The organism is Rhizobium sp. SVR5-9E (assembly GCF_056755095.1).
This window is the reverse complement of the sequence record NZ_JBNDHS010000020.1, coordinates 1-55,737: the sequence shown is the minus strand read 5'-3', so window position 1 is coordinate 55,737 and position 55,737 is coordinate 1. Positions and strand designations below refer to the sequence as shown.

55 protein-coding genes and 7 pseudogenes are annotated in these 55,737 nt (G+C 59.7%); 22 read left to right on the top strand and 40 right to left on the bottom strand.

The window, feature by feature from the left end; genetic code table 11:
- The first annotated feature begins 121 nt into the window (after positions 1-121).
- Both ACPYOJ_RS12365 and ACPYOJ_RS12360 read left to right on the top strand, forming a co-directional pair.
- Positions 122-415, top strand: coding sequence for a WGR domain-containing protein (locus ACPYOJ_RS12365; protein ID WP_481416498.1), 294 nt, complete (start codon positions 122-124; stop codon positions 413-415).
- Positions 416-471: 56 nt separating this feature from the next.
- Complete coding sequence (locus ACPYOJ_RS12360) at positions 472-750, top strand: HU family DNA-binding protein (protein WP_168833118.1); 279 nt, start codon at positions 472-474, stop codon at positions 748-750.
- Between the two features lie 45 nt (positions 751-795).
- Here the strand turns inward: ACPYOJ_RS12360 and ACPYOJ_RS12355 are convergent, their stop codons facing one another.
- The 9 genes and pseudogenes from ACPYOJ_RS12355 to ACPYOJ_RS12315 form a co-directional block, all read right to left on the bottom strand.
- Positions 796-1,107 carry a DUF736 domain-containing protein gene (locus ACPYOJ_RS12355; protein ID WP_168833119.1) on the bottom strand — a complete coding sequence of 104 codons (312 nt, stop codon included), beginning with the start codon at positions 1,105-1,107 and terminating at the stop codon, positions 796-798.
- A 458-nt stretch (positions 1,108-1,565) separates the two neighbouring features.
- Positions 1,566-1,961, bottom strand: coding sequence for a hypothetical protein (locus ACPYOJ_RS12350; RefSeq protein WP_481416497.1), 396 nt, complete (start codon positions 1,959-1,961; stop codon positions 1,566-1,568).
- Positions 1,954-2,199, bottom strand: coding sequence for a type II toxin-antitoxin system Phd/YefM family antitoxin (locus ACPYOJ_RS12345; protein ID WP_168833121.1), 246 nt, complete (start codon positions 2,197-2,199; stop codon positions 1,954-1,956). The genes ACPYOJ_RS12350 and ACPYOJ_RS12345 overlap by 8 nt, the downstream gene beginning before the upstream one ends.
- Positions 2,200-2,282: 83 nt before the next feature.
- The gene (locus tag ACPYOJ_RS12340; RefSeq protein WP_168833122.1) at positions 2,283-3,212 is read right to left on the bottom strand and encodes an ArdC family protein; all 930 of its coding nucleotides are present in this window, start codon (positions 3,210-3,212) and stop codon (positions 2,283-2,285) included.
- A 292-nt stretch (positions 3,213-3,504) separates the two neighbouring features.
- Positions 3,505-4,086 carry a hypothetical protein gene (locus ACPYOJ_RS12335; protein WP_481416496.1) on the bottom strand — a complete coding sequence of 194 codons (582 nt, stop codon included), beginning with the start codon at positions 4,084-4,086 and terminating at the stop codon, positions 3,505-3,507.
- Between the two features lie 555 nt (positions 4,087-4,641).
- Positions 4,642-5,499, bottom strand: coding sequence for a DUF7007 domain-containing protein (locus ACPYOJ_RS12330; protein ID WP_481416495.1), 858 nt, complete (start codon positions 5,497-5,499; stop codon positions 4,642-4,644).
- Between the two features lie 89 nt (positions 5,500-5,588).
- On the bottom strand, positions 5,589-6,194 hold the full coding sequence (locus ACPYOJ_RS12325) for a DUF1419 domain-containing protein (RefSeq protein WP_481416494.1): 606 nt from the start codon (positions 6,192-6,194) through the stop codon (positions 5,589-5,591).
- A gap of 96 nt (positions 6,195-6,290) precedes the next feature.
- A complete protein-coding gene (locus ACPYOJ_RS12320) occupies positions 6,291-7,241 on the bottom strand; it encodes a DUF3991 and toprim domain-containing protein (RefSeq protein WP_481416493.1) in 951 nt (316 codons plus the stop codon).
- A gap of 705 nt (positions 7,242-7,946) precedes the next feature.
- Positions 7,947-8,114: pseudogene (locus ACPYOJ_RS12315) on the bottom strand (IS6 family transposase); the annotation flags it as partial.
- A gap of 109 nt (positions 8,115-8,223) precedes the next feature.
- Between ACPYOJ_RS12315 and ACPYOJ_RS12310 the strand changes: the two are divergent.
- A pseudogene (locus tag ACPYOJ_RS12310) lies at positions 8,224-9,232 on the top strand (IS110 family RNA-guided transposase).
- A 37-nt stretch (positions 9,233-9,269) separates the two neighbouring features.
- Here ACPYOJ_RS12310 and ACPYOJ_RS12305 read toward each other — a convergent pair.
- Positions 9,270-9,758: pseudogene (locus ACPYOJ_RS12305) on the bottom strand (IS6 family transposase); the annotation flags it as partial.
- A 256-nt stretch (positions 9,759-10,014) separates the two neighbouring features.
- Between ACPYOJ_RS12305 and ACPYOJ_RS12300 the strand changes: the two are divergent.
- Positions 10,015-10,944 carry an ArsR/SmtB family transcription factor gene (locus tag ACPYOJ_RS12300; protein WP_481416492.1) on the top strand — a complete coding sequence of 310 codons (930 nt, stop codon included), beginning with the start codon at positions 10,015-10,017 and terminating at the stop codon, positions 10,942-10,944.
- On the opposite strand, the gene arfA is transcribed toward ACPYOJ_RS12300, so the two are convergent.
- The 12 genes from arfA to ACPYOJ_RS12240 all read right to left on the bottom strand — a co-directional run bounded on the left by arfA (position 10,941) and on the right by ACPYOJ_RS12240 (position 23,779).
- Positions 10,941-12,503, bottom strand: coding sequence for an arabinosylfuranosidase ArfA (gene arfA / locus ACPYOJ_RS12295; protein WP_168833128.1), 1,563 nt, complete (start codon positions 12,501-12,503; stop codon positions 10,941-10,943). The two genes, ACPYOJ_RS12300 and arfA, sit on opposite strands and share 4 nt — an antisense overlap.
- A 50-nt stretch (positions 12,504-12,553) precedes the next feature.
- Positions 12,554-13,453 carry an ABC transporter ATP-binding protein gene (locus ACPYOJ_RS12290; RefSeq protein WP_168833129.1) on the bottom strand — a complete coding sequence of 300 codons (900 nt, stop codon included), beginning with the start codon at positions 13,451-13,453 and terminating at the stop codon, positions 12,554-12,556.
- Positions 13,450-14,520 (bottom strand): ABC transporter ATP-binding protein, encoded by a 1,071-nt coding sequence (locus ACPYOJ_RS12285; protein WP_481416525.1) that lies wholly within the window; start codon positions 14,518-14,520, stop codon positions 13,450-13,452. Before ACPYOJ_RS12285 ends, ACPYOJ_RS12290 begins: the two co-directional genes overlap by 4 nt.
- The gene (locus ACPYOJ_RS12280; protein ID WP_481416491.1) at positions 14,520-15,380 is read right to left on the bottom strand and encodes an ABC transporter permease; all 861 of its coding nucleotides are present in this window, start codon (positions 15,378-15,380) and stop codon (positions 14,520-14,522) included. The genes ACPYOJ_RS12285 and ACPYOJ_RS12280 overlap by 1 nt, the downstream gene beginning before the upstream one ends.
- Complete coding sequence (locus ACPYOJ_RS12275) at positions 15,377-16,384, bottom strand: ABC transporter permease (protein WP_168833132.1); 1,008 nt, start codon at positions 16,382-16,384, stop codon at positions 15,377-15,379. The genes ACPYOJ_RS12280 and ACPYOJ_RS12275 overlap by 4 nt, the downstream gene beginning before the upstream one ends.
- Before the next feature lie 85 nt (positions 16,385-16,469).
- Complete coding sequence (locus ACPYOJ_RS12270) at positions 16,470-18,374, bottom strand: ABC transporter substrate-binding protein (protein ID WP_481416490.1); 1,905 nt, start codon at positions 18,372-18,374, stop codon at positions 16,470-16,472.
- A gap of 742 nt (positions 18,375-19,116) precedes the next feature.
- Entirely contained in the window at positions 19,117-19,446 is a 330-nt protein-coding gene (gene trxA / locus ACPYOJ_RS12265) for a thioredoxin (protein ID WP_481416489.1), read from the bottom strand.
- A 67-nt stretch (positions 19,447-19,513) separates the two neighbouring features.
- Complete coding sequence (locus ACPYOJ_RS12260; RefSeq protein ID WP_481416488.1) at positions 19,514-19,702, bottom strand: carboxymuconolactone decarboxylase family protein; 189 nt, start codon at positions 19,700-19,702, stop codon at positions 19,514-19,516.
- Between the two features lie 44 nt (positions 19,703-19,746).
- Positions 19,747-19,839, bottom strand: coding sequence for a hypothetical protein (locus tag ACPYOJ_RS12255; RefSeq protein WP_481416524.1), 93 nt, complete (start codon positions 19,837-19,839; stop codon positions 19,747-19,749).
- 741 nt (positions 19,840-20,580) lie between these two features.
- The gene (locus ACPYOJ_RS12250; protein ID WP_481416487.1) at positions 20,581-21,429 is read right to left on the bottom strand and encodes a TIGR01459 family HAD-type hydrolase; all 849 of its coding nucleotides are present in this window, start codon (positions 21,427-21,429) and stop codon (positions 20,581-20,583) included.
- A complete protein-coding gene (locus ACPYOJ_RS12245; RefSeq protein WP_481416486.1) occupies positions 21,426-22,709 on the bottom strand; it encodes an FGGY-family carbohydrate kinase in 1,284 nt (427 codons plus the stop codon). The genes ACPYOJ_RS12250 and ACPYOJ_RS12245 overlap by 4 nt, the downstream gene beginning before the upstream one ends.
- On the bottom strand, positions 22,706-23,779 hold the full coding sequence (locus tag ACPYOJ_RS12240; RefSeq protein ID WP_481416485.1) for a class II aldolase/adducin family protein: 1,074 nt from the start codon (positions 23,777-23,779) through the stop codon (positions 22,706-22,708). Before ACPYOJ_RS12240 ends, ACPYOJ_RS12245 begins: the two co-directional genes overlap by 4 nt.
- Positions 23,780-23,955: 176 nt before the next feature.
- On the opposite strand from ACPYOJ_RS12240, the gene ACPYOJ_RS12235 reads away from it, so the two are divergent.
- The 6 genes from ACPYOJ_RS12235 (at position 23,956) to ACPYOJ_RS12210 (ending at position 30,672) form a co-directional block, all read left to right on the top strand.
- Positions 23,956-24,726 (top strand): DeoR/GlpR family DNA-binding transcription regulator, encoded by a 771-nt coding sequence (locus ACPYOJ_RS12235; protein ID WP_481416523.1) that lies wholly within the window; start codon positions 23,956-23,958, stop codon positions 24,724-24,726.
- Entirely contained in the window at positions 24,726-26,135 is a 1,410-nt protein-coding gene (locus ACPYOJ_RS12230; protein ID WP_481416484.1) for an FGGY-family carbohydrate kinase, read from the top strand. The genes ACPYOJ_RS12235 and ACPYOJ_RS12230 overlap by 1 nt, the downstream gene beginning before the upstream one ends.
- Positions 26,132-27,682: a sugar ABC transporter ATP-binding protein gene (locus ACPYOJ_RS12225; protein ID WP_481416483.1), complete on the top strand. Its 1,551-nt coding sequence runs from the start codon at positions 26,132-26,134 to the stop codon at positions 27,680-27,682. Before ACPYOJ_RS12230 ends, ACPYOJ_RS12225 begins: the two co-directional genes overlap by 4 nt.
- A gap of 25 nt (positions 27,683-27,707) precedes the next feature.
- Positions 27,708-28,691 (top strand): ABC transporter permease subunit, encoded by a 984-nt coding sequence (locus ACPYOJ_RS12220; RefSeq protein ID WP_168833139.1) that lies wholly within the window; start codon positions 27,708-27,710, stop codon positions 28,689-28,691.
- 64 nt (positions 28,692-28,755) lie between these two features.
- A complete protein-coding gene (locus tag ACPYOJ_RS12215) occupies positions 28,756-29,694 on the top strand; it encodes an ABC transporter substrate-binding protein (protein ID WP_168833140.1) in 939 nt (312 codons plus the stop codon).
- A gap of 78 nt (positions 29,695-29,772) precedes the next feature.
- Complete coding sequence (locus tag ACPYOJ_RS12210; RefSeq protein ID WP_481416482.1) at positions 29,773-30,672, top strand: sugar phosphate isomerase/epimerase family protein; 900 nt, start codon at positions 29,773-29,775, stop codon at positions 30,670-30,672.
- 116 nt (positions 30,673-30,788) lie between these two features.
- On the opposite strand, the gene ACPYOJ_RS12205 is transcribed toward ACPYOJ_RS12210, so the two are convergent.
- Positions 30,789-31,091, bottom strand: coding sequence for a hypothetical protein (locus tag ACPYOJ_RS12205; RefSeq protein WP_481416481.1), 303 nt, complete (start codon positions 31,089-31,091; stop codon positions 30,789-30,791).
- 116 nt (positions 31,092-31,207) lie between these two features.
- Here ACPYOJ_RS12205 and ACPYOJ_RS12200 point away from each other — a divergent pair, with 116 nt between their 5' ends.
- Positions 31,208-31,621: a ProQ/FINO family protein gene (locus ACPYOJ_RS12200; protein WP_481416480.1), complete on the top strand. Its 414-nt coding sequence runs from the start codon at positions 31,208-31,210 to the stop codon at positions 31,619-31,621.
- A 513-nt stretch (positions 31,622-32,134) separates the two neighbouring features.
- Here the strand turns inward: ACPYOJ_RS12200 and ACPYOJ_RS12195 are convergent.
- The 5 genes and pseudogenes from ACPYOJ_RS12195 to ACPYOJ_RS12175 all read right to left on the bottom strand — a co-directional run bounded on the left by ACPYOJ_RS12195 (position 32,135) and on the right by ACPYOJ_RS12175 (position 37,501).
- A complete protein-coding gene (locus ACPYOJ_RS12195; RefSeq protein WP_481416479.1) occupies positions 32,135-32,839 on the bottom strand; it encodes a winged helix-turn-helix domain-containing protein in 705 nt (234 codons plus the stop codon).
- Positions 32,840-32,861: 22 nt separating this feature from the next.
- The gene (locus ACPYOJ_RS12190; protein ID WP_481416478.1) at positions 32,862-33,638 is read right to left on the bottom strand and encodes an SDR family NAD(P)-dependent oxidoreductase; all 777 of its coding nucleotides are present in this window, start codon (positions 33,636-33,638) and stop codon (positions 32,862-32,864) included.
- On the bottom strand, positions 33,635-35,350 hold the full coding sequence (locus tag ACPYOJ_RS12185; RefSeq protein WP_481416477.1) for an acetolactate synthase catalytic subunit: 1,716 nt from the start codon (positions 35,348-35,350) through the stop codon (positions 33,635-33,637). Before ACPYOJ_RS12185 ends, ACPYOJ_RS12190 begins: the two co-directional genes overlap by 4 nt.
- Positions 35,347-36,702 (bottom strand): annotated as a pseudogene (locus ACPYOJ_RS12180) (aspartate aminotransferase family protein). Before ACPYOJ_RS12180 ends, ACPYOJ_RS12185 begins: the two are co-directional and overlap by 4 nt.
- A gap of 88 nt (positions 36,703-36,790) precedes the next feature.
- On the bottom strand, positions 36,791-37,501 hold the full coding sequence (locus ACPYOJ_RS12175; RefSeq protein ID WP_481416476.1) for a GntR family transcriptional regulator: 711 nt from the start codon (positions 37,499-37,501) through the stop codon (positions 36,791-36,793).
- A 212-nt stretch (positions 37,502-37,713) separates the two neighbouring features.
- On the opposite strand from ACPYOJ_RS12175, the gene ACPYOJ_RS12170 reads away from it, so the two are divergent.
- From ACPYOJ_RS12170 to ACPYOJ_RS12155, 4 genes are all read left to right on the top strand, one after another.
- The gene (locus tag ACPYOJ_RS12170) at positions 37,714-38,811 is read left to right on the top strand and encodes an ABC transporter ATP-binding protein (protein ID WP_481416475.1); all 1,098 of its coding nucleotides are present in this window, start codon (positions 37,714-37,716) and stop codon (positions 38,809-38,811) included.
- An 8-nt stretch (positions 38,812-38,819) separates the two neighbouring features.
- Positions 38,820-39,719, top strand: a complete 900-nt coding sequence (locus tag ACPYOJ_RS12165) for an ABC transporter permease (protein WP_481416522.1) — start codon at positions 38,820-38,822, stop codon at positions 39,717-39,719.
- A 34-nt stretch (positions 39,720-39,753) separates the two neighbouring features.
- Positions 39,754-40,539 (top strand): ABC transporter permease, encoded by a 786-nt coding sequence (locus ACPYOJ_RS12160; RefSeq protein WP_481416521.1) that lies wholly within the window; start codon positions 39,754-39,756, stop codon positions 40,537-40,539.
- Positions 40,540-40,605: 66 nt separating this feature from the next.
- A complete protein-coding gene (locus ACPYOJ_RS12155; protein WP_481416520.1) occupies positions 40,606-41,631 on the top strand; it encodes an extracellular solute-binding protein in 1,026 nt (341 codons plus the stop codon).
- A gap of 539 nt (positions 41,632-42,170) precedes the next feature.
- Here the strand turns inward: ACPYOJ_RS12155 and ACPYOJ_RS12150 are convergent.
- Positions 42,171-42,272, bottom strand: a pseudogene (locus tag ACPYOJ_RS12150) (transposase); the annotation flags it as partial.
- Positions 42,273-43,201: 929 nt separating this feature from the next.
- Positions 43,202-43,453, bottom strand: coding sequence for a glycosyl hydrolase 108 family protein (locus ACPYOJ_RS12145; RefSeq protein ID WP_481416474.1), 252 nt, complete (start codon positions 43,451-43,453; stop codon positions 43,202-43,204).
- A 674-nt stretch (positions 43,454-44,127) separates the two neighbouring features.
- On the opposite strand from ACPYOJ_RS12145, the gene ACPYOJ_RS12140 reads away from it, so the two are divergent.
- The gene (locus ACPYOJ_RS12140) at positions 44,128-44,346 is read left to right on the top strand and encodes a hypothetical protein (protein WP_481416473.1); all 219 of its coding nucleotides are present in this window, start codon (positions 44,128-44,130) and stop codon (positions 44,344-44,346) included.
- A gap of 544 nt (positions 44,347-44,890) precedes the next feature.
- Here ACPYOJ_RS12140 and ACPYOJ_RS12135 read toward each other — a convergent pair.
- The 3 genes from ACPYOJ_RS12135 to ACPYOJ_RS12125 all read right to left on the bottom strand — a co-directional run bounded on the left by ACPYOJ_RS12135 (position 44,891) and on the right by ACPYOJ_RS12125 (position 46,335).
- Positions 44,891-45,214 carry a hypothetical protein gene (locus ACPYOJ_RS12135; RefSeq protein ID WP_481416472.1) on the bottom strand — a complete coding sequence of 108 codons (324 nt, stop codon included), beginning with the start codon at positions 45,212-45,214 and terminating at the stop codon, positions 44,891-44,893.
- 159 nt (positions 45,215-45,373) lie between these two features.
- Positions 45,374-45,625 carry a hypothetical protein gene (locus tag ACPYOJ_RS12130; RefSeq protein ID WP_481416471.1) on the bottom strand — a complete coding sequence of 84 codons (252 nt, stop codon included), beginning with the start codon at positions 45,623-45,625 and terminating at the stop codon, positions 45,374-45,376.
- A 506-nt stretch (positions 45,626-46,131) separates the two neighbouring features.
- Positions 46,132-46,335, bottom strand: coding sequence for a response regulator transcription factor (locus ACPYOJ_RS12125; RefSeq protein ID WP_281408129.1), 204 nt, complete (start codon positions 46,333-46,335; stop codon positions 46,132-46,134).
- A 274-nt stretch (positions 46,336-46,609) separates the two neighbouring features.
- Here ACPYOJ_RS12125 and ACPYOJ_RS12120 point away from each other — a divergent pair, with 274 nt between their 5' ends.
- From ACPYOJ_RS12120 to ACPYOJ_RS12110, 3 genes and pseudogenes are all read left to right on the top strand, one after another.
- Positions 46,610-46,861, top strand: a complete 252-nt coding sequence (locus tag ACPYOJ_RS12120; RefSeq protein ID WP_481416519.1) for a DUF982 domain-containing protein — start codon at positions 46,610-46,612, stop codon at positions 46,859-46,861.
- Positions 46,862-46,944: 83 nt separating this feature from the next.
- Positions 46,945-47,205 (top strand): DUF982 domain-containing protein, encoded by a 261-nt coding sequence (locus ACPYOJ_RS12115; protein WP_481416470.1) that lies wholly within the window; start codon positions 46,945-46,947, stop codon positions 47,203-47,205.
- Positions 47,202-48,200, top strand: a pseudogene (locus tag ACPYOJ_RS12110) (site-specific integrase). Before ACPYOJ_RS12115 ends, ACPYOJ_RS12110 begins: the two are co-directional and overlap by 4 nt.
- 32 nt (positions 48,201-48,232) lie before the next feature.
- Here the strand turns inward: ACPYOJ_RS12110 and ACPYOJ_RS12105 are convergent.
- From ACPYOJ_RS12105 to ACPYOJ_RS12090, 4 genes and pseudogenes are all read right to left on the bottom strand, one after another.
- Positions 48,233-48,517: pseudogene (locus ACPYOJ_RS12105) on the bottom strand (YkgJ family cysteine cluster protein); the annotation flags it as partial.
- 65 nt (positions 48,518-48,582) lie between these two features.
- Positions 48,583-48,897, bottom strand: a complete 315-nt coding sequence (locus ACPYOJ_RS12100) for a hypothetical protein (RefSeq protein ID WP_168833165.1) — start codon at positions 48,895-48,897, stop codon at positions 48,583-48,585.
- A gap of 247 nt (positions 48,898-49,144) precedes the next feature.
- Complete coding sequence (locus ACPYOJ_RS12095) at positions 49,145-49,354, bottom strand: cold-shock protein (RefSeq protein ID WP_481416469.1); 210 nt, start codon at positions 49,352-49,354, stop codon at positions 49,145-49,147.
- 234 nt (positions 49,355-49,588) lie between these two features.
- Positions 49,589-50,668, bottom strand: a complete 1,080-nt coding sequence (locus ACPYOJ_RS12090; RefSeq protein ID WP_481416468.1) for a PAS domain S-box protein — start codon at positions 50,666-50,668, stop codon at positions 49,589-49,591.
- Positions 50,669-50,824: 156 nt separating this feature from the next.
- Between ACPYOJ_RS12090 and ACPYOJ_RS12085 the strand changes: the two genes are divergently transcribed.
- Together ACPYOJ_RS12085 and ACPYOJ_RS12080 are read left to right on the top strand one after the other, a co-directional pair.
- Positions 50,825-52,267, top strand: a complete 1,443-nt coding sequence (locus tag ACPYOJ_RS12085; protein ID WP_481416467.1) for a DUF7125 family protein — start codon at positions 50,825-50,827, stop codon at positions 52,265-52,267.
- A gap of 26 nt (positions 52,268-52,293) precedes the next feature.
- A complete protein-coding gene (locus ACPYOJ_RS12080) occupies positions 52,294-52,650 on the top strand; it encodes a response regulator (RefSeq protein WP_481416466.1) in 357 nt (118 codons plus the stop codon).
- A gap of 43 nt (positions 52,651-52,693) precedes the next feature.
- Here the strand turns inward: ACPYOJ_RS12080 and ACPYOJ_RS12075 are convergent, their stop codons facing one another.
- The 3 genes from ACPYOJ_RS12075 to ACPYOJ_RS12065 all read right to left on the bottom strand — a co-directional run bounded on the left by ACPYOJ_RS12075 (position 52,694) and on the right by ACPYOJ_RS12065 (position 54,770).
- Positions 52,694-53,932, bottom strand: coding sequence for an aminotransferase class I/II-fold pyridoxal phosphate-dependent enzyme (locus ACPYOJ_RS12075; protein WP_481416465.1), 1,239 nt, complete (start codon positions 53,930-53,932; stop codon positions 52,694-52,696).
- Between the two features lie 120 nt (positions 53,933-54,052).
- On the bottom strand, positions 54,053-54,358 hold the full coding sequence (locus ACPYOJ_RS12070) for a winged helix-turn-helix domain-containing protein (RefSeq protein ID WP_481416464.1): 306 nt from the start codon (positions 54,356-54,358) through the stop codon (positions 54,053-54,055).
- Positions 54,321-54,770, bottom strand: a complete 450-nt coding sequence (locus ACPYOJ_RS12065) for a hypothetical protein (RefSeq protein ID WP_481416463.1) — start codon at positions 54,768-54,770, stop codon at positions 54,321-54,323. Before ACPYOJ_RS12065 ends, ACPYOJ_RS12070 begins: the two co-directional genes overlap by 38 nt.
- Positions 54,771-55,040: 270 nt before the next feature.
- Here ACPYOJ_RS12065 and ACPYOJ_RS12060 point away from each other — a divergent pair, with 270 nt between their 5' ends.
- Complete coding sequence (locus tag ACPYOJ_RS12060) at positions 55,041-55,256, top strand: hypothetical protein (RefSeq protein WP_481416462.1); 216 nt, start codon at positions 55,041-55,043, stop codon at positions 55,254-55,256.
- Positions 55,257-55,737 lie beyond the last annotated feature (481 nt).

Below are 55,737 nucleotides of genomic sequence, written 5' to 3'. Positions count from 1 at the left end.
GGCCGCTTCTACATCTCATCCACAGTAATGGCCACCATTCATCACCATAGTGAATCGGACTTCGCTCATCGATTCAAAACTCTGGTTGGACGTAATCGAGAGCCGCAGCCATCCTGCGGTCATGACCCTCCATCTTTTTCAGCTTTACTGCCAGCGCGTCGACGAAACGAAAAACATGGCCCGCTATTACGCGCTTTCCATTCAGCCGACTCTTTTTGGAGAGGTTGCCGTTGTCCGATGTTGGGGCCGGATTGGCAAGGCAGGCGGCGAAAAGACCGCAGTGTTTGACAGCGAGCGCGACGCGATGGTCCATTTCCTCGATCTTGCCCGAAAAAAACAGGCCAAGGGCTACAAACCCGTTGGTAATTGTGGAAATCCGGTTCACGACCCGGTTTTTGCGGCAGCGCGTCGATGACAGCGGCAAGTCCGAATGGCAGGGATTCCGGATCAATCATGACGCGGAGATGAAAAGTGACCACGACCAACGAAATCGCAGACAAGATCGCAACGGAACACAGCCTGACCAAGGCGCAGGGCAAGGCGATCGTCGAGGCCGTAATCGCCTTGATTACCGAGGCGGCCGTTGCCGGAAACGAAACGTCCCTGCCCGGCTTTGGCAAGTTCAAGGTCAAGCAGACGCCGGAGCGCGAGGCGCGCAATCCGTCGACCGGCGCCACCGTCAAGGTTGCGGCTGCGAAGAAGCTGAGCTTCCAGCCGGCCAAGGCGCTAAAGGATGCGCTGAACAAGTGACACGGAAAAACCCCGCTCCGTCGAGCGGGGTTTTTCTTCTTCGGCTCAGCGGCGCGTGTTGCGCGACCAGATGAGCTGGAGGCCTTCCTGGCCCTGGACCTCGGTCAGCGTTGCGTAGATCGGAGCGGGGAAGCTCGGGTCGTCGAGCTTGACGGAGATGTAGTCGCGCTCGCTGTCGCGGGCTTGCTTCTGCCAGCCGGCGCCGAATTCCACGTTGCCGGCGAGAACCCGGTAGTCGGGAGCCTCTTCCGAGGAGCGCTCGACGCGGACGATCTTGGCTTTGACGTTGAGGTTGAGCGTCTTGATGGTGCCGGAGAAGCCGTTTTCGGATGCGGTGAAAGAGCCGATTGTTGCCATTGTCGTGTTCCTTTTCAGTTGCTCGGGCCGCCCATCGCGGCCTCGATGGCTGTCGATGAGACCGGGAACGATCGGAACGCACCCCTCGGGGCCGCAACGAAGTGGAGGACGGCCATGGGCCGAGGCTTTCTTGTCCCGCGAGGAATGGCCGCGTCGCGGACAGGGGAAGAAAACGAGCCGGCCGTTGCGGATGACGATCGAGCCGAGTGCGCGAGGCGATTTCCGGTCAGACATGCCTCATCGAGACCGCGGGCGAGCCGCTGCGGGAAGGACGCGACATGGTGCCGTCCGGCATGCCGCCGCCAAATTGGTTTCGCATCGACTGACGCAACCGACGCGCAGATGCGGTGGCTGGGTCACCGAGCGCTCCGAGCGGAGGGAGCGATCGTCGTTTCGTGCCGCAGTCTGCCGGACTCGGCTATTGCCGGTGAGCCGAAACGCGTGCGGGTGCTCTGCGCTCAAGAGCGCGAAACAGCAGCGAGCCTGCGGTTTGCCGCCGCGTCCTTGACGGTGCGGGCGATCTTCTTCAGGAACGCCGGGCTGAAACTGCCAAGCGGCGCAGTCGACTCAAAGTCGAAAGCCTTGTCGAGTTCGACGCGGTTGTACTCATCGAGAACGATCCAGCAGGGAAAATCGAGACCGGCGCGGCGGCATTCGATTTGGCTGATCGGCAGAAACAGGCGCTCTTCATTGGGCATCTGTGAGGTGATCGGAAACAGGAAAACCACGCCTGGAATGGCAGAGGTGCGCACGACGACACACACGGGACGCGCCTTGCGGCCTGTTTCTTCGCCGGCCTGCGCCGCGCGCTTCCAGAGATAATGGAAACGGACGACCTGGCCCGCCTCAAACACTGCCGTCCTCAAGCAACTGGTCGAGGCCGGTCATCAACTCGTCGTGTACGGTATCGGGCGCATCGTCCAGGCTGTAGGCGGTCGTATGCGATCGGCCAATCAGCTTGCGGTACTGGTCGGCCGTCAGGATGACCAGTTTCTCCTTGCCGCGCTTGGTGAGCGCAACCGGTTCAATCAGTGCAGTCTCGAGGATTTCGCCCGAGGCTCTATTCATGTCTGAGAAGGAAAACTGCTTCATCGCCACCTCCAGTGAAGTACCTAAAATACGTATTTTATGCGGTTTATGCAAGTCGGGCGCTGTACGCTCGACTTGCGCCCGGATTATGCCGCCACCTTTTCGCCGTCCGGCTGGAGCGCGTGAAGATAAGCCACGGAACGCTGAGCTTGAGCTGCGGCCTGGACGATGAAGCGTCTGTCGTTCTTTAGCACTGTCAGCCATGAGGCAATATAGCTCGCGTGGTCCGGTCGCGGTTCCAGCTCAGGAGCAATGCCAAGGTCGGCAGCAAGAAATACCGCCCCGAGCTCCGCGATCAGTTCCTCGCGCGCCCGTTCGGACCGATCTTTGGCATAGCGGGAAAGATCTCGGTTAAGGCGATGGCTGGCTCCTGCCCAATGGATGTGTTCGTGGGCAAGGGTGGCATAGTAGCTTCCCACGTCGCGGAAGGTCTCGATGGGCGGCATTTGGATCATGTCCAGTCCGGGAGCGTAAAAAGCCTTGTTGCCGCCATGCCGGACGGTGGCACCTGTACCACTGAAAAAGGCGTCCGCCGCCGGGATCCCGTCCATAGGCTGAACAGGTGCGCCGGTGGCCGATGTCGAATAGATCTCTGGCAGGCCATCGATCTGTGCGACGTTAAAGACGGTGTATGCCTTGAGAAAGGGAATCTCATGCTCGACTTCTTCACCCCTGCCATCGGTTTCGGTCTTGCGGATACGATTGGCATAAACGACCATCGAGCCGCTCTCCCCTTTGCGGACATGCCCGCCGAGTTCGACGGCCTGGCGGAAGGTCATCCAGATTTGCGACGAAAATCCCCGCGCCAGGCCTTCGGACCAGAGAAGCAGCACGTTGATCCCTGAATACGGTTCGCCGTTGAAGCGCAGCGGCCGCGAAACGCGGCCGCCCAGATGTTTCGCGCTCCAGGGCTGCACCCATGGGCGCACCCCTTTATCGAGCTGTTCGACGATCACGTCGGTGATGCGCGTATGGACGTCGGTGCGCGGTTCGGTCTTGGTGGTCGCTTTTCTCATCTTCGTTGATTCCTTTCATCCGGCGAGCCGCGCCATCGCGGGTCGTTACGGCGGTCGAACAGCGCGGCCGGAGGCGGCGCACCCGCGGTGCCCTGTTCGGGAATGGCCAGGATCTGAGAGCGGGCCGAAACGGCAGTGGAGGACGGCTTGCCGTTGCGCGTAGCCTTCTCCGGGCGACGCTAGACCGCAATCGGAACGAGCCACGATGGCGCGCCAAGCCGCTCGTCACATGAAAAAGGCCGCTGCACGCTCAGGTGCAGCGGCCTCGGCGTGGAGGACAAAGGTGCGGCCATCAGTCAAAGGCTGACAGCTGCATTGATGCGGCGCGCTGGTCGAGCGACGGGACCGACACTGCAGCACCGCCGCGCTCGTAGGGCTTCCAGGTTTCGCCGGTGATTTCCTCGTAAGCGCTGACGGTACCCTCGGCTGCCATGCGCAGCACGTGGGCCTGCAGGCCCATGTCGGCTGCGAATTCGCGCTTGCGTTGGGCGCGGCTGTCAAAGCCTACCGGACCGGCAAGATCCTCGTCCCGGTCGTCGTTGGATAGCTTTGCGGTCAAGTCGCGTGCTTCTGTCACCGAGCGGCTGTAGAACTGGCCGGCGCCGTAGGCAGAGCCGATATAAGAGCCGACGATGCGCTGCATGTGTGTCTGCATGGCCTTTTCCTGGAGACCGTCCTTCAGCGCCTCGGCACTCTCGATCAGTTGATTGCGATGGAGGTCACGCAGGCTTTCGCTGTCGATAACGCGCAGGCCGAAGCTTTCCGAGATGCGCTGCGCCTGGGCGCTGTCCGGGCAGGCGTGCCGGACCATCTCGAGTGTGGTGGCGCGCTGGGTGGCGGGGGTTTTGGAAGCGGAACGATTGAGCGGTGCCATGATGACTGTCCTTGAGTGCTGGTTGAGCGAAGCCCGAGGGTCCGTTTGTCCGGCGCTGTTCCTCGGGCGCGGTCGACACGAACCGGCGAAGCGGGCCCGGCTCAAGGTCAGGATGATGCGTGGCGAGAAAGGTCGGGTTGCGGATACCGCGGACCGCGCGCGGTCTGCCGTAGACGCGGCCCGGCCTTGTGAAGCAAGCGTCGAGCCTGCCGCAAAGCGGCGCAAAACGCGGCCTTTGACCGGGACGCCGTCCGGTTCAGACCGGAGCAAACCCGAGGGGCAGCACCCGACAAACCGCTAGGCGTCTTCGCTCCTGCACCTCGCAGGACGTCTTCACTGCACTGCTTACGCCCATGACAGCCTGGCCTTGCCGGCGAAGCTACGGTGGAACGCGGGCAATACGCCGGAGCAGCAGCCGAGGCAATCGCAACGGCCAGCGGTCGATGGAGCGTGATGCCGAGCGCCGTCTCCACACTATCGCAAGGACTGCCGGGAACGGCGTCCATCAACAGGCTTCGCCGGCCGCGTCGCCTCGTCTCCCTGATGGTCTGACGGTCAGTCGGTCAGAATTTGCCGCTCGCCCCAGCCGATGAAACTCGACGGGCCAGTATAGAGCGTATCGCGGACCTCATCGATGACAAAGCCGAAGAGCACGATCTCGCACCGTTGCTCGGCTACCAGATATCGGCGGGCTTCGTCGCCTCGTGCCCCGAGCCTTGCCACGCATTCGACAAACCCCGGCTGACGGCTGGATAGGATGGCAGAGACGACCACCCAGCGTCCGGCGTTTTCGGCCTCGAAACGCCGACGGTCCTTCGCACGAGACTGGCCGGGCTCCAAGATCTCGCCGCACAAGGCTTCCCAGGCATCCGGATAAAACTGGCGAAGTGTCTCATCGGCGTGGCGCTTTTCATAATTGATGAACAAGTCCGGGAAGGCATTGGCGACGACAGCCCAGGCGCAATCCTCTTCGTAAGCACCTTCAGGTGACCGTATGAAAACCGGTATAGAGGCGTTGCGCTCCGCTGACAGGAGAAATCCGCCGTGGCTGGCAGTACTGTGGCGGATAACGCCATCTGCGTAGACAACGGCGTACTGTGAGGCGCCCCACGGCGTGGGTACCGTTGCGGCAACACTGCGACGGTCGAGGAGCGCGAGCTGGCGCTGGTGCTCTGCCCACTCCTCGACCGTTTGTCTGAAAGCGGCCTCGTCGATCGGGTCTCTTTTCGTGTCATAGAAATCAACCTTCGTCCAACCCTCGATCGGACCGGCCAATCCCCAAGCCTTTGCAAGATGGAAGCTTTCGTCGTCGGCACCAAAAGTTGCCTGCAGAGGGAATGAACAGAGATCAAAGCCCGATGAGGCAGCGGTGTTGCCGAAGAGATCGAGCGTGAAGGGATCGTCATGCGTCATGAGATTTCCTTGTCGGGGAAGCGCGGCTCAGGGCGGGCTCAAGCCGCCGTTCGCCTGCGATGATGTCGGGAAGAGTTGGAGGGCGGCGGTCAGGCGGCGACCTGTTTGCCACGGTGGCGGAACTGCACGGGAAGCTTGGCGGCGATCTCGTCGTCGCTCAGGTCGTCGAGGAGTTTCCAGACCTTTGCCTGCGCGGCCGAAAACACCATGACGATGCGCCCGCCCGCAAAATCCGCGGCAAAACGCTGATCGGCATAGGCGCGGAAATCAGCGCCTGTGGTGCTCCAGATGTGCTCAAGCTTTTCGGTCCGGGTCATCGCGCGGACCGGCCTTGACTCGCGCTCGACGATTGTCCTGCGCATGCTGTTGATCGCACCGACATCGGCGAGATCGCAATAGGCGTGAAACCAGCGAAACCGGCCGTCGATCTTCAGGGTGAAGAAGACACTGGTGATTTTCCGCACCAAAAACTCACGCATCGCAAAGTGATCGCCGCGCATGAAGAGCGGCGGCAGGATATCCAACATGCGGTCATGGTCGGCCTCTGAGATCTCGAACCACTCGCCGGCATAAAGGCGACCCGAGATCCGATCATCGTCGGACGGGGCCTGGCCATGGCGGTTGAAGAGGGCGTACATCTGCTGACGGGTTGCAGCTCCTTCCAGGAACTGGCGATTGGCGGGAAGATGAGACATCGGCTGCTCCCTTGGGGTGGCTCCTGAAGGGACGCATCGACTTTCCCTTCAGTCCTTTGATCACCCCTTCTCAGCCGGCGCCTCGCGGGAACCGGGTCAGGGGCCGCCGTGCGGCGGGCGAAGCTTCACCCTTGACGCGGCTTCCCGTGCATGCGCCAGTTCCCCGCTTTCCCGTCTTTCCTTCAATTCCTCATTCCAGTCGATGGCGGGCGGGCGGACCCGGCTGAAGTCGCAACCGATGAGCTCGGCAATGTGCCGAAGCCGATCGGCATAGACCTCGCCTTGTGGATCGGCATCGGTGGCGGCAACAAGTATCGTGTTGGCAGCAATGGTTTCGATGATGCGGACGGTCGATGGCGACCACCCCCCGGTGCTTGCGTAGAGCGTATCCGGCCTGACCTTTTCTAAAGTCGCAAGGCTCAGCGCATCGATCGCAGCCTCGGTGATGCAGATACGGACTGGCTCGCGGCTTCCGAAAGAAAACACCGTCTTCGACCCGCCGTTGGAAAAGCCTCGCCATTGCGGGCCACGTTCTTCCCACCCAGATAGCTGCCCGCTCTCATCCTCGTGGCGGAACCAGGCGCTGCCGAAAGGGCCCTGCCGGATGAGGTCGCGCTTGGCGGCCAAGTGGAGAATCGACGGCGGCAACGCTCGGGTTTCGGACAGGTAGCGATAGGTCGGCGATCCCAAGGTCATTGCCGGGCGGCTCAACCACCTTTCGCGAATCGAAGCCGGACGCCGTCGCATAGAGACATCGGGAACAATCGGCGCGCTATGGAACCCGATGAGCCCACCGAGCCGCTCGACGGCGGCCGGAAACGAGGTTTCTCCCAACAGCCTCGCCAGCGTGAAGACATCACCCTTTCGCTCCGATAGCGGATCAAACCAGCCTGCTCCCTGATGCGTGACGATCACGATGTCCGCGCCACGCCGGAACTTCAACGCTCGGCGGCTGCTTTCCCGTTTATCGAGGATAAAGCCTGCCTGCAGCAACACGGTCGCGCAGGATACGCGGGCGCGCACCTCTTCTATCTTTTCTCTGTCCATGCTCGTTTCTCCTTTTTTCCTTTGCTGAGGGAAAGCTCTCGACTCCACCTCGGCGCGAAGGCCGAGGCTGCAAGGGCGCGATCGGAAATTGGACGCTGGTACGATCGTTCGCGGCGAAGCTTCCCTTGCGGCCGAAGAGCCGCAAGCGCAACTGCGTCAGGGAGGGAAAGCTGCAAGGGGAAGACTGGCGCAGTTGGGCTTCAACAGCGAGGCAGCTGCCTCATCAAAAACACGATGAGTGAATTCCCGCATGACAGCGTTACAGCAGGTGGGACGGCCTGCCTCTTCGATCTAACCTTACGAGGACATCAGGCTCCATGGATCGGCCAAGTCTATGTCTGCCTTACCGCGAGCCTTTGCTATAATCGCTGGGAAATCCTTGGCAGCTGCAGTGGTTGAACCTAAGTCGGATTGCAATTCGCGGAGGTGGGGCCAGGCGTCCAACTTCATTATCTTGAAGCTGGATCGGGAAGATCCGCTTATCATTGTACCAGGATGGTGTCAGACAGAAGACGTCTACAAGCATCAACTTGAAGCGCTGTCCGATCGATGGCGTTGTTATTGCCGTCGACATGCGCGGTCACGTACCGCCTCAAAACCTACTGCGGCTACCGCATTCAAGCTTTCGCTTCGGATCTGGCACGTTATCGAGCGATGATAACCTATCTCGCAGCTGACTGAAATCATGTAACGGCGCGGCTCATTCCATTGCGCCAGGGCGCGGACGCGATGAACCCGGGTGCCGAGCGGAATGTTTCTGATGCGGTGCGACAGGAAGATTCCGGAGTGCCGAGAAGAGCGGGATGAACCGCTGCAAACGTCCGACTGATCCGAGCCCTATATCATTGGCTCTCTTTGTCGCAGCGGCAGATGGAATTCTACGCTCGACTGTTGAGATGGGATGGTTGCCGCCCTCCCCAGACGGCATCGCGATGTGCCAGGTTGGTGGTGTTGAACGCCACGAAACGGAGAGGACGGTAGTATGAAGGATATAATGATCGGGGTGGATCTGGCAAAATCTGTCTTTCAGGTCCACGGCGCGTCGATGACGGGGCAGGTTAAGTTCCGCAAGAAACTGTCGCGGCCCCAGTCCCAGAAATTCATGGCAGAGCAAGCGCCTGCCATCGTTGTGATGGAGGCCTGTGGCGGCGCCCATTATTGGCCAGGCAGATGTTGAAGCTTGGCCATGAAGTGAAGTTGATCGCGCCTCAGTATGTCCGGCCTTTCGTGAAACGTCAGAAGAATGATGCCGCCGACGCCGAAGCGATCGTTATCGCGGCACAGCGTCCAGAAATGCGCTTCGTCGAGATGAAGTCGGCAGAGCAGCAGGCCAATGCCGTACTGTTCCGAGCGCGCGAGCGTATTGTCCATCAGCGCACGGAGTTGGTGAATGCTCTGCGCGCGGTACTCTACGAATACGGTCACATCGTTCCACAGGGGCTCGTCCAGCTCAAGCGCATCGAGGCAATCCTGGCCGAGCGGGACAGTGACCTTCCCATGCTTGTCCGTGAGGAATGCCGGGACCTTCTGGCGCAGATCGCAGAGAAGACGGCCCGAATAGCGGCGAAGACGAGGAAGGCCAGGGAACTGGCCGGGGGAACCAACATGGCGCGTCGGCTGCAAACCATGCCGGGGGTTGGCCATTGACCGCACTGGCCGTTGAGGCCTTCGCGCCGAAAATGGCGACCTTCGCGCGCGGCCGGGACTTTGCGGCATAGCTGGGCCTTGTGCCACGGCAACACTCGTCGGGTGGCAAGGAACGGCTTGGACGTGTTTCGAAGGCCGGGCAGGTCGATATCCGTCGGCTTCTAATCATTGGGGCGATGTCGCGTCTGAACTGGCGTGGGCGCAGATCGATTGATGAAGGTTCGTGGTTGGCGCGGATGCTGGCAAGGAAACCGAGGATGCTGGTCGCGACCGGCCAGCGGCTTCTGACAATGCCGCAAGTCAAAAGGCCTGACAGAAGACCGCACTCGATCACACGCTCATAAAGTTAGAAACTACTTGCATCAAGGGCGGCAACCACAGAAGACCTTTGTGGGACCTCTGCTCGACCATTCGCATGATCTCACGCGTCGCCGCGCCAAAGCGGAGTTTGGGGGTAATGATCCGCTTGGGTGCCAGGCCTTGTTTCTTCAGCAGTCTCCGGAGCAATTGCTTGGCAGCGTTGGTATCTCATGCGCCTTGGACGATTTCATCGAAGACGTACCCGTCCCGCTCCACGGCACGCCAGAGCCAGTGTTTTCTGCCGAAATGGAAATCACCACCTCGTCTAGATGCCAAATGTCTGGGCCGAAGGCTGCCTGCGACGAAGTGCTTTGCGTAATAGGTCCTAATTTCCCGGTTGCCCGATCGTTTCATACGAGACGGGGATCCCGCGCCCCAGCAGCATTTCCTCGAGAAGACGCAGGCTCAGCGGAAACCGAACTAGAGCCATACCGCATGGGCGATGATGGATGGCGGAAAACGATGGTTCTTTTCGCTGAGCGTTAGTTGGTCATGCCAACCGGTTATCATGGAACCGTCAAGCCACGACAAGGTGACATCATCCCCTCCAGACGGGGGCTGCGATCTCGAAGCCGGCGCATGGCGGGCCGCAGCTCTACGCCGCCGCCTGCGATCCAAAGTCCGGTTTCCCTTAAGCCGCGCGATGAGATTGGAGCGCTCTTGGGACATCAGCGACCACGAAGAATTACGAAACTTTCGGCTTGCGCGCGAGCTTGATAGTATCAAATAAGCTGATAGAAAAATATTGGAAGTGAAGCCATAACAGATGAAACCGAACTTTCTCACCGTAACCTCCGAAACCGGCGCTTTGGTGCTTAGGGGCCTGGCTTCTCCAGTCCGCATGGACATCCTCCAACTGCTGCACGATAGAGGCAAACTAAACGTCAACGAAATCAGCAGGGCTTTGGGGTTGCCGCAATCGACAATTGCAACGAACATTCAAATATTGGAGCAGGCTGGCCTAATTGAATCCTATTCGATAAAAGCTCGGAAAGGTCATCAGAAGATTTGCTCCGCAAAATATGAGGAGATCATTTTCCAGTTTCAGGTAAACTCGCAAGAGCGTCAAAATAATAAGGTCGAGGTGGCGATGCCACTTGGCCTCTTTACCGGATTTGAGGTGAGCGCTCCGTGCGGCCTTTGTTCGAGGGACGGCGTCATCGGACTTTTGGATGTCCCAAATTTTTTTCTCGATCCCGGCAGAATGCAGGCAGGCTTGCTCTGGTTCGGCCGAGGTTACGTCGAATATAAGTTTCCAAACAATGCTAAACTACTGAACTCCCGTGTTGACATCCTTGAATTCTCGATGGAGTTGTCGTCCGAGGTTCCCGGCACCAATCCAGACTGGCCCTCTGACATTACGCTATGGGTCAATGACCATCGTGTCGGCACCTGGACGTCGCCAGGCGACTTCGGCGACAAGCGCGGAGTCTTCACGCCTCTCTGGTGGAAGCTGGAAGGCTCCCAGTATGGCAAGCTCAAGACGTGGCGCATCAACAAGAGCGGATCCTACATCGATGGAATCCGAATATCAGAGATGACGATTGAAGATCTAGCTCTGTTCGAGCACCATTCAATCCGGATGAAGATCGGCATCGAGCCCAACGCGCGACATCCAGGCGGCGTAAATATATTTGGCCGAGGGTTTGGAAACTACGACCAGGATATTGTGATGCGTCTTTATCTCGAGCATTAACGATTGTCCGAGAGGGAAGATGCAAGACGGACGACTGTCCAGGAAGCCGGCGAGACGGTGATCCGAATGTCACCATTGGTCCCTTCAATCGCATCGAAGTTGATCGGCTTTACCTCGTCTGGCCTTCCCTTCGTATTGACGGCAAGCAGATCTGGATGGTGCAGCTGATGCGCACGCTGTTTCCTCAAGGTCCCGAACCCAGTTGCGTGGAGGCTGATGCCGATTTCTTCTGATAAGTGCCTATTCAGGATGAACAGTGTCACCGTTCCGTCGCTCTGCGAATGAACGGCGGAGAATTTCAAATACGGAACTTCGTCAATAGTGTCATAGAGCTCTTCCGTATGAGTGGGATCGTAGTATCGGGTTGCGTATGTGGGCGATTCGACATGGGCGTTTAGGACACGGCCTCTGCCGAGATTGCTGAAATCGGCGAACGGCCAAAAGATCGTCTGCCGCCAGGCGGGACCGCCCGTTTCAGTCATAATCGGTGCGATCGCGTTGACTAATTGGGCAAGGCAGCCCGCCTTCACGCGATCGGCGTGATTGAGCAGCGAGATGCAGGCGCCGCCGAAGACGAGAGCGTCCTGCATGTTATACTGCTCCTCAAGGATGCTGGGCGCGACCGGCCAGCCGCTCTGCACTCTGTTCTTTTCGCCGCGACGGGTTCGATACCAGACGTTCCATTCGTCGAAACTCAGCATGATCCGCTTCCGCGATCTGCGGCGCGCCGCTACTGCGTCTGCAATGGCGACGACCTCTTCGATGAAGCTGTCCATCAGATCTGGGCTGGCAAGGAAGGATGGCGTGTCGTCGGCGTAGTTGTTGAAATAGGTATGCAAGGAAATGAACTCGACGTGGTCGAAAGTGTGCTCGAGCACGACCCGTTCCCATTCGCCGAAGGTCGCCATCTTTCGCCCGGACGAGCCGCAGGCGGCCAGTTCGATCGTCGGGTCGGTGAGTTTCATCAGTTTTGCCGCTTCGACGGCGATATGGCCATATTCCTCCGCGGTCTTGGCACCCATCTGCCAGGCGCCGTCCATCTCATTACCGAGGCACCAGAACTTCACACCATGCGGTTTCTCCCAACCATGCTCGCGACGCAAATCGGAAAGAAATGTTCCCGACGGATGGTTGCAGTATTCGAGATAGTGACGCGCCTCGTCCGGCCCGCGCGTGCCGAGATTGACCGCCAGCATCGGCTCGATGTCGGCAAGCATGCACCAATCCAGGAATTCGTTCGTGCCGAACTCATTCGTCTCGATGGATTTCCAGGCAAGGTCGAGCCGGCGCGGCCGCTTTCCCACCGGACCGACACCCTCTTCCCAGTTGTATCCGGATACGAAATTGCCGCCCGGATAACGCATGATGGTGGGCGCAAGCTCGCGCACCAGGTCGAGAACATCCCTGCGAAAACCTTTCTCGTCAGCGTTTGGATGCCCCGGCTCGAAGATGCCGCCATAGACGCAGCGGCCGAGGTGCTCGACGAAGGCGCCGAACAGGCGCCTGTCGGTTTCTCCGATGATGAAGTCTCTGTCGAAACGCACTTTAGCTGTGAGCATGAGACGATACCGATCTTAGGTTGAACAACTGAGGGATGATCATGCCGCCCCTATTCGAGGTGGACAGGATTCAGAGGAGCGCGGTCGTGCGACGGGGCATCGCGCGCTTGTCGCGTTGCGACACTGGAGCCGGTGAGTACGCCTTTTCCCAAAGGATCGGGCGAGAGCACTGAACTCTTGAGCAGTTGCGAATAGGGATGTGTGGGATTGTCGAGCACTTCCCTGGCGGAGCCGCTTTCGACCACCTGCCCCTTCTGCATGATCATGATGCGATCGCTGATGGAGTAGGCGGTAGCGAGATCGTGGGTGATGTAGATGATCGAGACCTTTAGGTCGTCGCGCAGGGTCTTGAACAAGTTGACGATGGACATCCGGAGCGAGGCATCCACCATTGATACCGGTTCGTCGGCCAGGATGAGCGAAGGCCCCGATATCAAAGCCCGGGCGACGGCAACGCGCTGAAGCTGGCCGCCGGACAGCTCGTGCGGAAAGCGGCCCCGGACCTCCGCCATGGACAGACCAACCTTCTGCAAGGCATTGTCCGCGGCCCGATCCGCGTCAGCTTGGGATTTCGCCTCTGCAAAGTTCCGGGCGGTCATCAGGAGGTAACGGTCGACCTGCTTGAGAGGATTGAAGGCTTCGAACGGGTTCTGAAAGATCGGCTGCACCTCCTTCATGAAAGCAAGCCGCGCCCCGCGGTGGCGGATGGCGGAAATGTCCTGCCCCTTGAAGCGGATTTCGCCGATTGTCGGCGTCGTCATCTTCAACATCATACGCGCGAGCGTGGTCTTGCCGCTGCCGGATTCGCCAATGATGGTAAAGACTTCGGGCGGATCGCCTGCGAGAGCGAAGCTGACGTCGCTCACCGCTTGAAATGCCTTGCGGCCGAAGATGCCGCCGCGCGTATAAGTCTTGCTGACATGGCTGACGTTCAGAAGCATCCGGCTCATGGCGTCGCCTCCGATCTTGCCGGCATTTCCGTCTTCCCCCCAGCCGACGATCGCCCGTCAAGGCTCGGGCTGGCTGCGAAACAGGCGACCCTGTGATCAGGAGCCAATGTTGTCATTGGCGGATTCTCGCGACGGCATATGTCCATCGCCAGAGGGCATCGCGGGTGAAAGCGGCATCCGGCTGGTGGCGCGCCGAGATTCGGCGGCGAACCGGGAAGAGCTTCACGCGTATTGACTTTTCCCACGCGCGGAAGGCTCGCGATCAAGTGCGCGGTATAAGGATGCATCGGATCCGCAAAAACGTCTGCCGTCCGGCCCTCTTCGACAAGGCGACCGGCATACATGATGCCGAGACGGTCTGCGATGTTGGCGTGCACCGTGAGGTCATGCGTTACAAAGACCATCGATGAGCCGAATTCGCGTTGCGTTTCCCGTATCATCGCGAGCACGTCCTTCTGTACCACGACATCGAGCGCAGTGGTCGGTTCGTCGGCGATGATGAATTCGGGTCGGCACACCGTCGCCAGCGCAATGCACACCCGTTGGCGCATACCGCCCGATAATTCGTGCGGATAGGCACGCAGAACGTCGGCGGGCAGGCGCAGGCGCTCCAGATGCAGCTTCACCGCCTCGATGAAGGCCGGCTTTTCGAGCGCGATATGGCGGAAGGCAAAATCCTCAAAGGACCGCTCAATCCGCCTGACCGGGTTCAATACGTTCATGGAACCTTGCATAATGTACGAAAGATGTCGCCAGCGTACCGAATCTCGTTCCTCCGGCTTGAGCTCGTACAGGTCTCGATCGAGGAACTCATACCTGACGGAACCGCCGACGATGTCGAGGGGAGGCCTAATCGCACCAGCGATCGTCTTGATGAACGTGGTCTTGCCGCAGCTCGATTCGCCGGCGAGGCCGTAGATCTCGTTACGCCGCACATGCATCGTCACAGAGTCGACGGCGCGCACCTCCCGGTCGATGCCGAAGTAGCTCATCCGGTAGTAGGCGCGCAGGTCCTGCGTCGACAGGACCACATTCTCAGGTTGGTTGCCTCGTTGCCCCGCTGCCATCAGGATTTCCCCATCCGGCTCAATCGGCTGCGGGGATCGATGTACTCGTTCATCGAAATCGACAACAGAAACAGGCCGATAAAGGTCAGCGTCACGAAAGCGGTCGGGAAGAAGTACCACCACCAAACACCCGAGACCATTGCACTGTGCTGGTTCGCCCAAAAGATCATGCCGCCGATCGTTGGTGTCTCGACATCGGTGAAACCAAGAACGGCCAGAGTAATCTCCAGGCCTATCGACCAGTTCATGTTGTTCATGAAGGTGGAGAAGACGATCGGCAGGACGTAGGGCAGATGCTCTTCCGTGACGATCCGAGGCATCGACATGCCGGAGAAGATGCTCGTGTTGGTGAATTCCCTAGTCCTGAGGCTGATCATCATCGAGCGAATGAGCCTGGCATCGTATGACCAGCCCAGCCCCGACATGACCAGGGCAAGGGTGAACCAGGTCATGTCGTCCCGAAGAACAAAGTAGAGGAGCACCAGAAGGGGGAACAGCGGAATGACGATAAAGGTATCGTTTATCGACATCAGCACGCGATCGACGATTCCCCCGACGTAGCCGGAAATCAGGCCGATGATCAGCGACAGGATACGGCTGATCAGGGCGACGACGAAACCGAAGGTGAGCGTATTCCTGAGGGCGAAGGTAAGCTGCCAGAATATATCCTGACCACGTGAATTCGTGCCGAAGATAAATTCCGGCGAGGGCGGCATGTCCATCGCAACGACATACGAATCGATCGGCTGGTAAGGCGAGAAGAAGGAGGCGAGCGAGATCGCAAGGATGACCGACATGATGATGATCCCGATCGCGAATTCGACGTTGTAGCGGAAAAGATCTCGAACGACGCTGATCATTGCTGCACCTGCACGCGTGGATCGATCAACGGATAGAAAATATCGATCAGGAAGACCGCAGCCGAGACGGAAATAATTGAGATCGAGGCTATGCCCAGCACCAGCGAATAGTCCGCCGCGTGCACAGCATCGACGAGCAGCCGGCCGATCCCGGGATAGCCGAACACCTGCTCCGTGATGACCGCGCCGTTGAAGATCGCACCGATCGACATCGCTAGACCGGTGATCTGCGGCATGAAGGCATTGCGCATGACGTAGGATCTGAGGACCCGTTGGCGCGGAACTCCCCCCAATTCGGCATAGACGACATAGTCATCGGTGATGATGTTGGACACCAGCGCCCGCATACCCATGAACCAGCCCCCTATGCCGACCAGCATGAGCGAGAGTGCCGGGAGAATGGAGTGCAGCAGGACGCTGCCGACGAAGGTCGGCGTCCATCCAGGCTGCAGGTTCATCTCGTATCCACCAGCACTCGGCAGCAAGGGCAGCACGAAGGTGAACGCGATGAGCAGCACAAAGGCGACGATATAATAGGGAACCGGATGCACGCCCATCGTGATGACGCCGATGATCCTGAGAAGGCGGTTTCGATGGTAATATCCAGCAAGGCCGCCGAGAATATTGCCGAGCAACCAGCTTAGAAGCGTTGAAAACGTCAGAAGGCCGATCGTCCAGGGCAGGGCGTTTCCGATCAGGACGGTGACAGGTGTCGGAAAGGCTGACAAGGATGGGCCGAAATCAAGGAAGGCCAACCGTTTCCAGAATACGAGATACTGCGTCCAAAGCCCGTCGCCCGTCCCGTAGAGTTCGCGAAGAGACTGACGAAGAAGCTCGATCGATTCCGGGCTCGAAAATCCAAAGGAGCTCACCTGCGCTACTGCATGCTCGACCGGATCAACCGGTGTCAGATGCGTGATGAAGAACGTCAGGCTGATACCGATAAAGACCACCAGCGCGAATTGCAGGAAACGCTTGCCGACGTGGAGTGCGTATGATCGCATATGTGACCCAACTCCGACTTGACGATATCGCGAGGGGAAGGACGGATCGGTCCTTCCTTCCCCCGCGCACAGGCTCATCCTTGGGCTATTTGGCCGATTTTACCGGCTTGAGCTTCACCATCATGTATTTGGTGTTGCCCCAGTTCGGCACGGGATCGGTGTAAGGCGCATCCGTGGCGTTGGGGTAGCCGGTCCAGTAGGTCGTATCCATCACGGTGAACACGTTGTAGGACATCAACGGGATGGTCGGCATCTCTTCCGCGGTAAGCTTGAGATAGTCTAGGCCCAGTTCGATGCCCCGCGGATCGTCGAAATCGATCCTCCGGATCTCCTCGATGATCTTGTCGAGGCGCGGTTCAGCCCAGCGCTGCCAGTTGCGCGGTGGCTGGACCTTGCCGATTTCGGCCACGAACTGGGAATGCCAGCTGTCCAGGAAGAACGATAGGTCCGGATGGCCGCCCCAGGTCTCGACGCTCCAGCCGATAAAGGTGTCGAAATCGCCGACACCGCGGCGGTCGATCAGGGTACCCTGGGCAACATCGATATTGGCGTCGATGCCGAACTGACGCCATTGTTGAACAATGATCGAACCTGCACGCGTCATCACAGGTCTCAGATCGCCTTCGACCATGACCTTGACGGTGAACGGCTCGCCGTTCGGCTGATGCCACTTGCCGCCCTGCTTGGTGAAGCCCGCCTTCTCCAGCAACTCCGTGGCGGCCTCCTTGTCGGGTTTCCACCATCCGCGGCCGATCGCAGTCGAAATCTCTTCCGGACTAGAGGGAATCTGGTCCTTCATTGATGGTCGAAGCATCTCGGCAATCTGCTTGCCCATTGTTGGGTCGTAAGGCTTGATCTTGCGCTTGCCTGTATCGACCTCGAAACTGGCAAGCCAGCTCTCCATCGGTTCGAAGTAGTACTTCGGATACAACCCGGTCGGCGGGACACCCAGGGCCGAGATCGTCGCAGCACCGCGATATGAGGCCATGCTAACGGCCTTGATATCGATGAGCAGCGCCAGCGCCCAGCGAACGTCCTTGTTTTGGAACTTCTCAAGACGATGGTTGAAGATGACAGCAGGTAGTGTCGGATCGGGATGCGCGTAGGGAAAGCCCTTGAACCAGCTTGTCGAGGACGGCGACTCCTTGGCAAGTGTGAACATGCCTTCCGGTGACGTGTCGTGGATGACGTCGAGCCGATGGTTCCGCTGCTCGATGACGCGCTTTTCGGGGGGACCGGGATCGATATAAGCGAGAAATTTCGGGCCGGGTTCTCCGAAACGCGCAACGGTGGTTCGCTGCCAGTCGTCACGCTTCTGCCAGATGAACCATTTGCCGCCCTGGTCGAAATTTTTCAGTGTGTACGCACCAAGCGAGACCGGCGGGTTGAAGTCGTATTTCAGGACGTCATCGACTTTCTCGAATACGTGCTTGGGCATCATCCACATGGCATTCCATCGCACGGTAAACAGCGCATGGAAGCGTGAGTTCGGCTTCTTGAGCTTGAAGAGCACTTCCGTAGGGCTCTTCTTCTCTATGGAGGCGACATTGACCTGTATCGGCGCGCTCCACCGCAAGCCATTGGTTCTGAGATGAGTATCGACGGTGTAGACGACATCGTCGGCGGTGAATTCGACTCCATCGCTCCAGAAAACTCCGGGGCGGAGCTTTACTGTCATCTCTGTGAAATCGCTGTTGTAGGCCGGCTTTTCAGATGCGAGGGAATTGTCCCAGACGCCGTCGATGCCGTGGTCGGCGTCGATATACCAGAACGTGTCCATCGCATTCTGATGGAGGCCGGTTGTCTGGCCACCGGCATTGATTGCCCAAATGTTGAACCATCCGGCGTTCTTGATTGTCCCCTCGGGATTCTCAAGGATGAGAAGCTCTTCACGGGGGATTTCCGATGTTGGCGCTGCGGTTTGTGCAAAAGACGGCTTGCTCGCAAGAAACGTACCGGCGAGCAGAATGAATGTTCTCCTCGATAGCATGCCGTACCCTCCCAATGGCCAGTTGCTCTTTGGCATCTGTATCCAAGCTCATCATTGGCGATGTCGAGATTGCTGTCAACGAAAATATCGGAATATATCCGAAATCATGATACTATTGATCGCTAAGCGAAAGCCCGGCTTTTCCTATCGCTAACGGGATCGTGCTGCATTTCTGAGGAAGGCAAACTGGCCAAACTAGTCGATGAAACCGCGGATAACCGCATGGGAGAGGCACGGAGACGACGCTGTTCGGATGGTTGCTGCTCGCTGTTCAACACAATGGCAAGGGTGGAGGCCGGCGACATTTCGGGTGACCATGCCTTCCGTGTCAGGCGTCGGTTCCGCCTATCTGCCTCGCTATGCTGGAAGCTTCAATGTTCCCTTGATGGCTGACGGAAAGTCTGTTGCGACGCATGCCTTTTAGGGGACGGAGCCGCGCAGATGTCAGAGCTGCTTTCGCAGGTAAAGGGTCGGCGTGTCCTCAGGCTCGATCGCGCGGACATTGCCGGTAAGGCACGGGACCGTTCATATCGCTGCGCTCTTCCCGGGAAAGTGAATTCTTTTCAGGAGGTTGGCGCTCCAACCATCAACATTCGTGAGCTGCTAACGGCTCAATAACGAGGTCAGCGCATCCGACAGGGGCGTCGACGCGACGGGGAGGCTCCGTCCTGTGGGAGGTGCGATCTGGCGACCCAAACACGGGCCGCCGCGTTGTCTCACAATTTCCTTCAAGACGATCCGATCAGGCGGCGGTCTCGATCCAGCTGGTCAGGGCCGACTTGGCCGCCGCGCCAACTTTTACATCGGCGACCTTGCCGGCCTTGAAAATCGCCAGGGTCGGAATCGATCGAATGCCGTATTCGGCGGCGAGCTGCGGGTTTTCATCGACGTTGATCTTGGCGACCTTGACCTTGCCGGCCATTTCACTGGCGATCTCCTCAAGGCTCGGTCCAATGAGCCTGCAAGGGCCGCACCATGCAGCCCAGAAATCGACTACGACGGGGATGTCGGATTCGAGAACTTCCGATTCGAAGTTATTGGTATCGATTTTTACACTCGCAACAGAGGTCACTGAACTTGCTCCTTGATTTGGTCGCTCCCCGACATGACGGCGCGCAAGGCGCCCTTTGTCGCCCTCATCAGGCGACTGCCGGGAAGTCGACGGTCGTGTCATTGATGCGGTTGAAGACGTTGGTGAAGATCGTCACCGAAATGGCAAGGCTGATCTCGACGAGCTGTTCGTCAGTGTACCCGGCCGCCATGATGGCATTGAATTCCTCTTCGGAGATCGTTCCGCTGGTCTTCTGCAGGTTGCGCACGAAGCGCACCAGCGCCTCGCGCTTTGTGTCGCCGGTCGGCTCGCCGGCGCGGATCAGCTTGAGAACGTGGGCTTCAGGCCAGTCAGCTTGCTCAGCATGGTATGGGCAGCCACACAGTAGTCGCAGCCTGCTTGTTCGCTGACGATCAGCTTGATGGTTTCGAGATCCTGCTTGCCGAGCGTACCCTTGGCGAGGACGGCGTCGGCGTCGAGAATCGACTTCAGCGCGGCCGGGCCGAGTGAACCGATGGCGGCGAAGGTGTTCGGAACGCCACCGGCGGCCTTCTTGATCTGGGCGAAGAGGTCAGCGGTTTCGCCGGTTGCGACGGAAACGGCGGGGGTGGAGATACCAGAGGTAATTGGCTCACTCCTTGGAAAACGTGTTGACGGGAGTGAACCTAAGCAGCCGCAGTGAGTTTGTTAATGTCTCTAGGCCTCAACTATGTGCTAATTCGTCTCACGTTACGGTTTGACAGGTCAGCAAAGCTTCGTTTGAACATCGGGAAGCATCACCGGTGAACGGCCAGAGATGCATCTATTAGGATGGATGGTACAACGCCTGCGGTTTTGGTCAGGAATGGGAAGGATCGCTCTGCTTTCCACTCTGTCGACGGAGTGGCCGCAAACGCCGGAGCCGTCGTTCGCACAGTGGGACTCTCCAGGCAGAAGGCTCCGTCACTGACGCCATTCGGACTGCCTGAGGTGAAAGCAACGCTCCTGAGTTCGCGGCAGGAACTCGCCTCGGCAAACGATGCAATAAATCTTCTTGTGGTTACCGCTCAGGCGTTGGTTTACGATATGCGGGCGATTTGGAAGAAGACGGTGATTTGCGCGACGCTGCACTGGTTATGCCCGCTTTGCGCCAATGGCTTCAACCAACAGCCCGAATCAAAGCGCGGTCGTATCGGGCGAAAAGCTCGACATCATATAGGTCGGAACACCAGCGAAATGCTGCGCCAGCTCTGACAGCTCCTGCTCAGAGGCATCAGCCAGAATGCCGGTCCGCACCAGCACGGAGGAAAGCCGCATATCGGTCGCGCCTTTGATATCATGTTCGATGCTGTCGCCGATGCAGACGATTTTAGCGGGATCGACACTGGCCCATTGCGCGATCGCGAATTCATAGATCTCGCGATGCGGCTTGCCGATCCAGTGGACCATCCCCCCAAGATTCTCGTAGATTCGTGCGATCGCCCCGGCGCCAGGCGCAATCTTGCCGCCGGCGAGCTTATGAATATCGGGGTTGGTGCAGACACAGGGAGCGTTATTGGCCGCTGCGGGCGCCAGTCGTCGACGATAGATCTCGAGTTCGATCCGCTCGGCCTCGCTGCCGGAGATGATGACAAGATCGGCCTCGTCGGACTGGGCAACGCTGACGAGTCCCAGACGGTCAGCAAGATTCTGGTCACCGCCGCTGGAGATCGTGAAAGCGCGCATTCCGGGGCGGATGTTAGGGTCTGCTGACAATAAATCGAAGGCGACGTCGCCCGATGTCACGAACCGCTCGAAGAGCTGGCGGTCGAAACCGAGTCGAGCGAAGCGCTCGGCATTGTAGTCCCCGCTCCGGCCCGAGTTGGACAGTACGATCACATGTTTGCCCGCCTCTTTCAGCCTCCGGAGTGCAGCGACCGCCCCATCATAAGCGTGGTCGTCGCGCAGGACCCCGAATTGGTCGATCAGGAAATAGTCATAGCGGTCGATCAGCGCTGCTAGAGATATCTCGGGAGCAATGGTCACCGCTGTGTCCTCTGCCATTGGAGGATGAGTGCCGCCGTGCCAACCGCGGCCTCCGTAGAATTCGAAGGCGCGAAGGAGACACCAAGGGCAGTCTGGCGCATCCTGGTCCATGCCGGGTTTTTCGCACCGCCGCCGACGGTTCGCACTGATGTCAGGCGGGCCGCGCCGAGTTCCGCCAGCCTTTCGTATCCAAGCCGTTCGATCCCGGTAATGCCCTCGAGCACGGCCTGGAAAAAAACCGCCTCATCCTTGGGGCGCGGCTCCAGTCGAGGAGCGTAATTCGCGTCGCTGACGGGAAAACGTTCGCCAGGCCTGAGCAGCGGATAGAAATTCAAGCCTGTCGGTCTGGTGATATCGATGCGGGCCGTGAGCGCATCGAGACGCTCGTCTCCGAAGAGCGACCTGATCACGCCACCGCCGGTGTTGGAAGCACCGCCAGGCAGCCAGAAATCGAGCACCCGGTGCGAATAGATTCCATATTGGGACGCGTTGATCGGCTGTTTGGAAGCCAGCTTCAGAACCAACGTGGAGCCGAGCGCCGTCACACCGTCCCCGATCTGCGAGGCACCGGTCGCAAGAAAAGATGCGCAGCCATCGGTCGTTCCCGCATGAAAGCGGCAACTCTCATCAACACCGAGCCCTCGGACGAAACCATCTATCTCCGAAAGTGCTGAGCCGGCACGATGGACGGCCGGAAGCAGGCGCCGATCGAGCCCGGCCCGTTCTATCCAGTCGGGCCATTTTTCCTCATCAAGGTCATATCCGGTCTTGAGGGCATTGTTTTCATCGCTTGCGCATTCTCGCGCACCGAGCTTCATCAAAAGCCAGTCAGCCTGATGAACGATCTTTGCGACATACGGCTGGCGGGCGAGGTAAATCGCTCGCGCCAAGGCCGAGCTCGCGCCCCGCGCTGGGCTGTCGCTCGGAGCATGCCGGGAGATGTCTTCGACGATCGATGCATCCGGAGAGGTGTCGTTGTACATCAGCGGGGCACCGACCGGTTCGCCCTTGTCATCGATCGCCAGGACCGTACCGGACGTGCCGTCGACGCCGATTGCGCGAACGGCCGCAAGGCTTGTCTTTGTCGCAAGCTCGCGCAATGCCGTCGACGTGCGCTCCCACCATATCGTGGGTGTGCGACCTTCATCGGCATCCACAAACGGCGCGCTGGCGATCGCCACGACACTTGCATCATCGGCAAGCGCGGCCGCACGTGCGCCGGACGTGCCGACATCAATACCAACGACGGTTGCGCGTCCTGACGGTTGCCGGCTCGTCACGACTGTGCTTCTCCGCGATCGAGCGCCTGGCGATATTGCTCCGCTTCCCAATTGGTCAGTTCATATTCATCCGCCTCGGTCAGATAGACGACCTCCGCGTTATCGGGAATGCGCGCGACGACCTCCGCCAGGCATCGGGCCATGACCTGGCCGCCGGCTGTCAGCTCATTCGACAACAGCACACCGCAGCCGGGAACGATGATCATTTTCGGCGCGGTTTCACCCGCATTGGCAAAGCTTTCGATGTAGGCCGGCAGGGACTGATCTGCTTCGAGAAGGCCAATTTTCTTGCCGAGGAAGATCACGTGGTCGGGATACATCGAACCACTGATCGCCAGCCGGATATTTTCCGGCGAGAGCGCTAATTGGTGGCTCGCCAGATCCGCGGCCGGCGAGTAGCCGCTCTCCTGGCTCAGCCTCTGTAAGACCCCGAGAGACGCATCAGGAACTTGTCTCGCGGACATGGTCAATGCTGAAGTGACCCGCTCGATCCGATCGGCAACTTCTTCGACGGTCTCGCCAGTGACGATGATCCCGTGATTATAGAGGACCATGACGTCGGGGCTCGTCGCGGCCGCAAGGTCGACCTCTCTGGCAAGCGGCGTCCCGGGGCGCCGGTAAGGAACCGTTGCCCATATCATGCCGGTCTCATCGAGCTTTTGCTTCAGAAGCTCATCGCGTTGTTCCAGCACCGAAAGTGCGATTGTGTTGACGCAGTGATAGTGAGCCACGACCGCGTTCGGCAGGGCCGCATGAAAGCTTGTTTCAATCGATGGCCGTAAGCCGCTGGTATTGAGTGTCTTGATGACAAACTCCAGCCCCTTCTCGGCGCGCGGATCGTTGTTGCGCAAAGCTGTGACTAAGTCGGCAACGTGGACTGGGACCATGATATCCTGCTCTGTGGCGTGAGCCAGCCACTTTCCCGACGCCTTCACCCACATTTCAGTGCCGCCCTTGAGCGAGGTGTTCCCACCTGCACCCTGGGTTTTCAGGATATCCCGCCCGAGCATCGCGGACAGCTCCAGGAAACGTTCGAAGTCCGCACCTAGCCTTATTGGTCTGTTAGTCATTGTTGACCCTCCGATGCCCTGAGCCATTACAGCCATGAGCAAACTTTTTCGCAACCGTAATTTCGAGATCAAAGAACGTCAATAATGAAGTTATTACGTCATATTGTCTTGCAGGTCGGCTGGCTTTGTGATTATTTTTGATCATCGGCGGGGAGCGGCCGAGGAGGATGACGACCTTGAATGACGCCGAGCGGCACAAGATGATCACCGAACTTTTGCTGGAAACGCCTTTTGCATCGGTGCGCGATCTTCAGGATCGTCTAGGCGTATCACCGGCGACGATCCGGCGCGATATCGACAAGCTTCACGACTTAGGTAAAGCCAAGAAGGTCTATGGCGGTGTTTCAGCGTTTGAGCTTGGGGGGCGGTCGCCCGCAAGGCCTTATGACGAAAATCGCGACATCGCCGTTGAAGCCAAGCGCGCGATAGCGAGCCGCGCTGCATCGCTGCTCCGAGACGGGGACTCGATCATCGTTCACGCAGGCTCCACTTGCTTTCAGCTCGGCGTCCTGCTGGCGAAACGGAACCTGCGCATTTTCACGAACTCGATGCCTCTTGCAGCTTATCTCGGTGAGCATGGCAGCTGTCACCTGACTGTTGCTGGTGGCGAGCTTTATCGCGAGCCCGGCATCATCCATGATCCTTCGGCGGGAGCACCCGACTACTTTGCCTCACGGTTTTTTGTAGGCACGCAGGGCATCGGGAGCGCAGGGCTTCTTGAATCGCACCCGCTCCTGGTGAAGGCAATTGGGGAACTCAGCAATTGCGCTGATGAGGTCGTCTTACTTGCCGACAGCCGGAAGTTCTCCATACAGCCCCGCAATCTTGTTCTGCCTCTGTCGCGGGTCGGAACCGTTGTCACGGACGATGGCCTTTCTGACGCCGACGCCAAGATGCTCGAAAGCGCTGGAATATCGATCCTCATTGCAATTGTGGGAGGCCCGTGATGAAAGCACATCATCCAATCGCGGTGTTTGACCTCGGCAAAACCAACTCGAAGCTCTTCGTGATTGATGGAGACGGCAATGTCGTTGCCGAACGGCGCACGAGGCCGGTCTGGCGGGAGCATGCAGATCTCCGCGTCCTCGACGAGGACACCCTGTTTGCATGGATGAAGCGCGAGCTTGAGCAGGCAGTCGAGGCACATGGCGTGCGGCATGTTACGTTCTCCGGGCATGGATGCACCTTTGCACTGATCGGCAATAATACGCTTTGCCATCCGATCCTCGATTACGAGCAGGAACCCCCACAAGCGGTGGCCGCGCGGATCGATGCCTTGATCCCGAGCTTTTCGGAAACCTTTTCCCCTCGCCTGCCGCTCGGCTTCAACTATGGCCGGCATGTGCTCTGGCTCGCGGACCGCGATCCGAGGACACTTGAAGCAACCGATGCGATTCTCGCCTATCCCCAATTCTGGTCATGGAAATTCTCCGGGAAGGCCGTTTCCGAAGTCTCCTACCTCGGCTGCCATTCCCATCTGTGGGCTCCGATTGCCGATGATTTCAGCAGCCTGGTCGACGGTCAGGGCTGGCGTTCGAAAATGCCCGAATTCGCAGCCGCCGGTGCGTTGCTGGGTAGTCACCGGGTCGCGCTCGGCAATGGCGATGCTGTCGATGTTTCCGTGCATAACGGCGTGCACGACAGCAACTCGGCGCTCTTCTACTATCGGTCCCTTGGCTTTGATGATTTCACGCTGATTTCGACTGGCACCTGGGTCATCATCTTCAATCAGGCCTGCCCTCTCGATGCGCTCGACCGAGACCGCGACATGCTCGCCAATGTCACCGTCGACCATGCGCCGGCCGCGACCATCCGCTTCATGGGCGGGCGTGAATATGATGTAGCAAGCGATGGCTGGACCAAGTCGATTTCGGTTGCGGCCATCGAAGCTGTCATCACCAAAGGCAGCTTTGCCCTGCCCTCCTTCGCCGCGGCTGGACCTTTCCCGGATGCAGAAGGTCGTTTTGCCGGCCCCTCCGTATCCGGCGAGGAACGTGCTGCCGTCGCGTTACTCTATGTCACGCTGATGACCGATCTTTCGCTTGATCTCATCCGCTCTGAAAACGAGATCGTCATCGACGGAGGTCTGGTCAAGACCGACCAATACGCGCCAATGCTGGCTGCATTACGAAACCAGACGGTCTTCACCAGTGCCAATCCCGAGGGCAGCGCCTTCGGAGCGGCAGCACTCGTGTTCCGCCAGGCGGGGTTGCGGCCTTTCAAAAATGTATCCGAAAAAATCCGCCCAGCCGAGATCAAGGGCCTCGAAGACTACCGTCGCGAATGGCGACGTCGTGTCGAGGAGATCCATTCGCGCTCGCCGAACACGATCCTGGTGAAGGAGATGAGGGAATGAGTACAGTTGCCGCACCCGATCGAAGTGACGCTCCCGTCCTCGAAATGCTGAACATCAGCAAGACCTTCGGCAACAGCCGCGCGCTGACCAATGTGTCGCTGACGGCCTATCCCGGCGAGGTTCACGCCCTGATGGGCGAGAATGGCGCAGGAAAGTCGACCTTGATGAAGGTGCTGTCGGGCGCCTATGTCGCCGATCCCGGCGGCAGCATCCTTGTCAGCGGCCGGCCTGCAGTTTCGGGCGATCCAATCAAGGCGAAGGCCAATGGCATCGCCGTCATTTATCAGGAATTGTCGCTCGCGCCGAACTTGACGGTTGCCCAGAACATGTTCCTGGGGGCTGAGCCTTCGCGCATGGGCTTGGTCGATCGCGTGGATATCAGAAAACGTGCCGAGCCGATCCTCAAGCGGCTCGGCATCAGCTTTTCGCCGAACCAGCTGGTCTCGACGCTGTCGCTCGGCGAGCGCCAGATGGTCGAAATTGCCCGGGCGCTGACGACGGACGCGCGCATCATCGTCATGGACGAGCCGACGACATCACTCACGAGCCGCGAGACCGAGAAGCTCTTCGAGGTTATCGCGAGCCTTAAGGCGCATGGGATCGCCATCATCTATATCAGCCACCGCATGGAAGAGATTTATGCGCTCGCCGATCGCGTCAGCGTGCTGCGCGACAGCGCCTATGTCGGAACGCTGGAGCGCAGCGAGCTTTCTGCCGCGCGTCTCGTTTCGATGATGGTCGGGCGCGATCTTTCCTCTTTTTACAAGAAGGAGCATCGCGCCGCCAGGCATGATCGCAAGGTCGTGCTATCAGTCAAGAACATCGGCGACGGCCGCCGCGTGCATGACTGCTCCGTCGATGCCTGCGCCGGCGAGGTACTCGGCATTGCAGGCCTGGTCGGTTCGGGACGCACCGAACTTGCCCGACTGATCTACGGCGCGGACCACAAGACGTCGGGAAGCGTCCTGCTTGATGGCCGCGAGCTTTCGCTGAACGGACCGCGAAGCGCCCTAGACGCAGGCATTGCCTATCTGACAGAGGACCGGAAGGGGCTTGGCCTCTTCCTCGACATGTCAATCAACGAGAACATCAATATCGGCGTGATTTCGGAAGATGCGCGTTCGGGCGGCTTTCTGGACTTCGGCAAGGCCAAGAAGCGGGCGGACAGCGCCGTTTCATCGCTTTCTATCCGCACGAAAAGCACGTCGATCAATGTCGGAGCCCTATCTGGCGGCAACCAGCAGAAGGTACTGCTTGCCCGTCTGCTCGAGACCAAGCCGCGGGTGATTATCCTCGACGAGCCGACGCGCGGTGTCGACGTGGGCGCGAAGTCGGAAATCTATCGCATCATCGACGAGCTTGCCCAGAGCGGCATCGCCATCGTCGTCATCTCCAGCGACCTACCCGAAATCATCGGCATCGCCGACCGCGTGCTGGTCATGCGCGAGGGCCGTATCGCGGGCGAGATCGTCGGATCCGAAGATCAACCGATCGGGCAGGAAGCCATCATGGCCCTGTCCACCGGCCCCGCCAAGCGAGACGCGTAGAGCGCGACAAAAGAGAGAACCCGAAATGAGCGCAACGCAAAGCGAACAGACAGCAACGGACAAGATGAAGCTGCGGTCGACACTAACTGCCCTCGGCATGCTTCCCGTCCTCATTATTTTGGCGATCGGCTTTCATCTTCTCAGCGGCCGCTTCCTGAGCGTCAACAACCTGTCGATCGTCATGCAGCAGGCATCGATCAACACGGTGCTCGCGGCCGGCATGACCTTCGTCATCCTGACTGGCGGCATCGATCTCTCAGTGGGTTCGATCCTTGCGGCGTCCGCAATGGTCGGCGTCATCGTCTCGCTCTGGCCTGATATCGGCATGTTGGGCATCCCGGCCGCCATTGCCGTGGGTCTCGCCTGCGGCGTCGTCAACGGCTCGATCATCGCCTTTCTGAAGCTGCCGCCCTTCATCGTGACGCTCGGTTCGCTGACGGCCATGCGCGGCATCGCCCGACTGCTCGGCAATGATACGACCGTCTTCAACCCGGATCTGCCCTTCGACTTCATCGGCAACGGCAATTTCCTCGGTGTCCCGTGGCTTGCGATCATCGCGCTGCTAACGATCCTGATCTCCTGGGTTATCCTCAAGCGCAGCGTGCTCGGCACGTGGATCTATGCCGTCGGCGGCAATGTGGAAGCCGCGCGCCTGACGGGCATCAAGGTGCCGCTGGTCCTCCTCTTCGTTTATTCGATGTCCGGCCTTCTTTCCGGGCTCGGCGGGGTCATGTCGGCGGCGCGTCTCTACGCAGCCAACGGCCTGCAGCTTGGCCAGGCTTATGAGCTGGATGCGATCGCTGCCGTCATTCTCGGCGGCACCAGCTTCGTCGGCGGCGTCGGCTCGATCTGGGGAACGCTGATCGGAGCTCTCATCATCGCCGTTCTGTCGAACGGCCTCATCCTCGTCGGTGTCTCGGACATCTGGCAGTACATCATCAAGGGGCTTGTCATCATCGTTGCCGTGGCGCTCGACCGCTACCGGCTGAAAGGGCTTAGCCGCACCTGATGTGCGGCTCGAGGGACCGGGGTTACCGGATAACAGGGCGCAGGAAGCGCCATAAGGAGGAAATATGCGTATGATCTCTAAACTGCTCGCAGCCACCGCTCTGGCGGCAGCCATCGCCATGCCGGCTGCGGCAAAGGACCTTCAGAAGATCGGCATTTCGGTCGGCCTTCTCGGCAACCCGTTCTTCGTTGCGACCATCAAGGGCATCGAGGATCGTGCGAAGGAAATCAATCCGAACGTTCAGGTCACTTCGGTATCGGCCGACTATGACCTCAACAAGCAGGTTTCGCAGATCGACAGCTTCATCGCCGCCGGCGTTGACATCATCATGTTGAATGCCGTCGACGCCAAGGCAATCGCACCGGCCGTCAAGAAGGCACAGGCCGCCGGCGTCATCGTTGCCGCCTTCGACGTTTCGGCGCCCGGCGCCGACGTCACCGTCATGACAAACAACGTCAAGGCCGGTGAGGAGGCTTGCCAGTACATCGTCGATCAGCTGAAGGGTAAGGGCGACGTCGTCATCATCAACGGACCAGCTTCCTCCTCGATCCTCGACCGCGTCCAGGGTTGCAAGAACGTGCTGTCGAAGAGCCCCGACATCAAGATCCTCTCCGACGATCAGAACGGCCAGGGTTCGCGCGATGGCGGCCTCGCCGTCATGCAGGGTCTGCTGACGCGCTTCGACAAGATCGACGCCGTCTTCGCGATCAACGATCCGACGGGCATCGGCGCGGAACTCGCCGCCAAGCAGCTGAACCGCAACGAGTTCTTCATCACCGCCGTCGACGGCGCGCCCGATATCGAAAAGTCGCTTGCCAGCGGCAATTCGATGATCAAGGCTTCCGCTTCGCAGGATCCTTACGTGATGGCAGGCGATGCGCTCAAGATGGCCGTCGACGTTCTGAACGGCAAGAAGCCGGCGCAAAACACCGTCCTCCTCGACCCGAAGCTGATCACCGCTGACAACGTCAAGGATTACAAGGGCTGGACCGCAGCTCGCTAAGGTCTCCTCCCGGGCGGCCCGCCATTGCCTCGAGCGGGCGGGCCGCTAATTTCAATGCCAATCGGAAAGCGGCGTCCCATGTCCAAAATCGGTGTTCATTCCTTCGTCTGGAGCGCCGGCTCGTCGAAGAACGAGCTGGAAAAGGCTCTCGCAAGATCGCACGAACTCGGCTTCAAGCTGATCGAATTTTCCTATCTCGATCCGAAGCAAGTGGATGTGAAGTGGCTTGCGGCGCACCTCCAGGAGCTCGGCCTCGATGTCGCCGTCAGCATGGGTCTCCCCTCCGAGGGTGATATTTCCAGCGATGATCCGGCCGTCGTGTCAAATGGTCGGGACATCCTTGAGCGCGCCGTGGCGCTCGTACGCGACCTGGGCGGCACGAAGCTCGCTGGCATTCTGAGCTCGGCGCACGGCAAACAGGAACATGCGCTGACCAGAAAGGGCTGGGAGACCAGCGTTTCCGCGCTATCGAAAGTCGCCGACCAGGCAAAGGCCGCCGGCGTCACCCTCAATCTCGAAGTCGTCAACCGGTTCGAGAGCAACATGCTCAACACCGCCGCACAGGGCATGGCCTATATCAAGGACACCGGCGCCTCAAACGTCTTCCTGCATCTCGATACCTTCCACATGAACATCGAGGAAGCTGATGTGGGCCTGGCGATCCGCCATGCAGCCGACAAGATCGGCTACGTGCATATCGGCGAAAGCCATCGCGGATACCTCGGTACGGGCAATATCGATTTCGCCGCCATTTTCGATGCGCTGGTCGCTATCGGCTGGAACGATTACGTGACGTTCGAATCCTTTTCGACAGCCATCGTCGACAAGGATCTTTCCCTGAAGACAGCGATCTGGCGCAATCTCTGGGATGACAACGTGGCGCTAGCCAAGCATGCGCGCCAGTTCATCGAGCTTGGGCTGGAGACCGCCGGACGCAAGGCCGAGCTCGTTCGCCAGGCCCACGTCCATGGACCATAAGCGACGTCCAATCCTTGCCGCCCAAGTGGAAGTCGACCGGGTTGCAGACGATCAATCGTCTCCGCAGACAGCCGATCAGTCTCCTCCCGGTCCTCACAAAGTGTTTCCGATTGTTGCTAGGAAAGAACTTCGCATAACGGACGATCGAGACGGGCATTATGGGCGATAACGAGATCGGCGGGATCGACCATGGCATGCAGAAGTACAAAGTCAACCAACCAGCCGGCGACCAGTCCCCCGGTGATGTCGGTCAAGCGTAAGGTCAGCGGTATCGGAGTGCTCGGTTGGCGCAGCCCACCGTAGACGCCGGTAACGCCACCGATTTCACCCGTTTCGCTGAATGTGAAGCTGACGGCGCCGAACTCGACGATCTCATCCCTTATGGCTGATACCGATGGTTTCCGTGTCGATGATCGCACCCGTTAAAGCAAAACCCGCTCGTGCCCCTGTGCTTGTGGGCAACCTTTCCTATATGGACGTCACGATCAACGACCGCCGCTGCGGCGGAAAAAAAAGAGGCCAATGAGGGTAACTCATGGATGAAGCGTGGACAGTCAGCCGTGGACCGATTGCCGCGACCGATTTCGATGTGCGAAAGGCCGAAGCGATCAACGCCATGCTAGTTCGCCCGGCGGGCGTTCTGCCGATGAAGGCGGGGGAGCCGATCCGCCCGTTCGCCCTTGGTCTGTTCAACGAACTGCGCGCGCTACTCAAACCCGGCTATGGCGTGACCTGTCTGCGCCGCGCCACCGCCTTCTATGTCTATTCGAAACGCTATTATTTCGCGAGCGCCCAGCCAGACTCGATGCGCCATGACATCGACGGAAGGGCGGTCGAGCCGCTCAGCCCCGCGGACCGGCTTGCAGCGCAAAGAAGTTTTTTCAAACTGAAGCAGAACTATGCCGACGACATGGAAGGTGCCGCTACGCCAGACGGACAGTCGGACTGATCGCTCCGCGACCGCCAATTCGTGCCTTTTGCCGAAGGGCGCAGATGCCGGCAACTGGCGCGGCCCGGCCGCTGTCTGGCTCTCCTTGCCCGCTTCGGCACTCGACGCGGGCTCGCCGAACGAACCCCTCAGACGGCTGACAGATCGGCTCTGCCCAGTGTAGAAGACGGGCCAATCGATCTAAGACCGCGAGGCGGGAGCGCGACTTCTGGACAGTCGCCCGAATAGGATCGGACCTGTTCTGAATGCTCGATGATTTCGAATATGCATCGGAAATTGCGCGACCGGCAGCCGACTGACATCTTGCGCGCCGGATCCGGGACCGGCGCGCCGTCACCAGATCCGGGATCCAGGAATCTCCGATTCGACAACGGGCTCTCGCGCAATCGCCAAGGAGGATGTGCCACCGCCATCCCACCGGGGCGGGCCATAATGTCGCTCTCGAGCGGCGTGTCGCGAGACGCCTCGAAAGGTCCCGAGAGGGTGCTAGCGATTTGTTTTTGTTAATAGATATTAACCTTTGTACGGCTGACAACTGGCTTCAACCGCAATTGCGTGCACGGGGATTTTCCCTGTCACGACAAGAGCATAGCCCTCGCCATAGACTGTTTCGATGCGAACGCCCTCGCACGTCGAGAGGACCTTGCGGAGACGCGCAATATGCACATCGACTGTCCGCAGGCCGATACCGGGCGTGGAAGGCCAAACGGCGGAACGCAGGTGCTGACGCGAACAAGCCGTTCCTGCCGCCTCGGACAGGAAGCGAAGGATCCGGGCCTCGATCGAAGACAGGCGCATCGGCTTTTCGCCGCCGAAGATATGATCGGCGCCGGGGGTTGCCAGGGGGATCTGTAAAGCGGCCGCGCCCGCAGTTTTGCGCGCTCGCCGGAGGAAATCCAGTAAACGGTCCGGTGCGAGCGGCCGTACGATTGCGTCGTCGAGTCCGGCCTTGATCATCTGGAGATGCATCGGCGTCATGCCGGCGCCCATCAGGGCGCAGACCGCAAAGCCCGCCCGTTTCGCGAACCTGCAAAGCGCCACGACATCGCCGCGCCATGTTTGGCCGTCGAACACGACGGCCAGCAGCCCTTGCTCGCTCACGCGGGCTTCGACATCGTGATCATTGTCGGCGAGCTCGCATCGAAAGCCCGCTACACGCAGGATATGGTCCAGCAGCAGATAGAGTTCCGGATCTTCGGTACAGATAAGAACAGGCAATCCGTGAAGAAGGACCTGCGGTTCAGCTCGGCGCGAATTCGCCGCCGTTGATGTCGAGGATCGCGCCATTGATGAAACCGGCCTCCCTGGATCCGAGAAATGCGATTGCCGCTGCCACCTCCTCCACCGTGCCCAGCCGTCCTGCGGGAATGCGGGATAAGGCCTCCCGGTTTGTCGGACTGGAGGCCGGTCCGGTCATGGCCGTAAGGATCCGCCCAGGTGCAACGACATTCGCCGTGATACCGAAGCCGGCATATTGCGTCACGATCGAGCGCGACAAACCGGCAAGAGCGGCCTTCGAGACCGCATAGGCCGCACCTGCAATGCGCGGCCGGGTGCGGCCGGCCACCGAGCCCACCAGAATGATGCGTCCGAATCCCTGTTCCTGCATGACGGGAAGGACCGACTTGCAGCAGAGCATGGCGCCCGTCAGGTTGATCGCGAGAACCTCGTCCCACTCGCTGGGGGACAGGCTTCCGACCGCCGCCGGACCCTTCGCGCCTTTCGGTGAGATGCCGGCACTGGCAACGAAAACCGAAGGCGCGGCAAAGCGCCCCCGGACATCTGCGAAGAAACCGTCGATTGCCTCCGGATCCCGGACGTCGGCCTGAAGTGCGAGCACCCTTTCCGGGCCGCCGATCTCGGTCAGCGCTGCGCCTGCCGTCTTCACGGAGCTCGCACCATGTCCGAAGACCGCGACACGATATCCATCCTGCAGGAGACGGCTGGCCGTCGCCAGCCCGATACCCGACGTCCCGCCGCTGACGACGGCGACCGGCGCGCCCTCCGTCGCGCTCATGCGGCTTCGTCCATCGCGGCAAAGAGCGACAACGGTGGATGAGCTTCCGGATCGGTGATCACTTCGATCATCAGGGGGTCGACGCCCGAAAGCCCCGTCCTGATCGCATGAGTGAGTGCTCCGGGATCGCTGATGCGAACAGCAGGGCAACCGCAGGCCTCGGCAATCTTCCGGTGATCGACGCTGGAAAAGTGGCAGGCGCTGGTAAACCGGCCGAACTTCACGGTCTCCGCGTCTCGCTGGAAGCCGAGGATGCCGTTGTTGAGGACGATGATCAGCACCGGAATATTGCTGCGCACCATGGTCTCGAGCTCAGCCCAGCTGTGGGCGAAACCGCCGTCGCCGACAAGAACGACCACGGGCTTCTCGGGTTCCGCAAGCTTTGCGCCAAGCGCCAGCGGCAGACCCCACCCAAGTCCCGCGAGACCGCGCGGGGTGATGAAGCGCATGCCGGGCGAAAGCCCACGAAGCTGTCCGGCAACCCACATCGACGAGTAGCTGGCATCGGCGAGAATGGTGGTATCGGATGTCAGCTGCGACTGAAGCTCGCGCATGATCCGCTCCGGCCGGATCGGCGACGCATCGGACTTGCTGACGCCAGCGCGGTCGGCCTCGAACTTCGCCCAGCAGTCGCGGATGCGATCTTCCAATTCCGGGCGTGCGGCGCGCCGCCGCGACAGATCGTGCCGTACGAGAGCCGTCCGCAGCGCATCGATGGTTTCGGCAGCGTCGCCGGAAAGCCGCACAGCCTCGTAGGTGCGGCCGATTTCTGAAGGATCGACATCGATGTGAATGACTGTTGCGGCGGGATCGATCTGGCGCCAGCTGTCGGTACCATTCTGGTTCGTCCGGGTTCCGACGAGCAGGACGAGGTCTGCCTCTTCGACGAGCGGAAGAGTGTGGCGACCGAGCGATCTCGGCCCGACGAGGGCTCCGAGCACGCCTGCAGACAGCGGATGGTGCTCGTCGACAGCACCCTTGCCCATATTGGTGGTGAACACCGGGAGCGACGCTTCTTCTTGCAACTTCGCAAGAGAGGAGGCGGCATGGCTTGCATGGATGCCGCCGCCGGCAATGACGACGGGCGCGCGGGCCGCAGCGATCAGGGCGGCCGCGCGCGCAATGTCGCTGTCTGCCGGGCGGTTGCGGTCGAGCGGCCAGTGCCCGAGACTTGCGGCGCGGCGTAGGGCTGGCGCCTCGATCCTTGCACGCAGCAGATCGGCAGGCAGCAAGAGCGCCGCCGGCCCCGGCCGTCCGGTCGCCGCGGCCGTGAAGGCGGCGTCAACATAGTCGTCGATGCGCTCGGGCACGACGACCTTGCGCACCCATTTGGTGCAGGACTGGAAAAGAGCGATGTGATCGAGTTCCTGGAAAGCGTTGCGATCAGCCTGGTCCCGCTCAACCTCCTGGACGAGAGCAACAATCGGGACAGAGGCCTTCATGGCTTCGGCGAGCGGCGGCACGAGCAGCGTTGCTGCAGGCCCGTTCTGTGCGGCAACCACGCCGACTTTCCCCGAGCGCCGGGCATAACCGTCGGCCATGGTGCCGCCCATGATCTCCTGGCGATAGGCGATCTGGCGGATCCCGATCGCCTCAGCCGCAAGGATGACGGCAGACGGCAGGCTCTGGGCGAAGATCATCGAAACGTCGTGGCGCTTCAGGCTGAGCGCAATGCGTTCAGCAACGGTATGGGTTTCTTTGACGCTGGTCATCGGGAAGCCTCGAATTCTTGAACGGCAGGTGTGGAGAGAAAATCAGCGAAGGTTGCGACGATCGCCTCCGCCTCATAGGGCGTCATTGCGGTCGACAGAGATGCCGCCGCTCCGTTTGGCAGCATGATGCCACGCTGGAGAAAGTGGTCGCAGAGCGCATTGCCGATGCTGCTTTCGGCCGGCGTCGGATAACCGCTGCGGAAATCGCGCGGCGGCGCCTTCTTCGTGTGAATGCGGAAGAGCGATGCCGCACCGGTGACGCTGAACGAGGCGCCGCTGCGGCCGATTGCCTCCCGCAGGCCGGACCGCACTTGATCCCCCAGCTTTTCAAGAGCGTCAAAGGCCTCCTCCGTCATCGCCTCCATGGCAACGCGGCCTGCAACCATCGAAACTGGATTTGCAGAAAATGTCCCGCCCTGCGGCAGGAGCGGTTTACCCTTGTCATTGGCAAAGACGCTCATCACGCCGGAACGGCCGCCGATGGCGCCGACGGGAAAGCCACCGCCGATGATCTTGCCACAGGCGATCAGGTCAGGCTCCATGCGGTAGCGGTCCGAAGCGCCGTGATAGGATTGCCGGAGATTGAGGACCTCGTCGGCGACGACCAGGATGCCATGCCGGCGCGCTGATGCCTGCAAGGCTTTGAGGAAGTCCGGATCCGGCCCGATCAGGCCGGCCCTGCTCGGCATTGGGTCAACCAGGATGCAGGCGGTTGTCGCGGCGACCTCATCCATACGCCGTTCAAGTCCGGCGGTGTCGTTGAACCGGATCACGGCGACGTCCTCGGCGACCGACGACGGGGTTCCGCGATAGACGGCGACGGCCGCGGGACGGTTCTCGTCCCCCCAGACGGAGGGCGCGCTCGCCTGCCCGGCCTCGGCCCAGTCATAGGCGCCATGGTAGGCGCCCTCCACGCGAATGATGCCGGAACGCCCGGTAAAAGCGCGGGCGGCCTTGATCGCGAACATGACCGCTTCCGCCGCTGTTGACGAAACGGACCTGCTCGATCGCCGGGATGCGATCGACCAGGAGCTCCGCCAGGGAGATTTCATGCTCGGTCGGATTGGAGAAGCATGTCCCGCGGTGAAGAAGATCGGCGACGGCTTCTGCGACCGGCAGGAAGCCGTGACCATGAATGAGTGTGGTGAAATTGTTGTTGAGGTCCAGGTATCGGTTGCCATCGACATCGAGGAGGTAAGCCCCTTCCCCGCGATGTAGAGCGGAACAGGCTGGCGCTCGACGGTGACGCGCGTTACGCCGGACGGAAAGATTTTCCGGCTCCTGTTGAAAAAATGTTGCGAACGGGCGCGCGACAGCGGCCGCCCTCCTGAAATGTCACGAGTATGAAGCATCTTTCTCCTCCGGAACGCACCATGCGTCCACACATTGCGATTTTGTTACAACAAAAATCACAATGCCGAAAAAGTTGCAACAAAAAAATCAGCCAGCCAGGGTAGCCGCTCCGCCGGGGCGCGAAAGTGCCGCCCTCTTCAGGCTGCGATAGCCGTCCCGGATGTCGTTCTCGATGGCGGCCCGTACGGCGGAAGCGTCCTTGTCGGCCAGCCCCTCGATCGCGACCATGTGGTTGTGAACACCATAGCGCTGCTCGGCAAATTCCGGGTAGAGATCGTGGAAGGACGAGCCGACGCGTAGCCAGAGGATCTCGATGGTTGCCAGGAGGTGCGGCATGCCGCACAGGCGGTAGATGGTAAAATGGAATTCCTTGTTGTCGTGGAGGGCATCGCGGTAGCGCTTCTCCTCGAGCGAGAGATTAATCTTTTTCTGAATGCTCATAAGGACTTGGACAGTCCCGTCGGTGGCGTTTGCCGTTCCCTTTTCGGCCGCCAGGCCCTCAAGCGCGAGCCGCATCTGGGTCACTTCATACAGGCCGGCCAGATCGAGATGCGGCACAATCACCGTCTTCGGTCCGGACATGACGAGCGCACCCTCGAAGACCAGCCTATTGATCGCCTCGCGCGCCGGGGTAGAGCCGACGCCCAGCGTTTCCGCAACGGTTCGAATTGGAAGCTTCTTGCCGGGACTGTAAGCGCCGCGCGCAAGCTGCTCCTTCAATGCTTCATAGACGAAGTCGCTAAGCCTTCCCTGGTACCCCTCCAGGTCGGCCTGACTTCCGGTTGTGTCTTCCCTCATATTTCCTCCCCAGGCATTGACACGCATCAATTTTTGTTGCAACAAAATGAACATTGCAGCAATATTACGTCTTAATGTGACAGCATAACGAGATTGTGAACATTCGCAACGCCGCATGTGCGCTGCCCCTGCACTGCCCACAGGCAGCACCTGGCCAACCGTATCAAAGGATGGCTGCGATGCATGCGAACGATTCCCAAGGAGGAGATAATTTGATCGGTGCTCCAGTCCATATCATCAACGCATGCAAGCAGTATGGCGCCTTCAGCGCGGTCAAGGACGTGTCCCTGGAGGTGGCGGCCGGCGAGTTCGTCTCCATCCTCGGGCCATCGGGTTCAGGCAAGACCTCACTCCTGACCATGATCGCCGGCTTTGAGCTGCCGAGCTCCGGCCAGATCGTCATCGGCGGGCGCGATGTCACCCGACTTGCGCCGAACCACCGCAATATCGGCATGGTCTTCCAGCGCTATGCGCTCTTCCCGCACATGACGATCGCCGAGAACGTCGCCTTCCCGCTGAAGATGCGGAAGGTCGCACGGGCCGAACGCGATCGCCGGGTTGCCGAAACTCTCGATCTGGTCCAGCTCGCGACTTTCGCGGACCGGTATCCGCATCAGTTGTCCGGCGGGCAGCAGCAGCGTGTCGCGCTTGCCCGCGCCATCGTCTTCGAGCCGCCGGTACTCTTGATGGACGAGCCGCTCGGCGCGCTCGACAAGAAGCTGCGCGAGGCGTTGCAGCTCGAGATCAAGCAGCTGCAGCAGCGGCTGGGCGCCACCGTGATCTATGTGACCCACGACCAGGAGGAGGCGCTGACGATGTCGGACCGCGTTGCCGTCATGGCGGGCGGCCAGATCGTCCAGGCCGGAAGCCCGTCTGCGCTTTATGGGCGGCCGCAAACGCCTTTCGTCGCCGATTTCATCGGGCGGATGAGCTTCGCCGAGGCGGTCTATCTCGGGATTCGTGATGGCGCGCATCTGGTTCAGCTTGGTGAGTCCGTCGTTTTGCAGGCTGCCGACGTCGAAGAGCCGCTGAGCCCGGGCACGCGTCTCAGGATTGCCATGCGTCCGGAGCGGCTGGCGCTTACGGCGCACGGAAAGGGCGGGCGGAATTCCATTCCCGGCACCCTCGAGGCGAGCGTTTTTGCCGGTGCCTTCGACCTGCATCTGGTGCGCGCCGAGACCGACGGCAATCCGCTTCTGCAGATCCAGATGCCGGCCGAGACAGGCCGGGGCGCCTTTGCAGCGGGCATGCGGGTGGACGTCGTCGCCGATCCGCGGAACCTGCACGTCTTCGAACTGGCGGGAGCGTGAGCATGGACATGCCGGTTCCACGAAAGGTCGCCCGCCCCCGACGGTTAAAGACGCGCCGCGTGACGCCGGCGGGGCGCTACGGGCCAGCCCTGTCGGCTGTGCTGATCCTGCCGCTACTTTGCCTGTTCGCCCTCGGCTTCCTCTACCCGATCGCAAGGCTCGTGCTCATCAGCTTCGGCGACGGCGCGCCCAATCTCGATCAGTACCGGCGCGTCTTCGAGACGCCGCTCTATCTTGGGGTCCTGCTGCGCACGATCGGTGCCGCGGCGATGGTGACGGTCTTCAGCCTCATTCTCGGCTATCCGGTGGCGATCGCGATGGCGCGGGCAAAGGGACGGATTGCCCTTGTCATAGCCGCTGCGGTCCTCATTCCGCTCTGGACCTCGGTCCTCGTGCGCTCCTATGCCTGGATCGTGCTCCTGCAAAGAAGCGGCCTCGTCAACGTGCTCCTCACCGAGAGCGGTTTTGTTTCCTCGCCGCTGAAGCTGCTCTACACGGACGGCGCGGTGATCCTGGCGATGACCCATGTGCTGATGCCCTTCATGATCCTTCCGATCGCCAATGCACTGCGCTCGATCCCGCCCGACTATGCGAGGGCGGCCCGCAGCCTTGGAGCCGGCCCGGCCACGTGCTTCCTGCGCGTCACGCTGCCGCTATCGCTTCCCGGCGTGTTCGCCGGAAGCGTCATGTGCTTCATCCTGGCGATCGGCTTCTACATCACCCCGGCCCTCGTCGGCGGGCCGGAGGCGATGACCATGGCGACACTGATCGCCCAGCAGACCACAGTCGTCCTCGACTGGCCGTTTGCGGCCGCCCTTTCGAGTGTGCTTCTCCTGGTCACGCTTTTGGCCGTCGCCATCTTCCGCCGTGCGCTTTCGATCAGCAAAGGATTGAGCAGTGTCGCCTGATTTTCCAGTCACCTCTTCGAGCCCGACCCATCCTTTGTTGCGCGCCGCTGGTCGGCTTGCAGCCGGCCTTGGAACCGGCAGCATCCTGTTCTTCCTGCTGTTGCCGACGCTTCTCGTGATCCCGATGTCGCTCAACGCAACAGCCTACATCCAGCTGCCGCCGAGCGGCCTGACGCTCAAGTGGTATCTCGACTATCTGTCGGATCCGGACTGGCAGGCAGCGACGATCTTCAGTCTGAAGATCGCGCTCTCGACGACCGCGCTCGCGACCGCCGCCGGGACACTTGCGTCGCTTGCGATCGTGCGGGGCGTGCTTCCCGGCCGGGGCGCGATCCAGGCGCTCGCAATGGCGCCGATGATCGTCCCGCATGTCGTCTTCGGCGTTGCGCTCTATCTGGTCTTCTCACCGATCGGACTGACGGGCAATTTCGCGGGCTTCCTGATCGCCCATAGCGTGCTGTCGATCCCTTACGTAGTGATCACGGTCGGCGCGGCCCTGGAGCGGTTCGACCCGTCACTGGAGCTGGCGGCGCTGAGTTGCGGAGCCTCGCGCACCCGGGCGCTGCTCAGCGTCGTCTTTCCCGTCATTGCCCCTGCAATCGCTGCGGCCGCGGTCTTCGCCTTCCTTGCCTCGTTCGACGAGGCGACGGTCGCCTTCTTCATTTCGGACACCGGCGGCAAGACGATCAGCCGCAAGATGTTCGAAGACATCGATTTCAACCTGACCCCTGTGATTGCAGCAGTTTCGACCATGATGGTCGCCATCTCGCTCCTGCTGATGGGATCAGTCGAGCTCCTGAGAGGCCGCCGGGAGGAGTAGGCGGCCATTTTTCATGACGTGAGGAAAGACATGCATAGATCAATGACATTTCTTGCCGCCTTCTCGATGGCTCTCAATCTTGCCGTGCTGTTGCCGGAAAGGGCCGCCGCCGAAGAGCAGGTGGTGATTGCGACCACGGGCGGCGCCTATGATGCCGCGCTCAGAAAATACTGGTTCGATCCTTTCACAGCCGAGACGGGGATCAAGGTCGTCTCTGTCGCCGCGACCAATGCCGAGATGCGGGCAAAGGCGACCGCCATGGTCAAGACCGGTAACGTGACCTGGGATCTTTACCCCGACGGCGAGATCCAGGCGGGCTCGGATGCCCATAAGGCGACCTCTGAAGATCTCGGCGGGTTCTGCGAGACTTTCAAGGGCCGCTCCGATCTGGTTGGAGACGCCTGTATCGGCGCTGGCGCGCGACTTTTCTCGACAGCGACGCTGATGGTCTACAAGTCCGACGCCTTTTCCGGCGCAGCACCGGCGACCTGGGCAGACATGTGGGACACGAAGCGCTTTCCGGGAGGGCGGGCCTTTCCCAATTTCGACGACCCATGGCGGGTCATGGCTGCCGCATTGCTTGCGGACGGCGTAGCGAAGGACAAGCTGTTTCCCTTGGATATCGACCGGGCGCTCAAGAAGCTCGAAACCATCCGCGCCGACATTTCCGTCTGGTGGAAGACAGGCGACCAGAGCGTTCAAGGCTTCCGCAATGGCGACTACTCAATCGGCGAGATCTGGCTGACGCGTGCCAATGCGCTGAAGGAGGAAGGACGCGCTGTCGGCTGGTCCAACAAGGCATCCTTTCTGGTCGGCGACCGCCTGACGGTGATCAAGGGCGCCCCGAACCGGGAGAATGCCTTGAAACTCATCGCCTACTGGCTGGATAGCCCCGAGGCGCAGGCTCGGGTTTGCGAGGAGCTTCTGTGCACACCGCCAAGCAATAAGGCGATCGCGGTCATGTCTCCCGCGGCGCGCGCGGCGCAACCGAGCGAGGAAGATCTGCGCGATCACATTGTCGTTCCAGATGCTGACTGGATCAACACCAACGCAGCCATGATGCTCGAGCGCTGGAACGCCTGGATCCGCTAGAGGATAGAATGCGCGGCCGGCGTCATATGGCCGGCCGCATTTGCGCACCGCCATTGAGGCTTCGTCCTGCCGTTCATGGGTACCGGCGCTCGCAAAACTGGGCGGGTCCGACACGACGAGCGCCAAAGCCTCCCGCCAGTCCACGCACGATATCGATCTTAGCGATGAGCGTCGGCTTTGGTCGATTGTAGCGGCCGGAAGGTAGAGGACTATCACCACTGTTTGGGGAGGCAGCCGGGTTGATGGGAAGCAAGGATAATGAATCAGGGGGCCTCGCGTCAGCGCGCTAAAGCATGGGTATCCCAACGATAAGGATCGCGATTAGTCCTGTTATCATGAGCGAGGTTTCAATCAGGAATGTTGCCACATGGCGGCCCGTCATGTTCGGAAAATTGGATTTCACGTAAAGCTCCTTCTTGGGTTATTTTTCTAACAAGCCCACTATAGCACGCGCATGCATAGAATTTTTTTATTTTTTCGGCTGACGTATCGAAGAGCGTGGCGGGTTACCTTGTTTAAAACCGTTCGGGGCGCACAGGAACGGAGCGCGACCGGCGGAACCGTACCGGTTCGTCGACGCCGGCCCGGAAACTCAGGGCGACCATCGGGCCGACGCCCGGTGCCGTCATCAGCAGCTTGCAGGTGTCGTCGCTCTCGGCCAGCCGTTCCATGAGGTGGTTCATCGCCGGTTCCGGCTGCTACTCGCTGTTAACGTAGCGCCAATTCATCATTGACGAGCAGCCTTTTCTGCCTAACTCATTATCGACGCTGATGCGCCAACCCACAGCAACCTACAGCGCCTGGCCGCGGCAACCCTTTCCCGGTCTAAATAGCCGGTGCCGTGGTCTGCGACAGGGTTCGCCTTCTTTGCAACACAGACGAGCCCTGTTCGTACGCCGGCATCACTTCACCGCGCTGTTCGACGCTCTCGAAAATCGCACGCTCATGCAGCGCGACTTTGGGAAGCTCAAGCCGTTAATGGCCCATGGGATCTCTCCACCCCTACGAAGTCCAATGCGGCAAGGGCTCGTCATTTTTGAACATTTTGCGCGAGCCTTGGTCGTACCCTCCTAAACACCGGCATGCCTTGATCGAACTGGAACTCAGCGCCCGCTCGACTCGTTGATTCGATGGATTGCGCACATTGCCTCTCTTGCAAGCGCATCCGGCCAGCAATGCTGGCGACCTGACCCCTCATCCACTCTCCACAGGCAGGCGGGTTCTTTTTGTCCTTACGGTATCGAACGGGAACGCTCCCTGATGCTGATCGTTGATTGGGATGGCCGCGCGCTAGTCTTCCTTACCTCAGTCGCCAGCCGACTAGCCTCCGGCTGGTGCCGCGTGGTCACCTTTTCCCCGTAGCCTGCCCCGCTGCGGCGGGGCTTTCTTTGGGAACATTACCGAACCAGACTTGTTGGAAGAGTGATCGGGCGGCGAACTTCCTGTTCACATGATGACACCCTTCATCATGATGTCGTCAGGTTCCACGTGCCGTAGGACTTTCGTAGGTTCACTACGGCATGAAGGACGACGGGGGTTCGGTTCGTGAGTCGAGCCCTCGTCGTACAGACTATCTCCCGATGACGGCCGAGCCAGTCCGGCGAATGGCGTCCGCAATGGCGGTGATGCTCTGTCGCGCACATGCGCACCAAAGACGAAAGGGGATCGTCCCCTGCCATTCGTTGAACGGCGCCGGCTTGGGAATGCGCACCCAAGCATGAAGCAGGTATCGAGGGTCTTCGTCATAGGCCCGCTGCGTCACGCCGTTCATCGTTGCGCCGCCGGGGTTCTGCGGATTGTTGGAGTAACCGCCTTCGTTCACCAGCACCTTGGCGAGAGAACGTGCGAATTCTTTTGCAGGGTCGATGACCTGAATTGTTGAGCTCCAGATTGTGTTGGGTTAGGCGAAAGGCGGTCGCGAAGGGTGCCTGCTCATCCTGATATCTTGCGATAACGGGACAGATTGCCGCCTGATATAGATAGTAGGTCTTGAGCACCTCACGGACGTTAGAGAGCGGCCGCAAGGGGTGAGTGGTTAAGCTGCGGCCCGCTCTTTCTTAATTTTTCGAGGTGCGCGAATGTTCTGGGATTTCTTCACGCTTGCTTTGATCTTCACTATGCTGCTCGTCGGTCGCGAAGCGCGGACAGTGCTTGCGAAGGCGCGACTATCAAACTGGCGCAGCTTCACACTCCGCTAATCGTCTCGGTTCGAAATGTGCCCGGTGGATCTTAAACGGCGGTTATCACCTTACTGGTTCATTTCGATGGTCGAATCAGCAGATCCCGATCTACCTCCTCGGGCCGCACGTCCTCCTGCAAAAGGAGACCCGGCAAGGCCCAGACCCGATGCTGGGTCTTTCCCCGTCACGGCCGGATTATCTCCGGCCACGCGGCAACGAATGTTTTAATCGCCAGCTGCGGAGTTCCCTCCGCCTCCCAAGGATTCTGAAAACTTGTCACGGCGCCCTATTTCACTCTCAAGCAAGGGAGGCTCTGATGAGATTTTACGTTTATGCCATTCATACGGACGAGACGCGAAACCGTCTGCACGATGTCTTTGACAATAGCGCTGACGCCGAGGCGCTTGAGAAGCACATGCAGGAGCAAATTCGACCCGGTGACAACTACTTCGTTACGATGTTCCCTGCTGAGAACGTCGATGAAGCCAGGGCCAAGGCGGACGAGATGCGCCCGCTGCCTCAGCTGAATAGTTGATTTTCTACAGCTTCGCGATCGACGTCGATGTCAGGCCCTGCGTCTTGAGCACTGGCATGGCTTACCCTCGGGGGATGAGATGAATGAAATGGTAGACGGAAGCCGCATCAACCTAAAAGGAAGGGCAACTGTGAGGCCGAAGCGGTATGGAGGTATCCTGGTGTTCCAACGCGCGAACAAGCGCACCTTGAGCGGATCGGCAGCTTGAATGGTTGAAGCGTAGACGCTGATGTTGCAATCTCTGCTCTCATCTGAGAGCAGAGATTGAGACATCTGCCGATCTCCTTACTCCACGCCACCTCGGAGGCTCTGCATCGCAAGGCTTCCGAAGTGATTTCGTATTACTGGGAGCACCGCCTCAGCTCAGCTCTGCGAAAATCATCACTGCATATGCCACCTTGCAGGCCGCCCGTGGGCGGCGAGCATGTATATCAGCAGCTCGACGATATGCATTCACATCTCCAAAAGAAAAACCCGCCACACGGGCTGTCAGTAACGAGCCTGGCTGCGCCGAAGCGTTGCCGGTATCGTGTCGTCTCGATAGTCAGCGACTGATGCCATACTCTTGGGCCATCTTGGCCTGAAGCGCGCACTGGGCCTTCTTCTCTTTTTCAATCATCGAATTGATCACCCGCGCCTGCATGCCTTGGGCATTGGTGAACTGCATTCTCGATGTTGCGTCGAGGTCGGCTATCTTGGCCATGAACGCGGTAAGCTTCTCATCGTCAAGCTTATAACCGCAGGCATCAGCACCGCCGATGACCTGTGCTGCTTGGTTGGCGAAGACGAAATCATCTGTGTTCAGCGTTTGAGCCGATGCGCTTCCGGCGAGGAGTGCAACATAGATGACGCCCAAATGCACACGCATGGCGAATCCTCCGTGAGGATTGCAACGTGACCCGCCTCAACCGGGTTTCATCATGATCGTTGGTTGGCTGATCGCCATTCTTGGAAGAGCGAGGCCGATTTCGGCCACGGTGCTCCCGGACGGGCTGGTGGCGTGGTTAGCGTGGGCGATTCCTCAACCTCACCGCTCCGACGGTGCAGGAGAGTCTGGCGCGTTATGATCATCGCGCATTGCAAGCATCGCAAGTAAAGCGTCGCGCTCTGGACCGAAGGGGCGCGTATTCAGAAACACCTCAACAGCAGATATCGTCTCATGCCCTCCGGAGGAGGGGTTACCGCGGTGGAGGACGAAATCCTCCTTGGTGACATCGTCAGTACCTAAAAACCAGCGATCACCATTCGAGCTAGCTGCAAAATGCATGAGACAGGTCATATCGCTCTCCTTGCTTAGAAGGATGTAGGGCGATCAGTACAATTTGCGAACCTTTTTGCGGCCCTTTGCTTTTGACGATCAGAAAACAAAAAAGGCCGGAGCGAAATCGCACCGACCTTCCTCACATCGCATCTCAAACCAGTGCCAGTACATCCGTGGTCAAAAGCAGAAAGCGACTGCGGCCTTGCGAGCGACAGATGCATGCCAGCGCTCAATCAGCAATGCCGATGACCATCATCTAGAGGCGCATTGTGTTGATAACAAGTTGCGCAGAAAATTCCCCTATTGGGTAGCAGATGCCGCCACGCCTTAGGGGGCGTATTGAGCGGCAACTAAGTAGATCGGTTCTGGCAGCCTGGGTCCCCAGCGGAGCCGTGCCCACAACAAAAGGAGGCATTCGTGACACTGACGCGCAGAACTTGGCCGGCATCACGGTCGCAGGCACGGACTTCAGTGCCATATTCCACGGAGATCGCCTGGGCTTTCGAGATGCTCGCTCGGAGCGGTCATTCAATCACGCCCTTGCGAATAGCTGCCGCCACGAGCGCCGTGTCCTTATAGACGGAGAAGGTATCCTTGAGAGATTCGATGTGCGTTCGAACGGTATGCACCGAGCACCCAAGGATCATAGCAATCTCTTGTGCGCTCTTGCCGTCGCACATCAGAGTGAGGATTTCCCTCTCCCGCTTGGTAATATGTAACTCGCTCAAACTCGGACTCTTCCAACTGCACGCTGCACTCTTCCGACTAGATATAAGATCGCTCATAGCTAATATTGAATGCATCGCTGTTATTTTCTCACAAGCCGCGACTTTCCTCTTTCCTCGCCTTCCGGCTCGACGGCTGAGCAGCATGCTCGCGGCTCGAATGGCGTTGATAGGCGCGACTGCATAAGCCAAATCTAATTTGCGGACGCTATTGAAGTTCCTTCATTCAGCCCAGTTAAGTATTTGTCTGCACGACGCGGACCAGAAAGCCCGTACAATGACAATCCCCGAGAACACGTGGGGATCGGCTGTTTTGCTGCATTGGACAGCAAACCGCAGATGGAAGATGGTCGGCAACGCCGCGCAAGCCTTCGATCTTTTGACCACAGAATGGCCTACCACCAGCGGAACGGCCTTCTTTCGTGCACTTCAGATGTGCTCTGGGGCCGGTGAAGGATTGTTCTCTCCGTTTCAAGCCCGCCTTGCCTTTCTGGAGGCGGTCCAGGAAGCTCATATCGCTACGCGCTGAAACGTGTGCGCCTCGAATTTTTGGATGTTGCGAACCTGCTGTACGTGCGTAACGTAATCGCTGCTGTTGAGGGGGCTCGGGCCATGACTAACAGGCGGTGGATCACACCCATTTTGGTAATCTGCAACAAAACTGGCGAGATCCTGTCAGTCAACACGACCAAAGATGCAGTGGACATCCTTACGAGCTCATGGCCTCAAAAAGAAGGCAACGCCTATACTAACGCTATTCAAATTTGTGCCGATGTTGCAGCCGGAATAGCGACGCCAGACCAGGCGCGGGAGGCGTTCATTGGGGCTGCCCGGGAGGCAAACGTTCCGATAGAAATCTCTTTGGCTTTGTGAGCGGTCCATCAGGCGAGCGCCGGGAGGAGCTCGCCGAGCTGTTGACCGACAACGACGTCGAAACGCTGCGCCATCTGATCCGGGCGCTGACCTCGGACCTTGCCTACCTGCAAGCATGGTCGGTGGCCGCGACTGGCGGCCCACCATCGCTGGCGCGCGGAGCTGCACGAGATCGATGCCGACCACAGCATGCCAGATGCGGTGGAACAGACGCTGCGTGACCGCGGTTCCTGAGCACCACAGGGCAGCATGCGGCCTCGACGGTCAGGCGGCGGCTGGCGCACTCTGCGACGCTGACCAAATGGCGCGGCTTGGAAGGTGCCTTTCCCTCCCCTGCGCTGAAGTCCGCGATCCGGCTGGCGGTTCGGGCCAGCGCCCGACCCCGTCAGCGCAGCAGCAAGAAAGCGCTAACAGCCGACGTCTTGGCCCGTTTCTTCGCAACCTGCCGCACCGGCAGCCTGCGTGACCTGCGCGACCGGACAATCCTCATGGTCGCCTTCGGATCTGGTGGCCGGCGCCGCATCGAGATTGCGTCTCTCCGCCGTGAAACAGATCACGGCCGAGGAGCCGGGACGGCACGACGCTGCCTTCGATCTCGATCTATCTCGGCCGCACTAAGGCCAGCGAGGGCAATCGCGACGAGGTCGTCTACCTGATCGGTGCCCCGTGGATGCCTTGAACGGCTGGCTGCTTGCGGCGAAGATCGAGAAATGCATCGTGTTTCGGGCAATCGACCAATGGGAACACCGTCTCGCGGCGGGCCATCGAGCCACAGGCCATCAACGCAATCGTCAACAAAGGGCAGCGATGGCGGATTGGATCCCATAGACTATTCGACCCACAGTCTACAGTCTGGCTACCCTACCGAGGCTGCCATTCGAAACTTTTCCTTGCTTGTGGCCATGGATCAATCGCGCCATCGGTCGGTGCAACAAGTCTCAAGCTATTATAACAATGTAGAGAGACGGAGCGGACGCGAGGCGCGGATGCTGTGAGCCGTCGACGAGCGAGTTGCGCAACTCTCCGTCTAGGACAGTCCAAACGCGTTTCGCGCTGTGATGCAAGCATGATCGCCGGGAACGCATGCACGGCACACGTGGGGTCGAACTTCATAGACGAGGCAAGATGTCTGTGCGCCGACGCGGCCCAGCAGCGCTAAACAGCGCGAGCCGTCGCAGCGCATGCCTCGTTGATCTGCGGCGACGAAATGCGCCGGAACCCTTTCGAGGGCTTCGTCGGTTTCCGTGGTAAACCTTGGCCAATCCGACGAATACGAGCAGCACGCGCCGCATGTCTGACAGTCGAGGTCGACTGATCCGAACTCGAGAGGCGCGACATCCCGAGGCCGGTCATCATGCCCGCTACCGGATGGCCGTGTCACTTGTGCTTCAACAGCCACATCTTTCCCGCCATCGTTATCGCGTGCGCGGAATCCGCGGTGCTGACGTCGGGATTAAGGCCGCGCACCAACCCCTGCTCTCGGAGCTGCTCCAAAGTGGCGGCCGTTATGAACTTTACCTTGATCGGGCGTTCCTTGAAGCGGTCAGACCTTGCATAGGTGACGGTGGCATTGAGATGCGTCCACCTTTTTGCATCTTGAGGATAAAGGTCGCCGTCCTTCGCAAGTTTCAACCCCCTTATTTGGGTTGGCGTCAACTCGGCCGTCGGTGCGGCTATGGTGGTGCTGTTCATCTCAGTACCTCTTATGGGAAACGCTCGCGGCCAATGTCCGCGACAAGGGCTATCCGGTCTTATGCAGCGGTTTTCCAGATATGGAACCAACCTGGACCGGAGCGCGTCTTCGTGCCGCAGGTAACGATCGCCCGTCTGCTAGGACTCATCGGCCACAAAGTTCAGACGGAAAAGGCCAGACGTCAGCCTGGCCTTCAATGCTTTACCCGCCATGCCAGTACATCCGTGGTCATGGAAGGCTTGAAATTTAAGCGGCCTGAAGCTGGCCTGCAGACATCTTGCCGGATTTGCGATCCTGCTCCAGCTGGAAGCCGAGCTTCTGGCCTTCAACGATCGAGCTCATGCCGGCGCGCTCGACGGCGGAGATGTGAACGAAAACGTCGGCGCTGCCGTCGTCAGGCTGAATGAAGCCGAAGCCCTTGGTGGCATTGAACCATTTAACTGTGCCAGTGGTCATAACGAACCCTTCCATAGCAAAGATTGATCTGCCCGCCGGGCGACGCACGGCGGTTGTTTCGACTTTTGAGAGGGAAAGATGATCAAGAGGCGCGAGGCGCTCGCAAAAGCAAAGATCGGCAAACAAAGTATCGACAGTGCTTAGTAGGCCACGGGCTCACTGGGGTCAACCTTACATTTTGGTGGTATTAGTGTGGCTGCGACCCTGCGTAGAAGCTTTGGGCTCTTGGACCGACTATTGAGGGTTCGTCAGAAACCCTGCAGGAGCCTTCAGGGAGAGGCGGAGGCCCTCCGGCCGCAATTCCCGTATGATCTCGCCCTGCAGAGTGCGCGTAACCATTGCCTCTAGTCTGGTTCCGAAACCCGTCTGGTGACCTGGAGCAGCGGGCTGGTCAGGCCCGTTGATCTCCTTCCAGAGCAGATGGAACGTCTCAGCTTCCGAAACAGCCTGAATCTCCAGCCTGCCCCCCGGTACCGACAGCGCTCCGTACTTGGCAGCGTTGGTCGCGAGCTCGTGGAAAAGGAGAGCTAAGTTGGTGACGTGCTCTTTCGGAACCTCAATGTCTTCACCCGTTAGCGTCCATCGGCTGCCATCTTCTTCCGCGAACGGCTTCAGGATACTCGACAACAGTTGAAACAACGTCGCAGGCCTCTCGCGAAACGCATCGTCACCGGTGAAGCTCGGCAGGGTCATCTCATGAGCACGCGAAAGGGCCACCAGCCGGTCCTTCATGTCTGCTGCCAGCGCGGCGGCCGAACTGGCATTGCGCGCCGCCAGCGTGATGATGCTACTCGTGATGGCGAACAGGTTTTTCACGCGGTGGTGCATTTCCCGCAGCAACAGATCCTGATGCTCTGCGGCACGCCTTCGCTCCGAGATGTCGCGCGCGATCTTGGATGCACCGATGATTCTACCTTTGCGATCTCTGATCGGGGAAATTGTCAGAGAGACGTCGATCAGTGTTCCGTCCTTCCGCCGGCGGATCGTCTCAAAATGTTGGATCCGCTCGCCGGCGCGAATCCGCGCCAGGATGCCGGGCTCTTCGTCGAGCCGATCCTCGGGGATGAGCATCGTTACAGGCTGACCGACGGCCTCGCCGACGTTATAGCCAAAGAGCCTTTCGGCCGCTTTGTTCCAGGTGGTAATGGTGCCGGTGAGGCTCTTGCTGATAATGGCATCTTCAGATGACTCGACGATGGCAGCGAGGAAAGCTGCCGCGTCATGGCCGGGACGTGCAGCTTTTACGGTTTCCTCGAGTTCGAGAAACCTGCCTTCGAAGTCTGGTAAATGCGGCTGGTCGTCGAGAGCTGGCATACGGTCCATTCCCTCAGGGACTGCAATTTTGACGCAAGAGTAGTCTGAAGACCATAACGCCTATTCTCGATGAAGAAACCCCTAAGGCGATAAACGGTTGCAAATTCGCGTGACGATCCTACGGTGCGGCTAACACAGCGAGACGGGACGGCCTCTTTGACACAAACACTTCCACGACTGACGACGGGAATCGCAGGCCTGGACACGATCCTCAAAGGAGGATTGGTCGAGGGCGCCTCATACATCGTGCAGGGCCATCCAGGCGCAGGCAAGACGATCTTTGCCAATCAGGTCGCGTTCGCGAGCATTTCCAGCGGCAGGTCGGTTCTCTATGTGACCCTGTTGGCAGAAACCCATGAGCGTCTTTTTCAGGCTCTCGGAACCCTCGATTTTTTTGACCGGGAAAAACTCGGCACGAAGGTGTCCTACGTCAGCGTCTTTCAGACGCTAAGGGACGAGGGTCTGTCGGCCGTAGTAAAGCTGATCCGGGAGGAGATCGCGCGACAGGGGGCAACCCTTTTGGTCTTTGACGGCCTGCTGAACGCACACGATCGTGCAGACACAGATATCGACGTCAAGACTTTCGTTGCCGAGGTGCAAAGTCAGGCGGCGTTCGTTGGCTGCTCCGTCCTTTTCTTGACCAGTACACGCGTTGCCGAAGATAGCCCTGAGCATACGATGGTGGATGGGGTCATAGACCTACATAATGAGCTGGTCGGGGTGCGCTCCGTAAGACGGCTGCAAGTCAGGAAATCCAGAGGAAGTGCCGCTTTAGGCGGTCATCATCAGTTCGAGATCACTTCAGCTGGGATCGTTGTCTATCCGCGGCTTGAAGCAGCACTCGCAACATCAAGCGTTCCCGATCAGGCTGCGTCTGAGGTGCTGACTTCGGGAACTGAAGGCATGGACGCAATGGTGGGCGGCGGTCTGCAGGACGGTTCTGTTACGCTCGTTTTTGGTCCCTCCGGCTGCGGCAAGACTTCACTTGGTCTGAATTTCCTGGCGCGCGCCAGCGAGGAAGAGCCGGCGCTGCATTTCGGCTTCTACGAAACCCCTGAACGGCTGATGAGCAAGGCCCGCGCGCTTGGGCTGGATCTGGATAAGCCGGTGAAAGCGGGCACCTTGAAGGTCATCTGGAATCCGATGACCGAAAACCTTCTCGACAAGCTCGGGCATCGGCTACTCGACGAAGTAAGGGCACAGCGTACCAAGCGTTTGCTGATCGACGGACTGGGTGGTTTCGAACGCGCCGCAATCTACCCGCCGCGCCTGGTGGAATTTTTTGCGGCGCTTACGAACGAACTACGGGCGCTTGGCGTTACGGCTATTGCGACCTGGGAATTGCGCGAGCTTTTTGGCCCGAGCGTCATGGCGCCGGGATCGGAAATCTCCAGCCTCCTGGATAATCTGGTGATGCTGCGCCATGTAGAGATCAGCTCTCGCTTCGTACGGACCATTTCGGTGCTGAAGGTGAGAGATAGAGCTTACGAACCGGTGATCCGCGAAATCGGCTTCGGGTCGAAAGGACTGTTGGTTGGACCGCCGCTGGAGCCTGTCTCCGGCGCGACGACGGGATTGGCAAAACCGGTCGGACTCTAGCATTTTGAAGAGGAAGCAGGAGCTGGATGCCGCTGATCGTGATCGCCGAGGATGAATTCCTGATTGCCGACGTGCTCGTCATGATGCTGGAGGATGCCGGTTACGAAGTAGCGTCGGCTCCTCATGGAAGGGCAGCCCTTGCTCTGGTGCGTGAAAAGAACCCAGCGCTTGTGGTAACGGATTTTATGATGCCGCTGATGACGGGCCTTGAGCTCGCAAAGACGATGAGGGAAGATAAAGACCTCGCCCACATCCCTATCGTTTTGGTCACCGGCGCGCAGGGCGGTATCGGTCGAGCTCATCCAAACGTCTTCGATGCCGTACTGGACAAACCCTACAATGAAGAGAAGCTGATCGAGACCGTATCCCGCCTCCTGTCTTGATGGCGGATCCTTGGCCCCGTCGGCCAGATCCCTCGCCGGCTCCCTACCGCTCCAACGCGCCGTTAACTGCTGCTGCAAGCGCGCGAATCTCATCCACGGTGTGATCGGCGGTCGGGCAAATTCGCAAGCCGGCTCGACCGGAGGCCACAGTTGGGAAGAAAATCGCCGAGACATAACTTCCGGCATCGAGGACGAGCCTTGCCGCGCCGATTGCCGCCAGCTCTTCGCCAATGACGACCGTCCGGATCGGCAGCGGCGATCCCGCCTGGGCCGTCGGCACCAGTTCATCGAAAAGCGCAATGTTTGCAGCAAGTCTCCGCTGCCGCAGCCCGAGTTCTTCCGTGCGATGGAGCCTTTCTGAGGCCGCCGCCGCTCCGATTGCAGCAACATTGATCGAAGCCGAAAACGCATGGGCGAGCGCGAAACGGCGAAAGATCTCCTCGTGCTCGCTTGTGCCGAGCATCAGCATGCCACCGGATGCGCCGAAGCCTTTACCGAGGGAGGCTGCGATGATCGTGCGGTCACCGAGCCCATGCGGTATCTGCGAGCGGGCATAGCCTGCGCCCTTCTCGCCGAAGATCGAGATGCCATGCGCATCATCGATGTAGAGGAACAGACCATAGCGCCGTTGCAATTCGAGGAGTGCGGCCACCGGAGCGCTTCCGCCCATGGAATAAACGCCGTCGCAAATGAAGGCGACACAGGGATGCGCCTGGCAGATCTCCTCCAGATCCGCAAGGTTGTTGTGAGATATGGTGCGCACATCGGCTTCCTCGGCGACGACCGGCTTGTGATAGGCAAGCGTTGCGTGCGCCAGGCGGTCGAAGACCATGACCGGCTTCACACCCTCCGTCAGCGCCCCCGAAGCAATCAGTGGCAAGGCGCTCATATTGGCGGCGAGCACGGTCGAATAGGTGATCACGCGCGCATCAAAGAGGTCTGAGAGCGCCTCCTCCAGTTCGCCAAGGGCTGCAAAGTTCAACCTGGTTCGCGCGCAGGACCAGTGAAGCGCGCCATAATGCATGACCAGCGCCGCAGCACCGGTGGTGATCGCTGTATGATTGTCGAGGCCGAGATAGGAACAGCGCACGAAATCGGTCACCTCCCGCGACTTGCCGTTGGGCACGCCGATCTCGACCCGCCGTCCTTTCAGCGGCCTGACATAAAGTGCCATCAGACCGTTGAGATGGGCGGCGGCGAAATGCGGCGCCGACGTCTGGATGAGGGCTGCCGTATTGCGATATCGCGAAGGCCGTTCGTCACGCTGCTTCTCATTCTGCATGGGATCCTCCTCCCGCACCAAACGGTTCAAGCGTAAGGAGGAGTGACCACTTCATACAACGAAGCCTGGACGAAGATTTCGATAAGATTGCGTGACGGCCGCCACGCGAATGTGACGGTGTTACGTCGTCTTGACGGCATAGCCCTCGCCGCGAACCGTCCGGATGATGTCGCGCCCAAGGGCCTTCTGCAGCGACCGGCGAAGACGCGCCACATGTACGTCGACCGTGCGCGGATCGACGAAATTGCCGGCCGGCCAGACAGCCTCGATAAGATCGAGCCTTGCAAAAACCCGCCCCGGCGTCGTCATCAAGGCCGACAGGATGCGGAACTCAATGGGGCTGAGGCCGACCGGGCTGCCATCTACGAAAGCCTGGCGTGTGTCGGGGTCAAGCCGAAGGCCGGGATGCGGCGGTGGTGTGGACAAAGGGTCCGCCCCAGTCCCCTCCCCCCAGCCGCGAATGAAGGTAGGAGAGAAGCCTTGAGGGTTTCAGGGGTCGGATGAAGTTTTCATCGGCGCCCGATTTCAACACGTCGATAAAGGGCACGCCGCCTGCCACCAGCGCAATGATGGGCACATTGCCTGGGAGGCTCTCCTGTCTGACGCGCGAGGAAAGCTCGGAAAGAACAGCCGATCCCGGCTGGCAATCGACGAGCACTGCAGCGACTTTCCCTTCGGCGATCAAGGCGATCGCAGCCTCGACGCCGTCGGCGAGAAGCGCGGGATAACCGTCGGTGGCGAGCACGTGCGAGAGCATCAGGTAGTAGTCGGCATCTTCCGAGAGGATTGCAATGCCGGTCTGTATGAGACTCGTGGGAATCTTGGCTTGAAAAGACATTTTGCTGTCACAACGGTTAGCGTGTGCGGGCCGACAGCAACAACTTACGGCCAGCAATTCCTCCATATAGGTGCATTAAAACACGTAATACGGGATTTATGAAGGCTTGCGCTGCGTTTTTTGTTGTAACATAATAAAATTAGCCTGCATCGAAGGACGACGAGCCTGAGAGGCTGCCAGAGGACGGCACGTGATCGTGGCCCATTGCGGTTTCAACGTCCGGCATCCAATCATGATCAACTCGCGCTGGACGGTGACAGGACATCGTCGATGCAAAATCCGATTGATGCGCTGGCCGGCCGGCTGGACGCTGCGGAGTCTGAAGGCATTTCTGTGGACGCGGCGGCTGGTGCTGCCCGCCTGGTCTATGGACATAACGCCAAAACCGCAGTCGCGTGGTGCGCGATTCATGCGCGCGGCAACGGGCGAAGCTCGGACTATTCGTTCTGGCTACGCGTCTTTCATCATCTCGGTCATGACGGCTGATCAGCCCTCCCCGACGTCGCGGCAGGGAGCATGTAAAAGAGGTACCGGCATCACTTACCGTGGGAGGCGAAAGCGAAGCCGCACGACCGCGAGACTATCGCTGACGACACGCGAGCCGCCGCTAAACCGATCACGGAATATTCAAACCCGGTTGGCAGACGCGCGCCGGGGCGCCCACCGCCCGGGCGCGGCTTGGTCCGTCCCCTCCCCTCCCCCGCTCCTTGCATCAGCGAGTACGTGGGGCAAAATCGGTGGCAGCGTTTCAGTGAGAGAGCATAGAAGTGTGCATAACCCTGCGCTTTGAGAGTTGATTGCTAGCCCGGGGATTCTCTTGCCGGGGCAAATCATGATTCGATTCTGTCATGAAGAAGCGGCTCCCCTCCCCCGAGCATGCCGACACGCTTTCGCTGAATGCGTTGCGCAGTCTGGTGTCCGGTCTGTTGGAGCGGTCGCAGCAGGCGGAAGCCCGGCTCGCGAAGCT

What these genes read in the sequence shown, in the direction of transcription:
- ACPYOJ_RS12185 (WP_481416477.1), bottom strand. Translation starts at nt 35,350, where the DNA reads ATGACCAGCGTCAAAGAAACCCATACCGTTGCTGAACGCATTGCGCTC.
- ACPYOJ_RS12320 (WP_481416493.1), bottom strand. Translation starts at nt 7,241, where the DNA reads ATGGACAGAGAAAAGATAGAAGAGGTGCGCGCCCGCGTATCCTGCGCG.
- ACPYOJ_RS12065 (WP_481416463.1), bottom strand. Translation starts at nt 54,770, where the DNA reads ATGTCTTTTCAAGCCAAGATTCCCACGAGTCTCATACAGACCGGCATT.
- ACPYOJ_RS12115 (WP_481416470.1), top strand. Translation starts at nt 46,945, where the DNA reads ATGACTAACAGGCGGTGGATCACACCCATTTTGGTAATCTGCAACAAA.
- ACPYOJ_RS12165 (WP_481416522.1), top strand. Translation starts at nt 38,820, where the DNA reads ATGCCGGTTCCACGAAAGGTCGCCCGCCCCCGACGGTTAAAGACGCGC.
- ACPYOJ_RS12330 (WP_481416495.1), bottom strand. Translation starts at nt 5,499, where the DNA reads ATGACGCATGACGATCCCTTCACGCTCGATCTCTTCGGCAACACCGCT.
- ACPYOJ_RS12290 (WP_168833129.1), bottom strand. Translation starts at nt 13,453, where the DNA reads ATGAGCCGGATGCTTCTGAACGTCAGCCATGTCAGCAAGACTTATACG.
- ACPYOJ_RS12275 (WP_168833132.1), bottom strand. Translation starts at nt 16,384, where the DNA reads ATGCGATCATACGCACTCCACGTCGGCAAGCGTTTCCTGCAATTCGCG.
- ACPYOJ_RS12090 (WP_481416468.1), bottom strand. Translation starts at nt 50,668, where the DNA reads ATGCCAGCTCTCGACGACCAGCCGCATTTACCAGACTTCGAAGGCAGG.
- ACPYOJ_RS12280 (WP_481416491.1), bottom strand. Translation starts at nt 15,380, where the DNA reads ATGATCAGCGTCGTTCGAGATCTTTTCCGCTACAACGTCGAATTCGCG.
- ACPYOJ_RS12220 (WP_168833139.1), top strand. Translation starts at nt 27,708, where the DNA reads ATGAGCGCAACGCAAAGCGAACAGACAGCAACGGACAAGATGAAGCTG.
- ACPYOJ_RS12335 (WP_481416496.1), bottom strand. Translation starts at nt 4,086, where the DNA reads ATGGCACCGCTCAATCGTTCCGCTTCCAAAACCCCCGCCACCCAGCGC.
- ACPYOJ_RS12155 (WP_481416520.1), top strand. Translation starts at nt 40,606, where the DNA reads ATGGCTCTCAATCTTGCCGTGCTGTTGCCGGAAAGGGCCGCCGCCGAA.
- ACPYOJ_RS12135 (WP_481416472.1), bottom strand. Translation starts at nt 45,214, where the DNA reads ATGCGTGTGCATTTGGGCGTCATCTATGTTGCACTCCTCGCCGGAAGC.
- ACPYOJ_RS12120 (WP_481416519.1), top strand. Translation starts at nt 46,610, where the DNA reads ATGACAATCCCCGAGAACACGTGGGGATCGGCTGTTTTGCTGCATTGG.
- ACPYOJ_RS12300 (WP_481416492.1), top strand. Translation starts at nt 10,015, where the DNA reads ATGAAACCGAACTTTCTCACCGTAACCTCCGAAACCGGCGCTTTGGTG.
- ACPYOJ_RS12175 (WP_481416476.1), bottom strand. Translation starts at nt 37,501, where the DNA reads ATGAGGGAAGACACAACCGGAAGTCAGGCCGACCTGGAGGGGTACCAG.
- ACPYOJ_RS12075 (WP_481416465.1), bottom strand. Translation starts at nt 53,932, where the DNA reads ATGCAGAATGAGAAGCAGCGTGACGAACGGCCTTCGCGATATCGCAAT.
- ACPYOJ_RS12200 (WP_481416480.1), top strand. Translation starts at nt 31,208, where the DNA reads ATGGATGAAGCGTGGACAGTCAGCCGTGGACCGATTGCCGCGACCGAT.
- ACPYOJ_RS12140 (WP_481416473.1), top strand. Translation starts at nt 44,128, where the DNA reads ATGAGATTTTACGTTTATGCCATTCATACGGACGAGACGCGAAACCGT.
- ACPYOJ_RS12365 (WP_481416498.1), top strand. Translation starts at nt 122, where the DNA reads ATGACCCTCCATCTTTTTCAGCTTTACTGCCAGCGCGTCGACGAAACG.
- ACPYOJ_RS12355 (WP_168833119.1), bottom strand. Translation starts at nt 1,107, where the DNA reads ATGGCAACAATCGGCTCTTTCACCGCATCCGAAAACGGCTTCTCCGGC.
- ACPYOJ_RS12190 (WP_481416478.1), bottom strand. Translation starts at nt 33,638, where the DNA reads ATGAGCGCGACGGAGGGCGCGCCGGTCGCCGTCGTCAGCGGCGGGACG.
- ACPYOJ_RS12225 (WP_481416483.1), top strand. Translation starts at nt 26,132, where the DNA reads ATGAGTACAGTTGCCGCACCCGATCGAAGTGACGCTCCCGTCCTCGAA.
- ACPYOJ_RS12060 (WP_481416462.1), top strand. Translation starts at nt 55,041, where the DNA reads ATGCAAAATCCGATTGATGCGCTGGCCGGCCGGCTGGACGCTGCGGAG.
- ACPYOJ_RS12240 (WP_481416485.1), bottom strand. Translation starts at nt 23,779, where the DNA reads ATGACTAACAGACCAATAAGGCTAGGTGCGGACTTCGAACGTTTCCTG.
- ACPYOJ_RS12285 (WP_481416525.1), bottom strand. Translation starts at nt 14,520, where the DNA reads ATGGCAGCGGGGCAACGAGGCAACCAACCTGAGAATGTGGTCCTGTCG.
- ACPYOJ_RS12270 (WP_481416490.1), bottom strand. Translation starts at nt 18,374, where the DNA reads ATGCTATCGAGGAGAACATTCATTCTGCTCGCCGGTACGTTTCTTGCG.
- ACPYOJ_RS12095 (WP_481416469.1), bottom strand. Translation starts at nt 49,354, where the DNA reads ATGACCACTGGCACAGTTAAATGGTTCAATGCCACCAAGGGCTTCGGC.
- ACPYOJ_RS12215 (WP_168833140.1), top strand. Translation starts at nt 28,756, where the DNA reads ATGCGTATGATCTCTAAACTGCTCGCAGCCACCGCTCTGGCGGCAGCC.
- ACPYOJ_RS12130 (WP_481416471.1), bottom strand. Translation starts at nt 45,625, where the DNA reads ATGACCTGTCTCATGCATTTTGCAGCTAGCTCGAATGGTGATCGCTGG.
- ACPYOJ_RS12100 (WP_168833165.1), bottom strand. Translation starts at nt 48,897, where the DNA reads ATGAACAGCACCACCATAGCCGCACCGACGGCCGAGTTGACGCCAACC.
- ACPYOJ_RS12340 (WP_168833122.1), bottom strand. Translation starts at nt 3,212, where the DNA reads ATGAGAAAAGCGACCACCAAGACCGAACCGCGCACCGACGTCCATACG.
- ACPYOJ_RS12230 (WP_481416484.1), top strand. Translation starts at nt 24,726, where the DNA reads ATGAAAGCACATCATCCAATCGCGGTGTTTGACCTCGGCAAAACCAAC.
- ACPYOJ_RS12325 (WP_481416494.1), bottom strand. Translation starts at nt 6,194, where the DNA reads ATGTCTCATCTTCCCGCCAATCGCCAGTTCCTGGAAGGAGCTGCAACC.
- ACPYOJ_RS12080 (WP_481416466.1), top strand. Translation starts at nt 52,294, where the DNA reads ATGCCGCTGATCGTGATCGCCGAGGATGAATTCCTGATTGCCGACGTG.
- arfA (WP_168833128.1), bottom strand. Translation starts at nt 12,503, where the DNA reads ATGCTCACAGCTAAAGTGCGTTTCGACAGAGACTTCATCATCGGAGAA.
- ACPYOJ_RS12210 (WP_481416482.1), top strand. Translation starts at nt 29,773, where the DNA reads ATGTCCAAAATCGGTGTTCATTCCTTCGTCTGGAGCGCCGGCTCGTCG.
- ACPYOJ_RS12345 (WP_168833121.1), bottom strand. Translation starts at nt 2,199, where the DNA reads ATGAAGCAGTTTTCCTTCTCAGACATGAATAGAGCCTCGGGCGAAATC.